General features: G+C 38.5%; 65 protein-coding genes and 1 pseudogene (1 of these 66 cut by a window edge). 21 read left to right on the top strand and 45 right to left on the bottom strand.

Features of this window, described 5'->3' with window-relative positions; translation table 11 throughout:
• Positions 1–93: 93 nt before the first annotated feature.
• Together msrA and msrB are read right to left on the bottom strand one after the other, a co-directional pair.
• Positions 94–633: a peptide-methionine (S)-S-oxide reductase MsrA gene (gene msrA / locus I6L31_RS17035; RefSeq protein WP_003464967.1), complete on the bottom strand. Its 540-nt coding sequence runs from the start codon at positions 631–633 to the stop codon at positions 94–96.
• Between the two features lies 1 nt (position 634).
• Complete coding sequence (gene msrB / locus I6L31_RS17030) at positions 635–1,078, bottom strand: peptide-methionine (R)-S-oxide reductase MsrB (protein ID WP_003464965.1); 444 nt, start codon at positions 1,076–1,078, stop codon at positions 635–637.
• A gap of 274 nt (positions 1,079–1,352) precedes the next feature.
• On the opposite strand from msrB, the gene I6L31_RS17025 reads away from it, so the two are divergent.
• Positions 1,353–2,443, top strand: a protein-coding gene (locus tag I6L31_RS17025) for an IS4-like element ISAba1 family transposase (RefSeq protein ID WP_141738495.1) whose coding sequence is annotated in 2 segments (ribosomal slippage) — positions 1,353–1,893 and positions 1,893–2,443 — 1,092 coding nt in all. Because the reading frame shifts where the segments join, the coding sequence is not laid out codon by codon here.
• A 344-nt stretch (positions 2,444–2,787) separates the two neighbouring features.
• Here I6L31_RS17025 and istB read toward each other — a convergent pair.
• The gene (istB, locus tag I6L31_RS17020) at positions 2,788–3,546 is read right to left on the bottom strand and encodes an IS21-like element ISPst3 family helper ATPase IstB (RefSeq protein ID WP_074964445.1); all 759 of its coding nucleotides are present in this window, start codon (positions 3,544–3,546) and stop codon (positions 2,788–2,790) included.
• Positions 3,547–3,636: 90 nt separating this feature from the next.
• Between istB and I6L31_RS17015 the strand changes: the two are divergent.
• Both I6L31_RS17015 and gorA read left to right on the top strand, forming a co-directional pair.
• A pseudogene (locus tag I6L31_RS17015) lies at positions 3,637–4,802 on the top strand (IS3-like element ISAba22 family transposase).
• A gap of 78 nt (positions 4,803–4,880) precedes the next feature.
• Positions 4,881–6,233, top strand: coding sequence for a glutathione-disulfide reductase (gene gorA / locus I6L31_RS17010; protein WP_002122354.1), 1,353 nt, complete (start codon positions 4,881–4,883; stop codon positions 6,231–6,233).
• 195 nt (positions 6,234–6,428) lie between these two features.
• Here gorA and I6L31_RS17005 read toward each other — a convergent pair whose 3' ends face one another.
• On the bottom strand, positions 6,429–7,361 hold the full coding sequence (locus tag I6L31_RS17005) for an IS5-like element ISAba12 family transposase (RefSeq protein WP_002114401.1): 933 nt from the start codon (positions 7,359–7,361) through the stop codon (positions 6,429–6,431).
• A 325-nt stretch (positions 7,362–7,686) separates the two neighbouring features.
• Between I6L31_RS17005 and I6L31_RS17000 the strand changes: the two genes are divergently transcribed.
• Both I6L31_RS17000 and I6L31_RS16995 read left to right on the top strand, forming a co-directional pair.
• Positions 7,687–8,745, top strand: coding sequence for a DNA cytosine methyltransferase (locus tag I6L31_RS17000; RefSeq protein ID WP_005006014.1), 1,059 nt, complete (start codon positions 7,687–7,689; stop codon positions 8,743–8,745).
• Between the two features lie 65 nt (positions 8,746–8,810).
• Positions 8,811–10,136 (top strand): DNA cytosine methyltransferase, encoded by a 1,326-nt coding sequence (locus tag I6L31_RS16995; RefSeq protein WP_005006017.1) that lies wholly within the window; start codon positions 8,811–8,813, stop codon positions 10,134–10,136.
• Between the two features lie 368 nt (positions 10,137–10,504).
• Here the strand turns inward: I6L31_RS16995 and I6L31_RS16990 are convergent, their stop codons facing one another.
• Positions 10,505–11,875: a hypothetical protein gene (locus tag I6L31_RS16990; RefSeq protein ID WP_227553500.1), complete on the bottom strand. Its 1,371-nt coding sequence runs from the start codon at positions 11,873–11,875 to the stop codon at positions 10,505–10,507.
• Between the two features lie 159 nt (positions 11,876–12,034).
• Between I6L31_RS16990 and umuD the strand changes: the two genes are divergently transcribed.
• Positions 12,035–12,595 (top strand): translesion error-prone DNA polymerase V autoproteolytic subunit, encoded by a 561-nt coding sequence (gene umuD / locus I6L31_RS16985; protein WP_005006020.1) that lies wholly within the window; start codon positions 12,035–12,037, stop codon positions 12,593–12,595.
• A complete protein-coding gene (locus tag I6L31_RS16980) occupies positions 12,592–13,881 on the top strand; it encodes a Y-family DNA polymerase (RefSeq protein ID WP_005006021.1) in 1,290 nt (429 codons plus the stop codon). Before umuD ends, I6L31_RS16980 begins: the two co-directional genes overlap by 4 nt.
• A 155-nt stretch (positions 13,882–14,036) precedes the next feature.
• Here the strand turns inward: I6L31_RS16980 and I6L31_RS16975 are convergent, their stop codons facing one another.
• The 12 genes from I6L31_RS16975 to I6L31_RS16920 form a co-directional block, all read right to left on the bottom strand.
• A complete protein-coding gene (locus I6L31_RS16975) occupies positions 14,037–14,261 on the bottom strand; it encodes a hypothetical protein (protein WP_228268769.1) in 225 nt (74 codons plus the stop codon).
• A 58-nt stretch (positions 14,262–14,319) separates the two neighbouring features.
• Positions 14,320–14,781, bottom strand: a complete 462-nt coding sequence (locus I6L31_RS16970) for a hypothetical protein (protein WP_005006024.1) — start codon at positions 14,779–14,781, stop codon at positions 14,320–14,322.
• 260 nt (positions 14,782–15,041) lie between these two features.
• Entirely contained in the window at positions 15,042–15,275 is a 234-nt protein-coding gene (locus I6L31_RS16965; protein ID WP_005006026.1) for a hypothetical protein, read from the bottom strand.
• Positions 15,276–15,606: 331 nt separating this feature from the next.
• On the bottom strand, positions 15,607–16,032 hold the full coding sequence (locus tag I6L31_RS16960; protein ID WP_005006029.1) for a hypothetical protein: 426 nt from the start codon (positions 16,030–16,032) through the stop codon (positions 15,607–15,609).
• Positions 16,033–16,070: 38 nt separating this feature from the next.
• Positions 16,071–16,226 (bottom strand): hypothetical protein, encoded by a 156-nt coding sequence (locus tag I6L31_RS16955; protein ID WP_005006030.1) that lies wholly within the window; start codon positions 16,224–16,226, stop codon positions 16,071–16,073.
• Between the two features lie 181 nt (positions 16,227–16,407).
• Positions 16,408–17,556, bottom strand: a complete 1,149-nt coding sequence (locus I6L31_RS16950; protein ID WP_005006031.1) for a hypothetical protein — start codon at positions 17,554–17,556, stop codon at positions 16,408–16,410.
• Between the two features lie 396 nt (positions 17,557–17,952).
• On the bottom strand, positions 17,953–18,561 hold the full coding sequence (locus tag I6L31_RS16945) for a hypothetical protein (protein ID WP_005006032.1): 609 nt from the start codon (positions 18,559–18,561) through the stop codon (positions 17,953–17,955).
• Between the two features lie 31 nt (positions 18,562–18,592).
• Positions 18,593–19,426, bottom strand: coding sequence for a hypothetical protein (locus I6L31_RS16940; RefSeq protein ID WP_005006035.1), 834 nt, complete (start codon positions 19,424–19,426; stop codon positions 18,593–18,595).
• Between the two features lie 12 nt (positions 19,427–19,438).
• The gene (locus I6L31_RS16935; protein WP_005006038.1) at positions 19,439–20,080 is read right to left on the bottom strand and encodes a hypothetical protein; all 642 of its coding nucleotides are present in this window, start codon (positions 20,078–20,080) and stop codon (positions 19,439–19,441) included.
• A 220-nt stretch (positions 20,081–20,300) separates the two neighbouring features.
• A complete protein-coding gene (locus tag I6L31_RS16930) occupies positions 20,301–20,831 on the bottom strand; it encodes a hypothetical protein (RefSeq protein ID WP_005006040.1) in 531 nt (176 codons plus the stop codon).
• A gap of 200 nt (positions 20,832–21,031) precedes the next feature.
• Entirely contained in the window at positions 21,032–21,520 is a 489-nt protein-coding gene (locus I6L31_RS16925) for a hypothetical protein (protein ID WP_005006043.1), read from the bottom strand.
• 72 nt (positions 21,521–21,592) lie between these two features.
• Entirely contained in the window at positions 21,593–22,027 is a 435-nt protein-coding gene (locus I6L31_RS16920; RefSeq protein ID WP_005006045.1) for a DUF6573 family protein, read from the bottom strand.
• Positions 22,028–22,178: 151 nt separating this feature from the next.
• Here I6L31_RS16920 and I6L31_RS16915 point away from each other — a divergent pair, with 151 nt between their 5' ends.
• Positions 22,179–22,676: a cold shock domain-containing protein gene (locus I6L31_RS16915; RefSeq protein ID WP_005006047.1), complete on the top strand. Its 498-nt coding sequence runs from the start codon at positions 22,179–22,181 to the stop codon at positions 22,674–22,676.
• Between the two features lie 69 nt (positions 22,677–22,745).
• On the opposite strand, the gene I6L31_RS16910 is transcribed toward I6L31_RS16915, so the two are convergent.
• From I6L31_RS16910 to I6L31_RS16870, 9 genes are all read right to left on the bottom strand, one after another.
• Positions 22,746–23,084 carry a hypothetical protein gene (locus tag I6L31_RS16910; protein ID WP_005006049.1) on the bottom strand — a complete coding sequence of 113 codons (339 nt, stop codon included), beginning with the start codon at positions 23,082–23,084 and terminating at the stop codon, positions 22,746–22,748.
• A gap of 157 nt (positions 23,085–23,241) precedes the next feature.
• Positions 23,242–24,339 carry an adenine nucleotide alpha hydrolase family protein gene (locus I6L31_RS16905; RefSeq protein ID WP_005006051.1) on the bottom strand — a complete coding sequence of 366 codons (1,098 nt, stop codon included), beginning with the start codon at positions 24,337–24,339 and terminating at the stop codon, positions 23,242–23,244.
• Between the two features lie 176 nt (positions 24,340–24,515).
• Complete coding sequence (locus I6L31_RS16900) at positions 24,516–24,992, bottom strand: hypothetical protein (protein WP_005006052.1); 477 nt, start codon at positions 24,990–24,992, stop codon at positions 24,516–24,518.
• Positions 24,993–25,064: 72 nt separating this feature from the next.
• Positions 25,065–25,379, bottom strand: coding sequence for a hypothetical protein (locus tag I6L31_RS16895; RefSeq protein ID WP_005006055.1), 315 nt, complete (start codon positions 25,377–25,379; stop codon positions 25,065–25,067).
• 12 nt (positions 25,380–25,391) lie between these two features.
• On the bottom strand, positions 25,392–26,234 hold the full coding sequence (locus I6L31_RS16890) for a hypothetical protein (protein WP_005006057.1): 843 nt from the start codon (positions 26,232–26,234) through the stop codon (positions 25,392–25,394).
• Positions 26,235–26,484: 250 nt separating this feature from the next.
• On the bottom strand, positions 26,485–27,015 hold the full coding sequence (locus tag I6L31_RS16885; protein WP_005006061.1) for a hypothetical protein: 531 nt from the start codon (positions 27,013–27,015) through the stop codon (positions 26,485–26,487).
• A gap of 43 nt (positions 27,016–27,058) precedes the next feature.
• Positions 27,059–27,622 carry a hypothetical protein gene (locus tag I6L31_RS16880; RefSeq protein WP_005006063.1) on the bottom strand — a complete coding sequence of 188 codons (564 nt, stop codon included), beginning with the start codon at positions 27,620–27,622 and terminating at the stop codon, positions 27,059–27,061.
• A 144-nt stretch (positions 27,623–27,766) separates the two neighbouring features.
• The gene (locus I6L31_RS16875; protein ID WP_005006069.1) at positions 27,767–28,525 is read right to left on the bottom strand and encodes a Fic/DOC family protein; all 759 of its coding nucleotides are present in this window, start codon (positions 28,523–28,525) and stop codon (positions 27,767–27,769) included.
• 69 nt (positions 28,526–28,594) lie between these two features.
• Positions 28,595–28,807, bottom strand: coding sequence for a hypothetical protein (locus I6L31_RS16870; protein ID WP_005006071.1), 213 nt, complete (start codon positions 28,805–28,807; stop codon positions 28,595–28,597).
• Positions 28,808–29,004: 197 nt separating this feature from the next.
• On the opposite strand from I6L31_RS16870, the gene I6L31_RS16865 reads away from it, so the two are divergent.
• The gene (locus I6L31_RS16865) at positions 29,005–29,460 is read left to right on the top strand and encodes a hypothetical protein (RefSeq protein WP_005006073.1); all 456 of its coding nucleotides are present in this window, start codon (positions 29,005–29,007) and stop codon (positions 29,458–29,460) included.
• Between the two features lie 104 nt (positions 29,461–29,564).
• Here the strand turns inward: I6L31_RS16865 and I6L31_RS16860 are convergent, their stop codons facing one another.
• The gene (locus I6L31_RS16860) at positions 29,565–30,101 is read right to left on the bottom strand and encodes a hypothetical protein (protein ID WP_005006075.1); all 537 of its coding nucleotides are present in this window, start codon (positions 30,099–30,101) and stop codon (positions 29,565–29,567) included.
• A 358-nt stretch (positions 30,102–30,459) separates the two neighbouring features.
• Here I6L31_RS16860 and I6L31_RS16855 point away from each other — a divergent pair, with 358 nt between their 5' ends.
• A complete protein-coding gene (locus I6L31_RS16855; protein ID WP_035272626.1) occupies positions 30,460–30,720 on the top strand; it encodes a hypothetical protein in 261 nt (86 codons plus the stop codon).
• Here I6L31_RS16855 and I6L31_RS16850 read toward each other — a convergent pair.
• From I6L31_RS16850 to I6L31_RS16830, 5 genes are all read right to left on the bottom strand, one after another.
• Complete coding sequence (locus tag I6L31_RS16850; protein ID WP_005006076.1) at positions 30,712–31,206, bottom strand: hypothetical protein; 495 nt, start codon at positions 31,204–31,206, stop codon at positions 30,712–30,714. The genes I6L31_RS16855 and I6L31_RS16850 overlap by 9 nt on opposite strands.
• 93 nt (positions 31,207–31,299) lie before the next feature.
• Positions 31,300–31,725, bottom strand: a complete 426-nt coding sequence (locus I6L31_RS16845) for a hypothetical protein (RefSeq protein ID WP_005006077.1) — start codon at positions 31,723–31,725, stop codon at positions 31,300–31,302.
• A 41-nt stretch (positions 31,726–31,766) separates the two neighbouring features.
• Positions 31,767–32,660, bottom strand: a complete 894-nt coding sequence (locus I6L31_RS16840) for a hypothetical protein (RefSeq protein WP_005006080.1) — start codon at positions 32,658–32,660, stop codon at positions 31,767–31,769.
• Positions 32,660–33,088: a hypothetical protein gene (locus I6L31_RS16835; protein ID WP_005006083.1), complete on the bottom strand. Its 429-nt coding sequence runs from the start codon at positions 33,086–33,088 to the stop codon at positions 32,660–32,662. The genes I6L31_RS16840 and I6L31_RS16835 overlap by 1 nt, the downstream gene beginning before the upstream one ends.
• Positions 33,089–33,314: 226 nt before the next feature.
• Positions 33,315–34,124: a hypothetical protein gene (locus I6L31_RS16830; protein WP_223213866.1), complete on the bottom strand. Its 810-nt coding sequence runs from the start codon at positions 34,122–34,124 to the stop codon at positions 33,315–33,317.
• A gap of 201 nt (positions 34,125–34,325) precedes the next feature.
• On the opposite strand from I6L31_RS16830, the gene I6L31_RS16825 reads away from it, so the two are divergent.
• Complete coding sequence (locus tag I6L31_RS16825) at positions 34,326–34,652, top strand: H-NS histone family protein (RefSeq protein ID WP_005006087.1); 327 nt, start codon at positions 34,326–34,328, stop codon at positions 34,650–34,652.
• Between the two features lie 79 nt (positions 34,653–34,731).
• Here the strand turns inward: I6L31_RS16825 and I6L31_RS16820 are convergent, their stop codons facing one another.
• The 4 genes from I6L31_RS16820 to I6L31_RS16805 form a co-directional block, all read right to left on the bottom strand.
• Positions 34,732–35,001, bottom strand: coding sequence for a hypothetical protein (locus I6L31_RS16820; protein ID WP_005006093.1), 270 nt, complete (start codon positions 34,999–35,001; stop codon positions 34,732–34,734).
• Positions 35,001–35,345 (bottom strand): hypothetical protein, encoded by a 345-nt coding sequence (locus I6L31_RS16815; protein ID WP_005006095.1) that lies wholly within the window; start codon positions 35,343–35,345, stop codon positions 35,001–35,003. The genes I6L31_RS16820 and I6L31_RS16815 overlap by 1 nt, the downstream gene beginning before the upstream one ends.
• Positions 35,346–35,584: 239 nt before the next feature.
• On the bottom strand, positions 35,585–36,667 hold the full coding sequence (locus I6L31_RS16810; protein WP_005006100.1) for a hypothetical protein: 1,083 nt from the start codon (positions 36,665–36,667) through the stop codon (positions 35,585–35,587).
• 76 nt (positions 36,668–36,743) lie between these two features.
• Positions 36,744–37,475, bottom strand: a complete 732-nt coding sequence (locus tag I6L31_RS16805) for a hypothetical protein (RefSeq protein ID WP_005006104.1) — start codon at positions 37,473–37,475, stop codon at positions 36,744–36,746.
• 281 nt (positions 37,476–37,756) lie between these two features.
• On the opposite strand from I6L31_RS16805, the gene I6L31_RS16800 reads away from it, so the two are divergent.
• The 4 genes from I6L31_RS16800 (at position 37,757) to I6L31_RS16785 (ending at position 41,639) form a co-directional block, all read left to right on the top strand.
• On the top strand, positions 37,757–38,872 hold the full coding sequence (locus I6L31_RS16800) for a SprT-like domain-containing protein (RefSeq protein ID WP_005006105.1): 1,116 nt from the start codon (positions 37,757–37,759) through the stop codon (positions 38,870–38,872).
• Positions 38,869–39,237 carry a hypothetical protein gene (locus I6L31_RS16795; protein ID WP_005006108.1) on the top strand — a complete coding sequence of 123 codons (369 nt, stop codon included), beginning with the start codon at positions 38,869–38,871 and terminating at the stop codon, positions 39,235–39,237. Before I6L31_RS16800 ends, I6L31_RS16795 begins: the two co-directional genes overlap by 4 nt.
• On the top strand, positions 39,237–40,904 hold the full coding sequence (locus I6L31_RS16790; protein WP_005006110.1) for an SNF2-related protein: 1,668 nt from the start codon (positions 39,237–39,239) through the stop codon (positions 40,902–40,904). Before I6L31_RS16795 ends, I6L31_RS16790 begins: the two co-directional genes overlap by 1 nt.
• Positions 40,905–41,351: 447 nt before the next feature.
• The gene (locus tag I6L31_RS16785) at positions 41,352–41,639 is read left to right on the top strand and encodes a hypothetical protein (protein ID WP_005006115.1); all 288 of its coding nucleotides are present in this window, start codon (positions 41,352–41,354) and stop codon (positions 41,637–41,639) included.
• A gap of 114 nt (positions 41,640–41,753) precedes the next feature.
• Here the strand turns inward: I6L31_RS16785 and I6L31_RS16780 are convergent, their stop codons facing one another.
• Positions 41,754–42,773: a hypothetical protein gene (locus tag I6L31_RS16780; RefSeq protein ID WP_228128635.1), complete on the bottom strand. Its 1,020-nt coding sequence runs from the start codon at positions 42,771–42,773 to the stop codon at positions 41,754–41,756.
• Between the two features lie 93 nt (positions 42,774–42,866).
• Between I6L31_RS16780 and I6L31_RS16775 the strand changes: the two genes are divergently transcribed.
• Together I6L31_RS16775 and I6L31_RS16770 are read left to right on the top strand one after the other, a co-directional pair.
• A complete protein-coding gene (locus tag I6L31_RS16775) occupies positions 42,867–43,517 on the top strand; it encodes a hypothetical protein (RefSeq protein ID WP_005006119.1) in 651 nt (216 codons plus the stop codon).
• Positions 43,493–44,284: a TraX family protein gene (locus I6L31_RS16770; RefSeq protein ID WP_005006121.1), complete on the top strand. Its 792-nt coding sequence runs from the start codon at positions 43,493–43,495 to the stop codon at positions 44,282–44,284. The genes I6L31_RS16775 and I6L31_RS16770 overlap by 25 nt, the downstream gene beginning before the upstream one ends.
• Before the next feature lie 68 nt (positions 44,285–44,352).
• Here I6L31_RS16770 and I6L31_RS16765 read toward each other — a convergent pair whose 3' ends face one another.
• The 4 genes from I6L31_RS16765 to I6L31_RS16750 form a co-directional block, all read right to left on the bottom strand.
• Positions 44,353–45,099 carry a hypothetical protein gene (locus I6L31_RS16765; RefSeq protein ID WP_005006124.1) on the bottom strand — a complete coding sequence of 249 codons (747 nt, stop codon included), beginning with the start codon at positions 45,097–45,099 and terminating at the stop codon, positions 44,353–44,355.
• A gap of 117 nt (positions 45,100–45,216) precedes the next feature.
• A complete protein-coding gene (locus tag I6L31_RS16760; RefSeq protein ID WP_005006125.1) occupies positions 45,217–45,957 on the bottom strand; it encodes a hypothetical protein in 741 nt (246 codons plus the stop codon).
• Positions 45,958–45,991: 34 nt separating this feature from the next.
• On the bottom strand, positions 45,992–46,531 hold the full coding sequence (locus I6L31_RS16755; RefSeq protein WP_228128636.1) for a hypothetical protein: 540 nt from the start codon (positions 46,529–46,531) through the stop codon (positions 45,992–45,994).
• An 80-nt stretch (positions 46,532–46,611) separates the two neighbouring features.
• On the bottom strand, positions 46,612–47,034 hold the full coding sequence (locus tag I6L31_RS16750) for a hypothetical protein (protein ID WP_005006133.1): 423 nt from the start codon (positions 47,032–47,034) through the stop codon (positions 46,612–46,614).
• 59 nt (positions 47,035–47,093) lie between these two features.
• On the opposite strand from I6L31_RS16750, the gene I6L31_RS16745 reads away from it, so the two are divergent.
• From I6L31_RS16745 to I6L31_RS16730, 4 genes are all read left to right on the top strand, one after another.
• Positions 47,094–47,900: a hypothetical protein gene (locus I6L31_RS16745; protein ID WP_005006134.1), complete on the top strand. Its 807-nt coding sequence runs from the start codon at positions 47,094–47,096 to the stop codon at positions 47,898–47,900.
• Between the two features lies 1 nt (position 47,901).
• Complete coding sequence (locus tag I6L31_RS16740) at positions 47,902–48,765, top strand: lytic transglycosylase domain-containing protein (protein ID WP_005006139.1); 864 nt, start codon at positions 47,902–47,904, stop codon at positions 48,763–48,765.
• A gap of 85 nt (positions 48,766–48,850) precedes the next feature.
• Positions 48,851–49,357, top strand: coding sequence for a thermonuclease family protein (locus tag I6L31_RS16735; protein WP_005006141.1), 507 nt, complete (start codon positions 48,851–48,853; stop codon positions 49,355–49,357).
• Positions 49,358–49,362: 5 nt separating this feature from the next.
• Entirely contained in the window at positions 49,363–49,671 is a 309-nt protein-coding gene (locus I6L31_RS16730; RefSeq protein WP_005006143.1) for a hypothetical protein, read from the top strand.
• Positions 49,672–50,475: 804 nt separating this feature from the next.
• Here the strand turns inward: I6L31_RS16730 and I6L31_RS16725 are convergent.
• The 4 genes from I6L31_RS16725 to I6L31_RS16710 all read right to left on the bottom strand — a co-directional run.
• A complete protein-coding gene (locus tag I6L31_RS16725; protein WP_005006145.1) occupies positions 50,476–51,825 on the bottom strand; it encodes an ISL3 family transposase in 1,350 nt (449 codons plus the stop codon).
• 12 nt (positions 51,826–51,837) lie between these two features.
• Entirely contained in the window at positions 51,838–55,122 is a 3,285-nt protein-coding gene (locus tag I6L31_RS16720) for a type I restriction endonuclease subunit R (protein ID WP_005006147.1), read from the bottom strand.
• A 17-nt stretch (positions 55,123–55,139) separates the two neighbouring features.
• Positions 55,140–56,177 carry an Abi family protein gene (locus I6L31_RS16715; protein WP_005006148.1) on the bottom strand — a complete coding sequence of 346 codons (1,038 nt, stop codon included), beginning with the start codon at positions 56,175–56,177 and terminating at the stop codon, positions 55,140–55,142.
• Positions 56,178–56,317: 140 nt separating this feature from the next.
• A protein-coding gene (locus tag I6L31_RS16710; RefSeq protein ID WP_005006150.1) for a restriction endonuclease subunit S crosses the window boundary here: on the bottom strand, positions 56,318–56,376 show its 3' end. Its footprint extends 1,267 nt past the window's final position; 59 of the gene's 1,326 nt are visible here — the last part of the coding sequence; the start codon falls outside the window, past its right edge; its stop codon occupies positions 56,318–56,320.

Raw genomic sequence — 56,376 nt, 5'->3', positions numbered from 1 at the left:
TCACTCTGAAGTAGGGTTCGATGACCGCGTCGCTGAACGACGCGGTCACGAAGATTGCGGACCGGACCGGCGCAGTGGCAACGGCAGTGAAGCCTATTCCGCCGCGGTCCCGGCCGCTGGCTGTACGTCGTCAACCTTTTGGCGCTTCGGAAGCACCCAGCCGGGACGGACGAAGTGGCAGGTGTAGCCGCCCGGGCGCTTCTCCAGATAATCCTGGTGATCGGGCTCGGCCTCCCAGAACTCGCCGACCGGCTGGACCTCGGTCACCACTTTGCCATCCCACAGCCCCGAGGCATCCACATCGGCGATCGTATCCTCGGCGACGCGCTTCTGCTCCTCGTCGACATAATAGATGCCCGACCGGTAGGAGAGCCCACGATCATTGCCCTGGCGGTTCAGCGTCGTCGGATCGTGGATCTGGAAGAAGAATTCCAGGATGTTCCGGTAGCTCGTCACTGTCGGGTCGAAGACAATCTCGATCCCCTCGGCATGCGTGCCGTGATTACGATACGTGGCGTTCGGAATATCGCCGCCCGTGTAACCCACACGGGTCGAGATGATGCCGGGCCGCTTGCGGATCAGATCCTGCATGCCCCAGAAACATCCTCCTGCGAGAACAGCGCGCTGATGCATGTTAAGCCTCCTCTACTTGATCGAGATATTCACCGTATCCCTCGGACTCCATCTCGTCGCGCGGGATGAAGCGAAGGGACGCTGAGTTGATGCAGTACCGCAGACCGCCGCGGTCGGAAGGACCATCGGGGAACACATGGCCGAGATGACTGTCTGCGTGTACTGACCTGACCTCCGTCCGGACCATGCCGTGTGCGCTGTCCCGCACCTCGTTCACGTTTGCCGAAACGATCGGCTTGGTGAAGCTGGGCCAGCCAGTACCCGAATCGAACTTGTCCGTCGAAGCGAACAGTGGCTCTCCCGACACTATGTCGACGTAGATGCCAGGCTCCTTGTTGTCGTTGTACTCGCCCGTGAAGGGCCTTTCGGTGCCCGCCTCCTGGGTAATTCGGTGTTGCTCGGGAGTCAGGTGGTCGATTGCTGTCTGTGACTTTTCAAACTTCATTACAGTCTCCAATACTTATCTAGAGGGCCAGGCACGCTACCGCTAATTTTTTATGTCTCCTGATTTGCTCCTACAATGGTAGTGGGATGGCAAACGAGGTTTTACTAAGTGTTGGAAAATTAGAGATTTAAATTTCGCGTCTATTAATTCTAGCGCAACTGAGTGGTTAAGCAAGTACGTAATCAGTAAATATTAAAAAAATACTCTGTACACGACAAAAATAGATAACTCATTGAAATAATGTCATAATAATTGTTTTCTAACGACGAATACTATGACACATCTCAATGAGTTATATCTTATCTTAAACAAATATCTAAAATGGAACAAGTCACATTTAAAGTGCTTTGCGCTCATCATGCTTGTGATTATTTTAAAGCAAACATGTAATCTTTCTTCTGCATCTAAAGCCTTGCCCATCAAGTGCTTACCACAATCATTTTATCGACGTATGCAGCGCTTCTTTGCAGGTCAGTATTTTGATTATCGTCAAATTTCTCAGTTGATTTTCAATATGTTTTCATTCGACCAAGTGCAACTGACTTTAGATAGAACCAATTGGAAATGGGGAAAACGAAATATTAATATCCTGATGCTCGCAATCGTTTATCGTGGAATAGCGATACCTATCCTTTGGACATTGCTTAATAAACGTGGAAATTCAGATACGAAAGAGCGCATTGCTTTGATTCAACGCTTTATAGCCATTTTTGGTAAAGACCGTATTGTGAATGTGTTCGCAGACAGAGAGTTTATCGGTGAGCAGTGGTTTACATGGTTAATTGAACAAGACATCAACTTCTGCATTCGTGTTAAAAAAACTTCATTGTCACCAATCATTTAGGAAAGAATCATAAAATTAGTGATTTATTTCGCCATCTTAAAGTTGGTCAAATTGAATGTCGTAAACGACGGATTTTGGTTGGTCGGGTGAAACTATATATAAGTGCACTACAGTTAGAAAATGGAGAGCTTTTACTCGTCGTTTCTCCTCAGTTTAATGCCAATGCTATTCAGGATTATGCATTACGCTGGGAAATTGAAACCTTATTCAGTTGTCTCAAAGGACGCGGGTTTAATCTTGAAAATACGCGCTTGACAGACGCTAGACGAGTGAAAAAATTGATTGCGGTGTTAGCTATAAGCTTCTGTTGGTGTTACTTAACGGGTGAATGGCAACATGATCAAAAAAAAGTGATAAAAATAAAGAAGCATGGACGACTCTCAATGAGTTTATTTCGCTATGGTTTAGACTATGTTCAAATGGCGATTCAGCGTTTAATTGGTTTTGGGAAAAAAGAAGAGTTTAAGGAAATTTTGGCAATTTTAAGAAGGCAGAACCCTGATAGGATAAGGGTTCTGTGAAATTTGTCGTGTACAGAGAAAAAAATAACACAAAAGCACGATTATATAATACAGTGTCAGTGTTTTATGATAATCAACAACGCCTGTTTAGATGCTGGTAGATGCGAATTTTTTGGCGTACAGTCAAAATTTTCTGATGGTTGCTTAGTGTGTTGGCGCTGATGGAAAATTGACCCACCCTGCCGATTGAAATTTGACCCAGGGCGGATTGCTGATTTTGTTACCAGCAACTGTGGATAAGTCTACCAGCGCAGCTGCTGTTGCCCCCACTCCTTCGCTAGCCCAGTTCAGTTGTTTAAGACCTGCCACACGCAGCCATGTAGCAGGCCGTCGTCGCCATGAAATCAGAACGGCTCATCGTCCTCCGGTTCCTGGCCGCCCTTACGCTTTCGCTCCCGTGATTTGATCTTGGCCTGGGCCGCCAAGCTACTGTGTTGCAGGCGATAGGACTCGTTACCGGTTTCGACGATGTGGCAGTGGTGGGTCAGCCGATCCAGCAGGGCGGTGGTCATCTTGGCGTCGCCGAACACGCTCGACCATTCGGCGAAGCTCAGGTTGGTGGTGATCACCACGCTGGTGTGTTCGTACAGCTTGGATAGCAGGTGAAACAGCAACGCACCGCCGGCCTGGCTGAAGGGCAGATAACCCAGTTCGTCGAGGATGACCAGATCCATGCGCAGCAGAGCTTGGGCGATCCGCCCGGCTTTGCCGTCGTGCTTTTCGCGCTCCAGCAGATTGACCAGATCGACCGTGGAGTAGAAGCGCACGCGCTTGCCGTGCCGGGTGATGCCGGACACGGCCAGCGCAGTGGCCAGGTGGGTTTTACCGGTGCCAGGCCCACCGATCAGCACCACGTTCTGCGCGGTGTCGGTAAAGGCCAGACTGGCCAGTTCGCTGATCAAACGAGCGTCTGCGCTGGAGGCGCTGAAGTCGAAGCCGGCCAGGTCGCGGTGCATCGGCAGCTTGGCCATGTTCATCTGGTGGCTCACCGAGCGCATGGCGCGATCTGTGTGCTCTTGTTCCAGCAGGTGTTCGAGCAGCCACTTGGACGAGGCTGTGTTCGACTCACCCTGCGCAGTCAACTCCGCCCAGGCCGTGGCCATGCCGTGCAGGCGCAGCTCCTTGAGTGATGTGTGCTGAAAAAACAGGAGGTTTTAACTTGGTAAACTAAACACACTCATCAGGAGTTTACCATGAGCAAGAAACACAAGACTTACACCACAGAATTTAAAGCTGAAGCCATCAAATTAATTGAAGCCAATCAAGGCAATGTCTCGGAAACAGCTAGACAACTTAGCATTTCAATGCAAACTCTTTCAAATTGGAATACCAAAGCAAAGGCTGGAACTTTAGCAGGTACAAAACAGTATTCACCTGATCTAAACGCTCTACTCGAAGAAAATAAAAAACTCAAACAACAGCTCAAAATAGCTGAAATGGAACGTGAATTTTTAAAAAAGGCAGCAGCGTACTTTGCCAAAGAAAGTCAGTAAGGTACGCCTATATGAAACAAAAAAGATATTCTTTTCCAATTACCTTAATGGCTCGATTACTTCATGTTTCAGTTTCATGTTTTTATGATTGGCTCAAGAGAGGCGTGAGCAAAAGAACGATTCAACGAAATCAACAGACGATATTGGTGAAAATAGCCCATGAGGAGACAAGGCAGAGCTATGGTTATATTCGATTAACCAAATACTTACAAGCTCAGGGCATAAAAATGAGTATGTAGGCTGTACGTCAGATAAAAGCGCTGAACCACCTGTATTGTAAGCGACACAAGCGTTTTAAAAGGACTACGAATAGTGACCATAATCGAGCGATCTATGAAAACCTGCTGGAGCAACAATTCTCAATGACTAGACCAAATCAAGCATGGTCAAGTGATATTACGTACATATGGACTGTTGAAGGATGGCTGTACTTAGCAGCGGTAAAAGACCTTTACACGAAACAAGTGGTTGGCTATAGCTTAAATGAGCGCATGACAGCACAGCTTGTTTGTAATGCGCTAAATATGGCTATTCACAATCAAAAACCAACCAAAGAACTGATTGTGCATTCAGACAGAGGAAGTCAATATTGCAGCCATGAATATCGAAATATACTTGAGCAATATGGTTTTCAAGGTTCAATGAGCAAGCGCGGAGACTGTTACGATAATGCACCGATTGAAAGCTTTTGGGGAATACTGAAAAATGAGTTAGTGCATCATTACAACTATCAAACCAGAGAAGAAGCCAAAGCAGATATTATAAAATACATTGAATTATTTTATAATCATCGAAGAATTCAAAAGGGTTTGGGTTTTAAGACACCAAATCAAATGGCCGAAGACTTTTATAAGTTGGCTGCCTAGAATCTCCCAAGGGAAAGTCTCCTGATAATTCAGCGTATATCATTAACTTTTTAAATCTAAAAAACAGGAATTTCATTTATGTCTAAACACTATGATTATATTGCGATTGGCGGAGGCAGTGGCGGTATTGCATCAGTCAATCGTGCTGCCATGTATGGTAAGAAATGTGCACTGATAGAAATGGGTGATATTGGTGGAACCTGTGTCAACGTAGGATGTGTTCCTAAAAAAGTGATGTGGTATTCAGCTCAAATTGCCGATGCGATTCATAAATATGGTCCTGACTATGGCTTTAATACAGAATTGAAATCCTTTAACTGGAAGAAATTAGTTGAAAACAGACAAGCCTATATCAGCCGAATACATACATCGTATGACACAGGACTAGCTAAAAATAATGTTGATGTCATTCGAGGTTTTGCAAAATTTTTAGATGCTCAAACAATTGAAGTAAATGGTGAAACGTACACAGCTGACCATATTTTAATTGCTACGGGGACTCAAGCATTCAAACCTGAAATTGAAGGTGCTGAATATGGTATTGATTCCAATGGTTTCTTCGGATTAGAACACTTACCGAAGCGGACTGCTATTGTTGGTTCTGGCTATATTGCTGTGGAATTGGCAGGTGTTCTTAATGCATTGGGTTCGAATGTACAATTATTTATTCGTAAACATCAGCCTTTGCGTGGATTAGATCATTTCCTTGGTAAAACACTATTAGAGAATATGCGCAGTGAAAATATTAACGTGCATACTCATAGTCAGATTAACAAAGTGACTAAAGTTCAAGATAACTCACTTGTATTACACCTAGAAGATGGTACAGAACATAGTGTAGATTGCTTGATTTGGGCAATTGGTAGAAAACCTGCAACTGAAGCGATCAATCTTAATAAGACTCAAGTTCAATTGAACGAGAATCGCTTTATTCATGTTGATGCATATCAAAATACAACACAGTCTGGCATTTATGCAGTGGGTGATATTACAGGTAAAGTCGAGTTAACACCTGTTGCTGTGGCAGCGGGTCGAAGACTGTCTGAACGTTTATTTAACAATAAGCCAAATGAACATTTAGATTATGAAAATATTCCGACTGTGGTGTTTAGTCACCCACCTATTGGAACAGTTGGATTAACCGAAGATCAAGCCATAGAAAAATTTGGTAAAGATGCCATCAAAATTTATAGTTCTTCCTTTACATCCATGTATACAGCGATAACAGAACATCGACAACTCACAAAAATGAAATTAATTTGTGTAGGAACTGATGAGAAAGTGGTCGGAATTCATGGTATTGGATACGGTATGGATGAAATTCTGCAAGGCTTTGCTGTTGCTTTAAAAATGGGAGCAACTAAAAAAGACTTCGATAACACTTTAGCAATTCATCCGACTTCTGCTGAAGAATTCGTCACAATGCGTTAATCATTGATCATCTAAAAGAGCATTTATTTATATATTTGCTCTTATTTTTATATTCTATATCCAAATTATGAACTTTCAACAACTTAGAATTATTAGAGAACTCACTCAACATAATCTCAATTTATCACAAACAGCACATGCTCGGCTTTGTTGCACAAAGATTTGAAATGCAAAGCGCCCCTAATTGAGCCAAATTTAAGGCGTAACTTGGGTAAGTGGTCGACCTAATTCCGTAAATCTGTTAAGGACTGCTACACGTGCATGGATCTCATTCACTTGGCTATCAAAACTCCTTGCACTGAGTTTATCTCCTAATAATTTGATGCAATGCATCTTAGTTTCAACCAAACTTCGCCGATGATAGCCTGACCATTTTTTCCATAGTGTCCTGCCTAAACGTTTAATTGTTCGAAGTAATTCATTTCGCTCTAGCGAGCTACTCTTTGTATCTTTCCATGGTTTCGCATTTTTTCTAGGTGGAATCACCGCATGCGCTTGCCGATCTGCAATGACCTGACGGCATTGCTTGGTGTCATAAGCTCCATCGGTATAAACAGAGTTAATCCGCTCATCTTGTGGAATCTGATTAAGTAAATCACCAAGCACCTGTGAATCACTGACATTATTGGTTGTAAGCTGAACTGCTCGTATTTGCAGGGTTTTAGCATCTATACCAATATGAAGTTTACGCCATTGGCGACGATATTCAGGTCCATGTTTCTTGCGTTTCCATTCGCCCTCACCTAGAAACTTCATGCCTGTAGAGTCCATGAGTAGATGCAGCCCATCGCTACTTTTTTGGTAGCTGATTACAATATCAATATGCTTTTGTCTTCTACAAAGCGTGGTGTAATCTGGAGCTATCCAATTTAATCCGCAAAGTTTAATCAGACTTTGCACAAAGCCAGTGACCATACGTAAAGACAGACGGAATAAGGATTTAATCATTAAGCAGCATTGGATGGCTGCGTCGGAGTAGGTTTGATTTCGCCCTTGTTTGCCTTTTGATGGCGCATACCATTGCGTAGCAGGATCAAACCAAATGGCAATATTTCCGCGACTCATGAGTGCTCGGTTATATGCGGGCCAATTGGTTGTGCGGTAGATTTTGTGTGTAGGCTTCTTCATTTGAAAATTATATCGCTGAAAAACCCTTTACAGATAGGTTTGTGCAACAAAGCCTCAGGCTATCCAGGAGTTAACTAAAGATCTAAATATTAGTAAAGGTGCTTACATCCAGATTAATGAGCATCTTGAAGTTAAATTGGCAAAGACATCCAGCACAATTTACGTCAAATTTAGTGATTTAGCATCCGAAAAGCTCAATAAGCTTTATGGTAGATAATCGTCTTCAACTGAATAGACATATAACTATTTTTAAAAAAAATTATATTCATACAAATTACTCTAAAATTAGGTAATCAAGCTCATTGCTTAAAACTTGGAGTCGGTCGTGGATTTAGTAAAAACGCAAAACAATAATGAACAATTGCAACTTTTCAATAAGCTTTTATTGGATGCAAGAAGTAGTTTTATTGATGCTGAGTTTAAGATTTCAAATATCTTTGATGCACCGCATAAGAATGAAGTTGTTCGCTTAAATAAGAAATCACAAGCATATGTTGAAGCTAATGGCTGGATGTCCAGATCTTCCGCATTAGAGCGTTTAGAACAATGGAAAAACGTTGCGTTTAACCAATATCTAGATCCAACGATCCGCAACCAAAACAACCAAAAAATTGTCATTTCTCTTTTTGATTTGTCTGGCACATGGTCACAACCATGGGTTGATGCTGGCTATCAAGTATTTCGCTTTGATATACAGGCAGATCCTTATTTTGGCGATATTAATAACTTCAGCGTGGAATTCTTTAACGAGCTTTTTGCATGCTTTGATGGTTTGGACGTTCATGCGATTTTAGCTGCATGCCCATGTACTGACTTTGCTGTTTCTGGTGCAAGACATTTTACCGCCAAAGATGCTGATGGTCGCACGTTAAGCAGTATTGAGCTGGTGTACCAAACTTTAAGAACAATTGAATTTTTTAAACCGAATATTTGGGCAATTGAGAATCCAGTAGGGCGTATTGCGAGCTTAACCGGGTTGTCGCCGTGGCGTCTGTCGTTTGATCCGTTTCATTTTGGGGATACTTACACTAAGAAAACCTTATTATGGGGTAGATTTAATGCTGACCTACCTATTGCACCAGTAGAGCCTATAGAGGGATCTAAAATGCACAAGTTATATGGTGGGAAAAGCTTGGCCACTAAAAATGCTCGAAGTGTAACGCCTGTTGGTTTTGCATATTCATTCTTTATGGCCAATAACGCGCATGACCATAAACTGATGGCATTTTCAAACAAATATGACCGATTAGACCGGAATCTTTTAAAACTCGCTCTGAATTCAGGAGTTTCTGAATATGAAATTTCGTCTGCCATCGATGATGCTTACTATGATTATGATGATTTGGCAGCCATTGATTCTATAAATGAACTAATGCTTGCCTAAGTATTCATACAGTATTCGCGTACACGAATTTAGTGGCAAAAAGCCAAAAACTTGGAGTTTATATTATGTTTAATTTATTACCACACGAACTTATTGTTGATAATTTTGCCGGGGGTGGTGGAACATCAACCGGTTTAGAACGTGCATTTGGGAGACCGATTGATATTGCTATTAATCATGATCCTAAAGCTTTGGCGATGCACCGGGTAAATCATCCTCTTACAAAACATTATTGTGAAAGTGTTTGGGATGTAGATCCAGTTGAAATCACTGGTAATCAACCCGTTGGATTAGTCTGGTTGAGCCCAGACTGTAAACACCATTCCAAAGCTAAGGGAGGTAAACCTCTCAATAAAAACATTAGGGGATTGGCCTGGATTGCATTGCGCTGGGCAGCAAAGGTTCGACCTCGTGTAATAATGCTTGAAAATGTAACGGAGTTTGCAGAATGGGGTGACCTTGATAAAGATGGACGTCCATGCCCAAAGCGTAAGGGACGAACGTTTAATTGCTTTGTAAATGCATTGAAATATCAAGGATACTCAGTTGAATACAAAGAATTAAAAGCATGTGACTTCGGTTCACCAACTATACGAAATCGATTTTTCTTAATAGCTCGCCGTGATGGATTGCCAATCGTATGGCCAAAGGAAACCCATGGTAATCCTAATACCAGTCTTGTAAAAAAGGGACGTTTATTGCCATGGCGTACAGCTGCTGAATGCGTAGATCTAAGTTTTGATTGCCCTAGTATATTTAAAAGAAAAAAAGCACTGGCACCAGCTACGTTAGAGCGTATTGTTCGCGGTATTTTGAAATATATCGTTCATAATCCAGAGCCATATATCGTTGATGCAGCTGCTCCAATTCTTACAGAATGTGCAAATGGATCAAGTCGGAGATCAATGCCGATCGATGAGCCTTTGAGGACAATTACAGCTGAAACTAAAGGCGGTACCCACTCACTATATGTTTGTCACCTTTCAAAAATGAAAAATGGATGTACTGGCCAAGAGTTAAATGAACCTATGCATACACTCACAACAGTAAATCAATTTGCAGAGGTACGAGCTTTATTAACGAGATTTACTGAAGGGTTAAATTTCAAAAATGAACTTTTTGAAAAATTTGGAATCATTGAAATCAATGGTGAACGCTATTGTATTGAAGATATTGGCTTTAGAATGCTTCAACCATTTGAACTTTATAAGGCTCAAGGCTTTCCGCATGATTATATTTTCAGTTATGGACATGATGAAAATAACCAACAATTGAAGTTAACTAAACAAGACCAATATCGTATGGTCGGTAACTCAGTACCACCTGATTTATCTTATGCACTGGTTCTGGCCAACTTTACTCATGAACAGGAATATAGTCTGGCCTCATAAGGCTATTTGCATTCTATAAATTATGAGTTAAAAAAAGAGGTCCCTAATGACCTCTTTTTAAGCTAGATAATAAAATTAATAATTACACTTAAACCAATTTGCTTTACTGTCCCAAACCGTTCTACCAGCTTCAAGTGGGATCTGGTTGTACAACACATCACTTCCAGCTGAGATTCCATTTTGGGTATTTAAAAAGCCTTTGATATGGAACAGAGCCATTAATTATAAAGCAGGGGAATAAGTTTATCCTTGTCTGTGATCGTGGATTCCCATCGGATATTGAAGATCCGAGTATTTATAATTACTTGTCCAATTATATCCAATAGAAATCATTTTCTATAAAACAGAGTGTGTTTCCACACTCTGTTTTATACGGTATTTAGGTCCTTTAAAAGTTCAAAAGCATCCATTTCTTTAACGATGTTCAATAAATATTGCCTGTTGTTTAATAGCAATTCATCAAAGTGACGTATATCAACGATATTACTTAAATTATGTATTTTGAATTGATTTTTTGACATGTAATTAATGCATTCATCTTGATCAAAACATTTTGTTGCTGGAGATCCTGATTCACTTATGAAAATAATGCTGCTGTTCCACATAGATAAATAAAAATATCTGTAAATTTTATCATTTCGCGAAGAGTACCAGTCAGGAAGCATAATTTCACAAGAGTACTTAACATCACCTCCATGAGAATATTGATCCCAAAGTTCAATCATTTCAGAACGTTTTAATTTAGATGTCTCCAGTGCTAAAACTGTGTATTGAGAATCCCTACTTAACCCTAATTTAAAACACATATCTGCGTAATTAATCTGATCGATATCAATTGTGTCTTTGTATCGTTGTTTTTTTAATTGATTCAATAATTCAATCTGATTGCTTGTAAAAATATCCATCCATTGAGTAACTGGCAATGATTTTATTAGGGCCAAAAAAGCTTTTTTATCTTCTCTGGTGCAATCTATGTCTTCTTTCACTTGTCTATTCCGCAAGTATCCATAATTGCCATTTTCTAAATCGGAGCTAACCCAATATGCATCCTGTAAAGTTCTATCGGCTTTACTTTCTAAAGGTGTAATGTCAAATAGTCGGAGATCGTTAGGACAGCACTCTGTAAATGTTGGATGCTTAATAGGTCTGCTGGTATACGCTATTAAAGTTTTACGATGCTTTGATAAGAGAAAAACACTATCTAAATAGTTAGTCATCGTGTTTAGAACGGATAAAGGTAAGGCATATTCTTCATTTTTAGTTTTATATGTATCTAGGACGTCTATCTCAGAGTAACATTCAATATAAGGATAGTGTTGATGCTGACGAAAATTAGCAATAGCTTTTTTATTCTTACTATCAGAAAACTCATATTGAATATTATTCGAGTCTAACCAACTATAAAATGATTGATTAATAATATCCTTCACACGATGATCGATAACCAGGATATCTGGTATTCCAAAAACTAATGGAATATTTGGGCCATTAGTCTTGTAGTAACGGCTCCAAAAAGTCTTCAGGAATTTTGACAGGGAACAACTACTGTCATTTTTTTCATAATATTCCGTGTAATTTAATGGAAAATCATTGACGGAGATGCCAAGTAAACATAATGGCTGCATTGATAGATCAGGATCTATAACTAATGGATCATTAGAACGCATTACGCCGTAGTTAGGCTCTATGAATACCCGTTTGCAAACCTGTACTGTTAAGTAATGAATAATTGGCATCATCTCTGACATATTACGTGTAAATTTTATTATTCATAAGATAGACGATCTTTATTCTAACTCCAAGGATAACCCATTGTGTATTGGTAACTTTTAAGAAATATTTGAACAAACATACAGCTCTCAATACAATGGGTCTCAAATCATAGTAAGGTTTTTTTCATGTCTACTTGCAGTTCAACGTCAGGAAAACCTGAAACGAAAGTTATCGCATTTAGCGGTGCAAATAAAAAGATAAGCGATATTCTTGACCTCGAGCACGTCAGATCTAACTCGCTTTTACAAATTCCTATTGCAGCTGAATTATTATCAGCTGGATTTCCTTCACCAGCACAAGATTTTATTGAAAAGTCGGTCGATCTCAACGAAATGCTGATCACCAATGAGTACTCTACGTTTATTGGTAAAGTAGGCTCTCGTTCCATGCTAAATGCTGGTATAGATATTAACGATAAGCTCATAATCGATAGAAGCTTCAATGCCAAGCATCTAGATATTATTGTTGCTCAGCTAGAAACAGACTTTACCGTTAAGCGGTTGATGATCACCAAGCAAATGTCAGCTGGTGAAATTAATGAAATTTTTGGTCCAGATGCAAAATCTATCCCTCCAGTTTGGCTTAAAGCAGAAAACCAAGAGCACTCACATATTTTTCTAAAACCTGAACAGGAATTGATTGTGTGGGGCGTAGTGACTTACATCATTAAAGACGCACGAAAATGACAAACCGGGTATTTATTCATGTTGATATAAATTCGGCATATTGTTCGATGGAAGCATTTTGGAACCCTAAGTTAAAGGGTAAACCATGCGTTGTCTTAAGCTCTAATGACGGAACAATCATCGCGAGAAGCGCTGAAGCTAAACTCTTAAAAATCCCGATGGGTGCGCCACTCTTTAAGGTCCAAGACATCATCAATAAACATAACGTTCATGTGCTATCGAGCAATTTTGCGCTGTATGGCGAAATGTCACGCCGTTTTCATGGAATATTATCTGGTTTTGTAGATCCAAGCTGTTACAGCATTTACAGCATTGATGAAGGCTTTATAGAATTTACTCAATTTACTAAAAACTTTGATGCTACTGAAATGGCACGGGAGATTCGGCATCAAGTATATAAGCTTATTGGCTTAACAACGTGCGTGGGTGTTGGTAGAACACTGACTGAAAGTAAAATGGCCAACAACCTTGCCAAAAAGAATCCAGAATTAAATGGAATCTGTAATTTAGTGACAATGAGCCTGGTAGATGTCGAAAGCTACTATCAAAGCATGCCAGTTGATGAAATATGGGGTGTAGGGCGAAAGTACGCTAAAAAGCTTAATGACATGGGGATTTTAACTGTGCTGGATCTTGCAACATCCAACCCGAATCGAATGCGTGAACTCTTCAATGTGAATATGCAAAGTACGATTTTAGAATTGCTTGGCCAGTCATGCTTTGAATTTGAAAGTTCACCTAAGGCGAAACAACAGATTGTCTCGAGCAAATCTTTCGGCCAGAAAATTACTGAGCTCTCAATTCTTCAAGAAGCCGTCAGCAAATATACCCATAATGCATTCAATCGGCTTGTTGATGAACACCAGCTTTGCGGATCTCTGATTGTTTTCTTGCAATCCAACCCATTTGACCAGTCAAAACCGTATTACAGCAAGTCGTTAACATACACGTTTACCCAACCTACAAACAATTTGATGCAACTTGTTAAAGCTGCCACATCACTGATTGATAAATTGTACAAAGAGGGGATAGAGTTTAAGAAATGTGGCGTGATGTTGTGTGAATTGATAAAAGAAGAACATCGCACGATCGGCCTACTAACTGACGTAGAGCAGCTTGAAAAAGAGCAAGCGTTAATGACGGCGTTTCAAAGCATTCAAAGTAAGTTTGGCAAGGCTAAAATTGCTGCTGGATCATGTAATCTGAAAAATAGAGATTGGGAACCTAAGTCAGAACGTCAAAGCCGTAACTATTTTAGTGAGGCTGGTATGATTGTCTTCAATTGATTCATTTGAGGGAATTTGTTGGCAATGACGGGGATGGTCAGACTCGAACTGACATTCAAGGAATTAAACCTTTGCTTTAATGAGATTGATCAGATCTCAAAACCAATTGGCTACACCCTCGGAAATATAAGTACTTTTACCTCCAAAATAAGAAATTAAGATTGCTGATAGCTTCTTGGTGATTCAGCTGGTGTACCATCATCATATCGCCAAAATAAGAAGCTTCCACTCCATTCGACATCACCTGAAGCATAGTCACGGATCTTATCGCTCCAGCGGATAGGTTTAATTTCATGGTCTAAGAATTCATCCCACACAATAAACGCCGTGCCATCTTTGTTTGGGATTTGGTCCTCGATGAAGAACCAGGGTGACTTCACATCACCAGAACAGCGTTTTGTCATTTTGTCTCTCTCACACTTTTGAGTAAGCCTCAAATTAATTGAAAAGATCATGAAAACTGTTTTGAACGTCAGACCGTGCGATCGGCGCTGTTTCTTGCTGCACAACTTCATCAATCAAATAAGCAACAGGACTTACAGATTGGCTTTTTGTGAAAGTCGGTGCACCAACTTCAGCGATAAACTTCTCGCTAATCGGTTTTTTTATTTCTAAGCGATACACACGGCGCAGCTTGTTTAAGCAATCAGACATCGATCCATCGCCAATACCGTGACGGGTTTTCTTGTTATCACGAGTCTTAAACGTGAAGTATGGAAAATGTTTGGCCATGACTGCAGTAATGTCTTTACCAACCAGGTAAATGTGGCTGTGTGTTTCGTAGAAGTGGGTAAATGACGCCTCTACGTGATAAGCAGCCAACAAGCTTTTTGCTTGTGGGTCAGTGATAACCGATTTAACTTGGTTAATCATTTTTTTGGCAATTGTTTTGTTATTCATGATGAACACCTTATAAATTTGATTAATTAGATTGAGTTAATGCTAGTTGCGTAAAAATACGTGATAGGCACACTTTACATGTAACAAGGTGCGGTACCGTGTCCACGGTAACATCACCTACTTTCATTTTGAATTCTTTCTTTGCTTCATCTGCAGGGAATAAGCCTCCAGCTGAGCACAAGTACTGGTTTTTCTCACGAACCAATTTAGATCCTGAGTAGTCTTCAGCAAAAACCAAGTGAGTCACTGTATTTGATTTCTCACCATCGCGTTGCTAAAACCTTGGTGGACCATTCCTCCCACAAATTGAACTTTTTAGCTTGTTCAACCATATGGTGCAGATCTGCAGTAGAAATTCTAACTGATGGCATTGAAGGGTTATTTACTGATTCTGGCGCACGAGTTACACGAACAAGTTCTATAACTTCATGAGCTTCAATTGGACCATATTTGCGATCAAGGTTTTTGCTCAATAATTCATTAATAGTAGCCATTTCAACTCCAAGTTTTAAGCGTTGTGCTTTTAATTGTTAATTTTAAGATAGAACCTAAACCAAAAAACTTTTTTGAAATTATTTATTATTGTTTTACTGATCCTTGCTGCGACTTTTAACAGATAGCAGCTAAAAATGGTAATGAGGATGCTATTAAAATGATGGAAGCAATTAAGGAACCATAAAAATAAGCATTGATCCTGGTGCGCCAGATCTAGCGCTGGCCACAACCAAATTTCTAAACCTTTTTTTAATCAACTAAAAAAACATCGAATGCGGTTTTCAACTGCCAAAAAGTGAAGCAATAGACATGCTTCACTAATTGTTGTTATTAAACTTCAGTCAATTCATTAATATCTAGGATATGAACGCCGTTTGATGTCAGTAGCCAACATGGGAGGGTATGTGCTTCAGTGACTTGAAGTATGAGGCTGTTAAGAGTGTCACTAGATTTTTTGCAGTAAAGGCAATCAGGCTCAGGATTGCTACCATCATCATCAATCAATGGCGTGTCAGCAATTAAGCGGTATGAAGCATACTTAATGATGTCAATATCATCGGCATTGATTGGCTCTTTTGAGCTTAGGAGTACTTGCTCTAAGCTGAATGCTTCAGGTTCAATCCATTTAACCTTGCTGGTGTTTTCAATCTGGTAACTTAACTGAGTGCCATCAGCAAAAAACACGACAAATTGACCATCTTCAATGTGCTGTACTTTAAAATTGCATGGAATGGTGAATGTGTTGTAGTAATTCATGGGGTTTCTCCAAGTTGTAGGCGTTGAGCCTAAGTTGATTAATCGTTTAAAACAGATTCGATAAAAGAGAGTATTTCAGCTTTAAGAGATGCTGAAATGGTTGCAGTATTTAACTGGCTTAAATACATATCAGCTTTGTCTTTTATTTCTTTTGACGTTGCGGTTTTACGAATTAAAACTAATGTATTCCACATATTAAAACCTTTAAGGATAGTGATTAAATCTATATTCATTATACAAAGCGCAATAGCTGTTTAATTTTTCTTAAAATTTAAAAATTCAAAACCTTTTTAATCAATTAAAAAACATCGAATGCGCTTTAAAAAATGCCCAAAAGAAAAGGGATAAGGTTTTACGCTTATCCCTGTTTGGGTTTTAGATATGGCAATCAACAATCGTGATTATATAGTCGCTTGGAAAGCTCTTGAGCAAGGCTTGGTTTTTGTTTTCCCAATCTTCTTCCTTGCGAATATCCTGTCCAAACATGCCACACTCTGAACCTGTCCAGTCGCCTATTTCATCACCACTGGTCGCATCTAAGAAACAGTATGTACCGAATGGGTTTGCTGATTTTTTAGCTACGAATTCTTCACGGCTCACCAAAAATTCATCAAAATCATAGCCACTCAAGCCATAAAACTTATCAGTGTCATTGGCTCTAATTGTTTTGATTGAATCTTGGTTATGATAAATGTCACGCTTTTCATTGACTGTTTCGATTGATTCATCAGCCCACAATTCACTTAATGGACGCCAAGTACGTGAAGCATCACCGATACATTTTTCAAAGTAGTCATAAACACGGTTGGCTTCGGTTTTTAAACGGTTGATTTCGGATTCAAAATCAAGCTCACCAATCGGGCAACTATTCACATTACGTCCATCAAGACGCAACAGCATGTTTTTCCAACGTCCTCCGATTTCATACCAATCGTATTTCGGATTCGGGTTGGTGGTGGTGAAGTAATCGACCACTTTGCCATCAGCATCAAGCTCTATCCATTCTGTCCAACTTTCATCAGGTTTTTCACCTGTCAAAACAGTTGGCGTAACTTCTTCGTTATACCAATTAATGAACTGTTGAAGCTCAAACACTTCAGTACATGGCACATCTTTTTGATGCCATTGAATGAACATGCCTAAATCACGAATGCGACTTGAGTACGTACCATCATCGTTTTTGACCTGTACCACTGATAAATGCTCACCGCCGTTCGGGAAGTCAGCAAAAATATCACCTTTGTTGTTTTTGATGGCATCAAGCTCTAAGTCTGTTGCATCACGCACGAAACGAGGGTCGTCAAGAAACGCATAGCGTTCTTCACCATCATCTAAGATAGGCTTTGAGTTTTTCATCAAAGTGATTTCTGTCGATTCGTATTGGTCTTTAATTTCGTCCAATGATGATTCTGAAATGCAATATTTGTTTTTAATGCCTGAGCATTCAAATTCGTAAAATGGTTCTAGGGCATCTACAACATCACCATCAGGGGTGGTAACTACTGCAACTGTGAAATGTGACATTTTAAAATCTCCAAGTTTTGAGCCGTGTGCTCTACATCTGAGATTCCATAATAGCTATTAAGTGGCGTTTATAACTTTTTCTTAAAATATAAATGAAGCTGAATATAACAACGGTAGTGATTCAGCAATGAAAATATTTTAATCAATTAAAATCACCGTATACGTTGAATAAAAGTAATATCAATTATTTCTATTTAATGAAATAAAATAAGGCTCACATATTAAAATAACCTGATTACATAGATCTATATCAAAAAAAGCAATTTAGTTCATTAAGCTGATAACTTAAAGTCATAAGGAATCCTATATTTAGGGTTTATAATTTATATGTTAAAGAAAATAAATAAAAGATGGCAATAATTAATAGTTGCCATCTTTTTGAGTTCTAGTTAATGATTAAATATATTCTTCAACCGTACTGGTCATAAGTTTTTTCATCTTGTAAGGTTTGTAATGAGGAACATAACAAGGCTTGCAAACTGATTCATAGGTTTTGGTATCAGAATGATAATAAAAACGATCCAGTGGTTCATAACCGTTGCAATGATGGCAATAACGCTCAAAACCCAATGAAGTGAAGATCATCTTCTCCATAAATGCTTGTTTTTTATGTTTTGCTTTAAGTGTGGGTGAGTTTTTGACTTCACAAGAACAGATGTAATCTTGGTAATTATCTAACTCTGGTGATTCTTGGTATATACAAACAAACCGACTTAAGACATTCGGATCAAAAATATTCCATTGCTGGTCATGTTCTGAAAATAGGAAATATCCATCTGCACCTGATGGCATTTCTTTACTGTATTTCGAGTAATGGATAACATGTTTTTCCGTTGGCTCAAAGTCATTCAGGAACATTCTCAAGGTATTGATGTTCGGGAATTGGACTTTCATTAACTGTGCTTGAGTCACCAGATTGGATCTTGATTCGTAGTTCACCAGAACCATAATTTTACGGCTTTTGTCGATTCTGCCGATGATGTAATTATAGATATGATCAGACATTGTATTTTCTCCTATTCCATAGAGATCCATGTTAAGAACATGGATCATTCCCAAAAAATGCAATGAGATCGTTGCTCTGGTAGCTAAACTGCAATTCGATGTAGTCCATTTTCAGTGTGCTATCTAAGTACGGTGTAATGTCGAGTTGCACGAATGAATCAATAAATTCACTTTCTGCGCCATACGCATCTATTGAGCCTTTGAACAGCTCCAGTACATTGCATGTTACATAGTCGCCAATTTCTGATTTATGTGTCTTACATGATGGTAGGAGTGCCAAGTCATTCAGGATCACTTGAACATGAGTGCCATCATATGAGCCTTGATATAGGCTGTAATGTTTTTCAGGATTCAAGATACATTCAAGAACTAAATCAAAGTTGTTGCTGTAAGAGTTACGCATAGCGACATATACACTTTCTGCTACTGGCTTTTCGACTTTGGTGAGAGTGATTGAGTCTGAATACTCATGAGCGAACAAAATAGGGTCGTCTTCGTCTTGTTCTTCATCTGGCTCAATGTCCAGTAACGCCAAGCGTCTATCTTTGGTTTCTTGGTCGAGAATTTCCCAACCATCGATAGATAAAGTACCGCCGTCAGCAAGTTGAATGAGAACAGGGGTTTCTTTGTCCTGATCTGAATTGTCCAGAATGGTGAAGATCCCTAGTAATCGAACCCATGAAGTGATTAACTGGCAAATGGGTAGGTTTTCATTAATTTCATGGCGATTCTTGCAAGACTCGCTAAACATCGCCAGATTTTCAGGGTGATTAATATCAATATAGACATTGTGCAAAACAGCATCAGCACTGGTGTTGTTTGGTGCTTCGTAGCTCAATTCAATCAAAAAGTATTTTTTAGACATGATCAATATTCCTTAGTACAAAACTTCAGTGCCAACAACGCAATCCAAAAACCTACCTTGCAGATCAAACACAAAAAATTGTTGCAGTTCTTTTTGTGTCGAGTGGATGTTAAAAACAGGCACAATCAAGCTGTCTTTTTCAAATAGGTTATGGTTGTTAATGACGAAATCATGAGCTGAATAGCAATGACCTTGCAGATATACACCGCAACGCATCAGCTTATCTAAATCAAAAGATTGAGAGATGTAGTGAACATCTTCTGGTGCATATTCACTGGCAATATCTCGGCTATATGCAAGATTGACTTGTTTGACCAAGCTTTGTTGAAAAAAGTCGCTGTCATGCACTTCTGAACGTGCGATGTCAGTAACAACTAAAATGGGTTGTGTTTCCCAAAAAATGCTGAGTAATTGATTAAAATCAAGATGTTCAGGGAATTGAACTTTTGAAGTAATCACGCCCCAATCATCAAGGGTTAAAGATAGAAAGTTTCCGTAATGATCACGCGGAATAACCGTTAATACATTAAGGTCTTGATGCAATTCTTCGTTATACGAAAAATCAGCAAGGGAATGACCTGTATTTAATTCAGGATTCACAATAATGTTTAATGTTTTAGAACGGTTTGTAAAAAAATCAAGTACGCTTTTCATATCTTCAACTCCAAGTTTTAAGCAATTGCTTAGGTATGAATTAATTATATCTGTGAAATATCCCTTAAAAACTTTTCTCAAATTACTTATGGAACTGGCAATGAAAAATTTCAATATTTTTTTAATCAATTAAAAAACATCGTATACGTCATTAAATCTAATGGCATAAAAAAAGAGGGTAGACCTTTATTGGATCTCCCTCTATTTGTTTAATGGTTTCTTATGACAGGTTGTTTTTAAAGTACTCAATCAGTCTTAAATAAACAGTGTTCGCCATAAAATGTGAGCTATGCAGCGCATTAAAATCTGCGACATCTTCAAAACATTCAGTCAGTAATGCACTGGCGAAACCTTTATTCCATGTATTGAACTTTTCCAGTTCTGCATCTGACAGCAAATCATATTGAATCATGTCATTAATGGCTTGGTGTTGTAAATTTATCGCCACATCCATGACTTCGCCCTCAATCAATGCATGAGAATCATCAGGACTGAATCTAAATGATTCGTGAGCGTCTGCGATGGCTTGAACCTGTAACGGTGCATTGACTTCAATGCAGTAGGCTTGTGACTTATGTTGGTGAAATAAAACGACATCCAGTTCAATGTTAAAAATAAACTGCGGATCTGCTTTGGTTGCTACGCCAATCACATTGATGACGCAACTTGGTAAACCGTCATACGCTTGGGTGAAGCTTTGTAGCAAGTGGCGCACATTAGCAGTACCAGTATTAAATTTTTGTAGTTGCATTGTCGTATCTCCAAGTTTTAAGCAATGAGCTTTGATGTATTCATTATATCGGTGCATGTGGCCTGTATAACTTTTCAGTAAAAGTATTTCGGCTGATAGGCTCATGATTTCAAGTTATTTTTAATCAATTAAAAACACCGTTTACGGCCATCATCTTATGAAAGGAATAAGCTATGGGTGCTTATTCCTGGTGGGTGTGATTAGTGCGGTTCTACGTCATACGTGTTTTCATTTTCTTTAAGTCTGGCTTTTTCACGCTTCAGTCTTAAACGCTCTTGATGTTCCCTGTACAGGTTGGTGAGTTGACCGACTGGCAAATGTAGAAACTTTAGATCAATGTTTCTTACCCAGCTATTAACAGCAAACTTTTTGCTTTTTTTAACGTCTGGTATTTCGTAATGATCACCCTTGATTGCGCCTTTTACGGCATTTAACACGAGATCCGCGGTAGCTTCATTCCAGCACTTGAATAATTTAATGCCTTTAAACGCCTTATATTTAGCTGGTACTTTTTCACTGTACTTAAACAGCTCTCCAGTAGATGTCACGGCGATAAACCAGTCACAACGGACAAGCTTCATCGTTTCTATACGTTTTAATTCGTTTTTTTCTCTTTGTTGTTCTATTGCTTGCATATTTGCAAAGCCGAATAGGTCAAGGTTGTCAATTTTCATAGTAGCCATTTGCATTTTTAATACCTCTCAATGAACGTTCGGATCTCAAAAAACCTAGCATTGGTTGGTCAATGCTAGGTGTTGTGTTTATTGGTCTTCAGGCATCATAAAAGTAATGATAGGCTCACCATTCACGCCAGGCCCAACCGTAGCAATATTGGTGATTAAGGTGTCAGAAAAGGTATGCGGTGTATCTTGTAGAGCATATTTAAACTTAACGCTTTGGTCATTAAGTGCAACTGAACCACGAACGCTCATGTTCAACATATCAAAGATGGTATATCCCATTAAATCATTGATTTTTTCAGCATCAGCTTCCGTACCATTCGGAAAAATTGCTTTTGCAGCTGTCAGGTGCTTGTTATACAAGTTGCTTGTAATATAAACAGGGAACTTATAGAACTGTTTGCAATCTTTGGCATGTTCTTCTTTATCGCTAAGGCAAAGAATCACGCCCTCTTCTAAAGCGTCTTGTAAAGAAAAAACAGTGATGACTTCAGCACCAGCGAAAAAATTATTCATAATAGCTACTCCAAGTTTTAAGCAATTGCTTTTGATGTTTTAATTATAATAAATCCATAAACCTTAAAACTTTTTTTTAAAAAAAGATAGTATTTATTCAGGTTTAATAATTATAATTAATATAGCTTTTAATATATATTTGAGGTTTTAGGTGGTACTAACAGGAACAATTAAAAATTATAATATTGAGCGTGGTTTTGGTTTTATATCCACGAGTAATTTTGGTGATGTATTTTTCCATATTAAGGATTTTCAGAAAGGTGAACAGCCAATACCAGGTCGAGAGGTTTATTTCGAGGTAGTTAAAAAAGAAAATAAAAAAAGGGCAATCCATGTTTACTATTCCGACCATGAACAAACGCAAGACAAGCAAAAACCATTGCCAATATATCTATGGATAATTTTTATTAGCATAGCTATTGGGGTGGCATATCTAGGTAGCATTCAATTAAAGAAATATCTATATAAAGATAATCAAACTACAAATGCTATATATCAAAAGCCAGTAGCCTATAAATGCGATGGTCGTAAGCATTGCTCTCAAATGCGATCTAAAGAAGAAGCTGATTGGTTTGTGAAAAACTGCCCAGATACCATGATGGATGGTGACGGCGATGGCGATGCCTGTGAAAATGATTCAAGGTGGTAGTTGTATAGTTTCAGACAATAAAAAATGAGCTATTAATACTTAATTAATAACTCATTCCTTAGGTTGATTTTAGATTTCTGCCAGTGTTTTACCGTCTTGTAATTCATTAATCTGCGCCAGTGTGACAGCTTGAGCGTCATATTCTTCTGTCACATACGATACAATTTCTTCTATTGAGCATTCACCAACTACACCCCAAAGCGTAAAATTGGTATGGGTTTTTTCATTCCAGATCTGCTCAACTTGCTCTAGATCCAGATGCCCAATACTCACCAAAAGGTCATAAGCCAATGCCCAATTTTCGTAACGGCTGACAGATTCATCAATGATAGGATCATCAGACATTAAATAGGTCATCATTGCCTTAGCTTTACAGAACTTTTGCATTGTTTCGTTTAAAGTTGTCATAAACATCATCTCATATTGATTGGTTTAAAATCATTTTATGCTGACAGGTGGTGTCAAAAACTTATTCAAAAACAAAATTATTCCAAACCATTTTTAATCAATTAAAAAACATCGCTTGCGGTTTTCATCCTAAAAAGGTGCCAAATGGCACCCTAATTTACAGCGATCCACAACCCTCCTTGTTGAATGCGCCTGGTGGAACCGTCCAGTTATCCGTGAACACTGGTAGGTAATAACTTTCAATTTTGGACTGTACCAGTGCTTCCATATCCTGAATGTCGAATGGCTCAATGCGATTGCTCAGACTGACGACATCGATCTTTGAGCGACTGATCGTACAGTCAAACTTTTGTTCATAACCAGCGATCAGCTGAGCGCGTTCAGGGTAGTAGGTGCTGATGGTTGACCAGATTTTAGGACTGTTGAAGATACAGGTCATGCATGAGCTACGGCCCCAACCTAAGCGATATGGCACTGGTGGCGTAACCTTGTACTTCTCCAGTAACGCCCATACTTGCTCTTCAGTGAAGTGAAGCACGTTCTTCCACCAGTCAACGCGTCTTGCTTTCTTACCGCTTCTACGGTCGCATGGGTGCGGTTCTAGCTGGTTGTACTTACTGCGGTTTGGTGACTCTTCACGGCGTTCACCAGTGATAAAACAAATGTTCTTGCCGTCAAAACGTTCTTGGTTGTTCAATGCTCTGCGTCCGACATCGATCTTTAACGCTGAAGAACACCAGCGCGTCATGAGGCTGGCTGCTTGTTGTGGGAACTTCAAGCGTGTGCCTGGTTTACTGCGGTTGTTATCGCGTTCAAGCTTAATTAAGCCCTCTGGTGTTTCTACGAAGTGGGGTTTTGAGTAGCTGTTTTCTTTGAGCATTTCGCCAAGGAAACCGCCCTCGAGCCAACTGAAGTACAATGGTGTGTCGAATGCCTGAGCGAATGCTTTGGTATAGTTTTCCATGAACACCCAATCCATGAACGGCTGGTTTTCTTCATCAATTTTGTGGTGCCAAAGCTCAATTTTGCTTTTATCTACTCCAGCCTCCAGTAAGCGCAAATACGCTGCAATCGAATCCTTACCGCCACTTAAGCAGACAATAAAAATGTCATAGATACTTAGATCGATGTCTGGTGCTTCATGAAAAACATGCTCAGCCAGTTCTTTGTTTAGATCGGTACCAGACAGCAACTCCAGTTGCCCGGCTATTGTGGGGATGATGACTTGATCATCGTACTTATGCGCTGTATTCATTCGACTTACTCCAGATTTAAGGCTTTGTGCCTTGCTTGCTATGGATTAAGTATAGAGGGGTGTACCAGGGGAAAAACTTTTCTCAAAATTTAAAAATATCGAGATATTTTAATCAAATAAAATCCATCGTAAGCGGTTATAACGCCTAGCAAAACGGCATTGCGCCGTTTCGGTGGTTACTTATATTTTTGGATGATGCGTTCAATAAATCGAATCATTGTGTCCTTATCAATTTTGGCCTGGTCGTAATTGTCATAGCTAAACATCACCAAAGCATCTTCCTGAGTGATGCCAAAAAACTCACGTACTGCTTTCCACTGGTAAACGACTGGTACAGTGACAACAGGCGCATCTTTTAGCTCTTCATTGCTGAGTATTTTTTCATACATGAAGATTGGCCCAACAGAACCATGAAAATTGAAACCTAGATTTTGGAAATACTCGACAGACGTAGCCCAACCAATCAGGCATCCTACAATATTTTTATCTAACAATTCTTCAGTGGTGAAACCTGAAAAGAAATCGGTGTGTTGTTCTGTATGGCTTGCGTCATAATCACGCCAAATGTCGAAATCAAAGCTTTCATCAGGAATGACCTCGATCACTAGCTCAATCAGCTTTTCTAAACGCTCAACGGTCGTTGCTTTGTTCATATCTGCTCCAAGTTTTAGGCGGTGTGCCAAAAGGGGTAGCGGTACATACTGGCGCACGTACCGCTGTTGGACTTACAAATCCAGTTGAATTAAGAACAGTGGTAAAGGTGCATCACTGTCTTGTGTAATGAGCATAGGCAAGAAGAAACTAAATCCCTCAAAAAACACGCCCATGTCGTAATCATCTTGAAAATAAAAGGGCTGTGAAGTGATACTGACATTCTCAATAGCACTAATTAGTGCCTCGATGTTGGTATGTTTTGCTGTATCGATCACATACACACGAAAACCGGCTTCTGTGGTGTTCGGTATCTGTTGTACTTGCTGTGGCAAGTAAAAGCCAAGTTCGTTGATGGCACTGACGAATTGCGGATTTTCAATTTTCATGGGTAGGTTTCCTTATTGAACTACTTTTGCGTTATTTAAATTTTGCAATGCGATATGCGTTAAACGTTGATTAATGATTTCGTCATACGGCGAAATGAAATCCTCTTGCCAGTTATGCATGAGATATTCGATCGGGTATGTTTCCAGATATTCTTCTAATGCTTCATTCGGCTTAGGAACGAAAGCTAATGGCTCTTTAATGTTGTAATTGCTGGCGATGTATTCCAGTGGATCACAATCACCTGGTACGTTGACCGTAGCAATAAACTCAAGATAAGCACCATCGGGGAAAAACTTATTGAAGCAATCAACCACAACAGATATTTCACGGACTTCATCATCATTTAAAGTGAACTCACGGACTTCTTTATCCAGTGCAACAATTGAGCTAGATAACAAATGGTCAAGGTCTTGTGGACGGATGTTTACACGATCAATAACATGGTTGATATGATCAATAATCTCGTCTTTGATTGGGTCTTCAAAAGCGTAGTTGCTCTCAAAAATAATATGATCGACATCTTCATAATTGAGTCCAAAAAACTCACGTACTGCTTCAGAACCGCGATAAACAACATTTGTTTTGAGTTCTTCATAAGTGAATGGCTCACCAGTATTCGCACGGAATGGCGCATAAAGGGGAACGCCGTCAAACAACATGAAGTTAAGTCTTCTAAAAGTAGCATCAGCTGTCGCCCAACCCATGACGCAACAATCAGCATCACTAAGTAAAAGCTGAGCAAAAGTCACATTTTCGGTTTTTGAATCCGTGCGCCATTTGTCCAGATCAAAACGTTCATGTGGTACTTGCTTAATAATATTTTTTAAATGATTTAGCTTATCTAGTTGATGCATTAGAGGACTCCAAGTTTTAAGCAATTGCTTTCGATAGAGTCATTTTATTTAAAAAATACTAATGAATAACTTTATTGGAATTAATTAACCGACCTAAAACACGTAAAGGATATTTAAAATATTTTAATCAATTAAAATCATCGTATACGTTTTAAGCCATGCTTAGACAGCGTATATACCGGTCTATTTTTCTAATGCAAAAAAAAGAGTACTTAAGTTCGGACTTAAATACTCTTAATGAGTTGGCGCATTATTCCCGATTGGCTAAGTTGAAAAATAGTGAATACATTGCATTCTTAAATAACCAAAAGGTGAGGGGATTATCCGCTTCATCTTTAGACTGGTGGCGAATGATATTCCAGTTGAAATACTTTTCTGAATAGCCCATGTGAGTGACATAAGCAAAATTACGAACGTCATTTTCTGAAACGTATTGGAATGCTTGTTTAAGCTCATTTTGGGTGTTTTGTTCGCCGTCATGGTCAAAAGCATCAGCTTCTAAGATAAGTTCGCGCATGCCGACCATAGCAAGGTATATGACTGCTTCAAAGTCATAGTTCATCATGCGTAGGAAGTGTTTTTTCAAAAAGGCTTCGTCAATGTGTTCAACTTCTTTGTAATTTTTAAGTGCGCTTAGACCATGCACACCAAAGATATATTTAAGTACACGAAATTGAGCGCATAACGGCAAGTTTTCACCCTCCACATGTGAGCAAAGGGCGGTGTAGCGGTTCATGTCGATGACTGAGCTTAGAGATTGTTTTAAAGCGCCTAATAGCATTGTTATATCCTTTTTCGGGTTTTGTTTATTGTATGGTGTACGGTTAAGCAAGAAATGTGTTAACTAAATGAGTTGTGTCATGGTGTTGAGATAACTTTTCGGCATCCATGTCGTTATGTTCTTCATAGATAGTTTTTAAGGTTTTGATGGTTTCATGCATCAAGGTTTCATGATGCTCAGTATTGAATTTGAACTTGTGGCACTCTTTAGCAAGGGATACACGAACTTTGAATTTTTCTAAAAATTCGATGGTTTTATTGGTGGTGTCGCTTTCACATCCAAAGTAACAAACATTATCAATATGCAATGTGGTTGTTTTCAGCATTAATGGATTTTTATCAAACACAAAATAAGCAAAAATGCAGTTTTCACGACTGTTGTAAGTAATGTAAGACTTCTCAACATTAATTGCGTCCACTGATTTAAACCAAACAACGCCATCGTCATAGGTTTCAGCATGGCTTGAGAAAAGCATATAAATTAAGGTGTCGATAATTTCTGCGGTGCTGTTGCCGATAATTAAATGATTCAGACTTGAATCACTTCCGTTTGTAAATTGGTATTGAGCGACCACTTTATTTGCAAATTGATGTGCTGCGTTATTCATTATTCATCTCCAAGTTTCGGACAATATTTTCCTAAGGTTTTATTTTAATCTGAGTCACTTCATTATAAATTTTTCTCAAAAAAAAGATTCTTTTTTCAAGAATCTTTTAATCAATTAAAAGCTATCGTATACAGATTAATCTAATTATCCGTAACTCGGTGAATCATCATCATTTGATTTATCCTGGTCATTTTCCTGTTCTTGCTCTTGTTCTTCCGTATTTTCAAGCTTCAGGACTAGATCGTATGGTTCAATGATATTGTCCATGACTTTTAAAAGGTAAGAGAGGTCTTGTTCCATCGGTTCTAGGTTTTCATAGTTTTCACCGACATAAAGCTCTTGATCTGTCAGTGAACGTTTAAACGCATAGTTCCAATCTGATACGGCGACCTTGCTATATACCATGGTGTAACCAGCATCATTCGCCAGCTGGTTCATCATCAGTTTAGCAGCGCGACCGTTACCCTCTTCAAAAGGGTGAGCTTCATTTAACTTGGCATAAAGCTGAGTGAACTCTTGCACAAACTGGTCTTTGTCCAAACCTTTCAGGTGGTCTTTTTCTTTAACCGCCTGTGAGAACTTATTCAGTTCATCAGGGATCAGGTTTTTATCTAGGAAATGACCGATTTCATAATTACCGTTCGGGTCGATCGCACGTTTAGAAATGTCGTCCAGACGCACTTCTCCAGCCCAATCGTAAATATGCTCAAAGATTTTTTCATGGATTTTAGAGAGGTGGTCGAGATCGTAATTGCCACGTAACGGCGAAATTTCCATTTTCGCTATTCGATGTTCCGTGATTTCTTTTTCCAGTGCCTTTTTATAGTCGCCTTGCGCTTGGCAACTGGTAGGTTGAGATAAGATGTCTTTCGCATCTAAATAAAACTCAAGTTTATCGTCCATATTGTTCTACTTATGAGTGATTGGGTTTGGTAATCCGCTGTAAGCTAGATTAGGTTGTATTCGCGATGATTAGGCTTTGTTTTTAAGTGCATTCCATTTCTTCATCAATGCAGCTTCTTCCTCGTCAAATGTTGTTTGACCAGTTGCTAAGCGCTCCATACGTGCGTTTGATGATGCTTCACATGCTTTAACAATGTGAGGGGAGAACTCTTGAGCTACATTGCCTTGAGCAGAACGGTATGCAGCACGTACACGGTCTTCGTATTTTACTTCTTCAGACATATCGGTTTCCTGTATCAACAATCTGTAAATTACAATAATTGTAACCCCAAACAAGGGGGCGATTCTTGCTAAATTGCGTATAAACAATCTTATTGGTATATACCGATTAACAAAATCAAATAAGATTAAAATTCCAAAAAAATCAAATATCGTATATTAAGTATATAATTTAAGTATATACAGGAAAGTCGTTAAACATGAACGTATTCAAAACACTAAAACTATCTGCAGTTGCAATAATCTCAGTGTCTATGTCGTGCGCTGTTTTAGCTAATAGTTCTTTAAATAACCTGAATACAAACAGCTTAAAATCTGCTGTTGCGCTTTCTCCTACTGCTGAAAACAAACGTAAAGTTGAGCGTTTACTTAACACTAAAACACCGTACCAGATTGAAACTGGTGCGGTACTTAAAAAAGTGAAGTATTCAAAACACTTTAATATGAACGTTCAGATGTCTAGCAAAACTGCAGATAAATACTCTTCTGATGAAACTGACTCTTTAAACCGCTTTGTGAATGAAAAGATTCATCCGTTTTATTGCTCTGTATTCGCCAATGCTCCAGTTAAACCAGATCTGTATGTAGACATCGTGGACAATCAGGGTAAATCATTCTTTGGAAGTGCTGAGCGTTATTCAGATACTTGCCAATAGTTTCAAGCGCTAAATATTACATAGATCTGTTAACGCCGTTTTAGGCAAAAACAAATAGACCGCTTAATTGCGGTTTATTTGTTTTTATACTGACACCTAAAACCTTATGGAAAGGTCTTAGGTAGCACCGCTGTATAGCCTACGATCTTGCGTATTTTGATCTGCATATCAAGATGCAACGGCTGTACTGTCAAACGATTGAAGTAAGACTTAATCTCGCGCATCCACGCATGGAAACGATCATCGCAATGACGCATAAGCTTCTTAAGGTGATTGCGGTCAGCTTCTTGTAAGAAACTGAGTTCGCTGTCGATTGACCAAAGATCAATATCCTGATCATCTATACATAACAAGTACTGCGTATCAACGACCAATGAAGATACCAACTTGCCTTGGTCTTGCTTGTAGATCAGCTCAAAATTAACTTGTGCATCTAAAGCGCCGTCGATGTTTTCGATTTGAATGTCACGGCGTAAACGTACTGGTAGCTCCAGCAGTACAGTATTCTTATTTGACTGGTAATAATCAGCACGGACTTGGCTATCCCATGCAATATTTTCTAACATAAAATTTTGAAAAGAGGTGAGAGAATCTTCTTGTAGACCGACAACTTTTGTTTTAGATAAGATTTCAAAGTTCATATAATTTCTCCAAATGGTGAGCATTGAGCTCATACATTCATTATATTTCACTGTACATTTTTAAAACTTTTTTCAAAAAATATAGATTGTTTTAATGCTGTCCACTTTTACATTACATAGACAAGGGCAAAAAATCTAATTAAACTGACCTTGAATAAGAAATGCGTTCAAGTGTTTTGTGTTTTTTTATTCACCTTTCAATTTTAAAGAGCCAGGCGTTTTGCGTCTGGTTCTTTGCTTTCTGGTATATACCAAGCACATTTTGGTAATGTGCATTGACCAATCTCAATCATAAAGTTTCAGTTTTAAACCTTATTTATCGCTACGATTAAGCCAGTTGCTAGATGGGCTTTAAGATATGAATGCATCAAGTACAATAGCTTTAATGGCTGTATCTATTGGTTTTCCAGTGGTATTAAACTTTGACTTTGCTTTTACTTATTTAATTGGTTTTACCTTATTCGCCTGCACGATCGGTTTAATGTTTATGATTGTGTTTTTTGTTTATAACAGTGCTGTGACGGAAAAGATTAGCGCAATAATTAAAAGGATGTTCTTTTTTGCTGGTTATTGCGCTTGTGTATTAGGTGCGGTTTTCCTTACAAGATGTCTAGTTTAGTACGTTAATGTTTAATGCATATTTGCTAAATAAGTAATACCCAAACATACAGATCGCTAATGTAATTACCGTCACTTTACGCGTTGAGTTCACAACTTCAGCACTGTCTTTCTTGCTATTAAAAATACCAACTTTGATCAACTTAAACACTGAGTCTAAAAGGGTGATTGCAAACCACGTTCCTAAAAAGTAAATTGCCATGGTCAAATATTCCTGTTTGTGCAACACATACTTATATAAATAGACCTGTGTAGTGACCACAATTAATGAAAATGAAGCGCCATAGTGCAAGGTTTTGACGGCATTGCGATGTTGTTTTTCATTGTTGATGTTAATCGCTGCGTTGATAAAACAAAAAATTGCCAATTGTCCAATGATGACGACAATCCCCATTGCAAATAATTGGATGTTAAGACCATAAGCCTTTTTCACTAAAATTACGGCGCTTGCAAACGCAAGGAACATTAAATATATGAGATATGGCATGATTTTCTTGGTATGAAGCGATGATATTGGATGATTCTAGGCTAAGGTTCAAAAAAAAAGAAGTATGCTGGTCGCAACATACTTCCGATCTGATCAGGCTTCTACGTTCTGATTGATATAGTTTTTGTAGGCTAACTTCACTTCACTTAAAAGGGCTTCTTTCAAAACACCTTTGTCTTTTATCGTTGGATTGTGCAAACCAAGTGACGCACGGCGCTGTTGAGTGGTGTTTTTATTGGCATCTGTTACCCAAACTGAGTCGATATAATCATCAACTAAAGCATGCAATTCGTTTGGTTTTACTGCATTGTCTAAATTGGAAAGTATAGCCTTATTGTTTACGATCGCTAAACTTTCATCATATTCTCGATAGCTTGTACGTAAAGTATTCTTAAAATGAAGCAATTGATCTTCAATTTTTAATTTACCGCCATCAAGCTCGATGTCGATTACAAATGTCGTGATTTTAGATGATAGACCTAAAACACCAACTGATTTAACGCGAACAATAGTATCCATAACAACTCCAAGGTTTTGAGCAATGAGCTCAGGTAAAACGGTTAAACTTTTGTGAGATCTGCTTCAATATCTATCAGCAATTCTTTTACTGCTTTCATGTGTGGCAATAAAGTATAGGTGTTCATTTCGCTATTAAATGCACCAGCTTCAAGTTGTACACCAGCAATAAACGGCTCATTGATTAAGTTGTTGCCAATGAGATGACTTAAGCAAGCCTGTACCAGTTCGTTATTTTCTTCAGACTTAACCAGTAGGGGATACAAAACCACGAGTATTGGTAAATCACAAAACTCCATGTTGTTTGCATCAAGTAGCTGTTTAAGTGCATCCTTAATATCTTCGTTGAGAACCAACAGTTCTAAACCTTTTTTCATGTCTTTATAGGCGTTATCAATGGTCACTTCGGAAAAGTAAAACCAATCGCGCTGGTCATCGAGCATGAAGCTATCTAATGCAGCGATTTTCTGTAAGATCTGCAATTGTTCAGGGTTGAACGTGCGAATCGCTGTTCCATTGATTTTATGCTGTAACAACAGCTTTAACGCCGTTTGCGCTTGATCGTTTAACTGCTGTACTTCTTGATTGAAGAAGTTGCATAACTGATTCGACAGATCTACAAAGATAGAATTGTCATAGCAATCAGGTACCACGTTTTGAGTGGATAGCAACATAAAGCCATTTTCTGACAGCTCAGGATTCATATAGATACAAAGATTATGATCTTCGGTCAGCTCTGCAAAACCTTTTAAAGTGGTATATGCAATTTCATGATCAGGCAATTCAATACCAGCATGGATATTAATGTGGAAGCTTGGGCTTTGGTCGCCGTGGTCTTGATCTGCAGTACTGATCATAGATAACAGGGTTTCCAAAAGCGCCATATTCTTACGAATAGGCGCCATAGCTTCATTAATTAAGATAAAGCTACTATTCATTAAAGTGCCTCCAAGAATAGTGAACCCACAATATCAGTATTGAGTGGGTTAATTTCAATGAATTCGACCAGCTCCAGCGCTTTATCAAGTGTGAGTTCCTTAACGCGGAAATCAAAAAGCGTATCCTCGCCAACGCCATCAATCACACCATATGAAGACATCAACTCTTCCAATTCAGGGATATTTTGATAATTTTCTTCAGCCAAGTTTTCCAAGGTCAAAAGGGCATTATCTACATGTGATTTGAACATGTGGGCAAGGAAGAAAGCCAAACGGTTCTCATGAGGTGCACGAATGAAGAAATACTCACTATGCTCGTCATCGTTAGAATCCTGGCGTGACGCTTTAACCAAAAACAAAGGTAAATTGTCAGTACCGCCGTGAACTTCGTTAAAATCGATCGGGCAAAAATTAGGGTTTAAATTCATGAGCTTTCTCCAAATTTTAAGCTATTTGCTTGATTAGGTTTCATTATATTAAGAATATGAACGGATAAAGTTTTTTTAAAAAATACTTATTTAAGCATCAAGAAAGAATTAATAATGACGAGCGCCATTGCAGCGCTAAAAATAAAAAACCTTTTTTAATCAATTAAAAAACATCGTTTACGTTTTTAAGCTCAACTTTAAGAGATTTCTCTCTTAAAGGCTTGGTTTATTCAAAAGTGTTGGTGTATAAGTCGGTTTTAATGAGGTTTAATACATACTGGCATTCAGTCAGTAGATTTGCATATTCATCATCAAAGCATTGTTCTTCTTCAAGCATGATTTCTATATTTAAAGGTTCAACCACTGTGTAAGGCTCTTTAACGCCAGTTTCTTTATAATTTGAAATAATGACCTGAATTGCTCCAGATGCAAAGTCACCCTCAAGCGTGTGGCTATAGTAGAAACGGTTTCTAATATCGCTGTGATTACTGTCGATTAGTTCTAAAGCTGTACCAAACTTGTAGGTAGTCAGTAATTCTATAACGTCTTGGGCGAACACTGTGTTTAATGAGTCGTCAGTTTTTAAATTGAACGCAATGTCTTTAAACCTTTTTAAGATTTCTTGCTCTTTAGACTCGTTAAAGTCTTTGAAATATTCGTCAAACTTATGCTCACCATGACTCGACAAAAGTTTATGGTGGTAGTTGTATTCGTCTACCACGGTCAACAGGTCAAGTTTTTGCAATAACTCAAACTCGTCTTTTGTAATTTCTTTAAAACCCAAAACGTAAAAAGAATCACCGCTGATTTCCCAAGAGTCATAGCGAGTTTTAAAATCATGTTCTTCTAATAAGGTTTTAATGTCTTCAAGTTCTTCACTCTCATAGCTTGAATACTTAAACAGGGTGTAATTAACAAATGCCATCAAAGCTGGCACTTCTGAAATTTTCTTAGAGACATATAAGCCGATATTAAAATCACAAATACGGATACCAATTGGTAGTGCTGATGTTTCGTTAATCGCAAGATTCATCATGAGATACTTGTACATATTAATTTACCTAACAGGTTGAATGTATTTTTAGTTTAATGGATTTAAAGTGGGAATAATTTTTGCTTAAAAATTAGAATAGCCATGGAATAAGTTGAATATTTTAATCAATTAAATTCACCGTATGCGGTTGTAAACAAAACGCACTGATGTATATTTGATATAACCAACTTTTCGAGTTTAGTTATGGAAATTGAAAACCTAAGTAAAGACCAGTTAGAATGCCTAATTAAAAAGGCACAAAACCAAATTGTTGTAGTAGAGAATACGAACCTTGATGATGGTTATCTCAAAATGTTTGAGATCGCAAAAGAATTAGGCTTAACTATTCTTGAATTAAATGAGCACGGCGAAAATCGTAAATTAAATAAAAAGCCAGTGGTTAAAGCAGATCCTAAATATCGCAACCCGAATAACCACAAAGAAGTGTGGGCCGGTCGTGGTAAACGTCCATCCTGGTTAAATCGTGAGATTGAATCTGGTAAAACATTAGAAAGTTTTCTTATCGTATAAATATGAAAAGGGCTTAATTGATTTAAGCCCTTTTTTTAAATGCCATTGTCAGTGTTGTTTAGAGCAGCTGCGCGACTACTTAACAGAGTTCAGCTTTGATGTGTTCTAAGACATCATCTTCAACACCCTCATTTGAAAATGCTTCAATGAATTCATTCAGGTTTTCATTGCTTAATGGCAAACTACCGTATTGATCTACTGCAAACTTTTGTGAGTTATGCACCAGATATTCAATACTGCAGTCAACAGAACAAAAGGTTTCTTGAATTACATCATTCACCTGATGGCCAGACTTTTTATCGTTAGTATCAATATCACTATTACAGTGATGGCAAGTAAATAATCCCATTACGCAACTCCTTTCTCAATTAAGCTAATTACACCGTGTTCTAATTGGGCATCAAACCAGTGCCAGATAATAAAGCGGTCTGTACCCTTGCCCCATAGATGAAAGTCTTCTTCGATTTCATCATCATTGTTTATCGGGGTGTTGCCAAACTCTTCCCATAAGGTTTTATGGGTTTTGCCTTGCAAGCTTAATACGCCATTTTCAGAATTTGCTTCAAACCAATCTAGGATCTGATAGCGATATGCACCTTTATTCCAGATATGGAATTCGCATGGTAGGGAATTAGATTCATCAAATTGAATCTGCTGTAATTCACTCCATAACTGGTCTATTGATTTAGCCATGTTTTATAACTCCTTGCTTAATAATTCAATTTTAATAAATAAAAGTACTCAAAAACTTTTCTTAAAAAATATATAAAATCCGCTAATAATTTCTTTTGGAAAAAAATGCTATTTAAGCATATCTATTGTTATTATCGAGTGAGCTTATTAAGAGGTTTAAGCATGAATCTAGATAAAAACGAAAAAGAAATTCTTGTTTGACCAACCCAAAAAAAAGAGCCTTAGGGCTCTTTCTATTTTTAGGTGGCTTTTTCTTTAGGCACACCGCCAACAATCTGAAATGGTATCCAATGGTTAACCCATTTTTCTTTGGTACCACGTTTGCCCAACCAGTAAAAGTTCCAGTGAGGAATCCGTGGATGTGGTTTTTTGGTACCTTTGTAGTTGCCAGACTTTAGATCTTCATCGCGCTTTAGGATCGCTTCATTGATCTTTTTATTTGTTTCGGTACCAACAATAGTCGGCTTGTACTTATTAGCCTCAAATAAACGCAATTCACGCTTAATCAGCTCTAATTTAGGCTTGGCTTGTGTTGTTTCTGGTGTTAATGGTCTGAGATCTGGTTCTTTTTGGCTGAACCATAGAATCAAATTGATTAGCTTCTTCTGCAGTTCCATGAACGTGTTAATTTCTTGTTCATCTGGCAAGTTCTTTTCATCAAAAAACGTATCAATGAAATCGGTCATGCAGTCCTCAACAGTTGATTCAAAATCATCATCATCAGGGAAGTGCATGGTAATGGTTTTTGCTAAGCCAGTATCGGTATATACCGTGGTAAATAGCACCTTGCGATCGTTTAACGTGTTTTTCGCAAAAATAACACCGACCACTTGTTCATTTTGCACATAGAGGTTGGCGTTATCTGTTTGAACGTAGATCGCAATATCAGGTAGGTTTAATAGGAATCCGGGGATACTGCGGTTATATTCGGTCTTCACAAGCATTTGAATGACTTGATCTTCAAACCGATAAATATTTTTGGTTAGGCTCCATGAGCCAAGGGTAATGATTTCACCAATGTTGCAAGGTAGCTGATTGATAAATGAGAGTGGGATTTCTTGGCCAGTGGCTTGAACACCCATAATGGTACTGGTGCGTTTCATTCGTTCACGCCAGATAGGATCTCGACAATCTAGTGCAGCATATGTCCATTCATCACCACTGATTAGGCATTCGTGCGGATCTTTACTGTTTTGTCGTGCGATCGCATAAGCTTCTACACGTTTCATTAAGCCATTGAGGTTAAACTTCACATGCTCTAATCGCGCTGTGATGACTTTAAGCGGTATTCCTATCTTTGGATCTAAATCTTTATTTCTCATGTTGAGTAACCAGGATCTACATCAGATCAATATCTGAAAAAATTCGTTTAAAAAAGGACTTTAAAAGTCCTTTCGATTAGGCGTGAGCACTATTATTACAAGGCGGTGTAAACAAAGTGCCATCTAAGCGGATCATTCCAAAGCCGTAGGTTTTATCACGACCAATACCATTGAGCCATGCTGTTTTAAATAGCACTAAATCCCCAACAGTCGCACTAAATGAAATATCTCTGGTCTGGACTGGAATATTCAAAATGCTGAGCTGTGGTCCACATTGTTGCTCAATTATAGTGACATCCAATAGACCTTTGCTACTAAGAGCGTTTTTGGTGAATTCGGCTGCTTCATCTGCAGTTAGATTTTTACGCTTCTTACCTGAATTGCCTTTGGGTTTTTCGCCGTGGACCGAAATGTATTCTTCAATTTCTTGACGGTTAAAGCTACACTCTCGGTTAAGAGGAACCATGATTTTTCCAGTGATTTGCTGACCGTGCGAAATTTCAATGTATTCTTTGGCCATTGGGATTTTGACGTCCGATACGCACGTTCTTAAATAGATGTGCTTGCCATCAGTAAAAAATATGACTTTTGCGGAACAGAATGTCTCGACCTTATTTCGTTTAAACATTTCTCTAAAAATGTACTTGAACAAGTTCTTTTCATTTTCAGGGTGTGTAAGGGCAAAACAATTGGCTGTTAGTTTTATGTTATTCAGACTCATTTCGATATCCAGTTTTCTATAAACAGCATTATTAAGAACCATTACTTTAAATAAAGCCCTATTGACAATAAGGGTATTATTCAGCATTTATAAACGCTAAAAGTAACTTCTATGTGCATTAAACAAAAGTGGCTTATAATATACTTAAAACCCTCAAAAAGCGTAATACTCGTATTATGAAAATCAACCACAATTCATTAAACCCACACTTTCATGATACTTATTTTTGTGTTGGAAACTTTTTTTTTAAAAAATATATGCTTTGCTGATTATTTTAAACTATTGACTGTATTTTAAGCTGTGCGTAAACTTTAAGCGTTGTTTTGTACAATCCACACCTAGTTTGATCCTGTTTGGACGACTGAAAAATGAACATAAAGAATAGAACTACGTTGCAGTTTTATGAAGAACTGCAGTTGGTGTATGACCGTTTCAATGAAAGGCTATTCAAAAATGAATTACCAGATTGTTTGATTACGCTTCAACGTATCAACAAAAATACCGGTTATTGGTCTGAGAATAGATTTGCTTCGACAGAAGATGATACGGCGTATACGCACGAACTGGCCCTTAACCCTGATTACTTTGGCACCCAACCATTGCTTAACATTTTTAAATGCTATGCACATGAGATGTGTCATATGAAACAAAGCATTTGTGGTGAGCCATCTAAACGCTCATATCACAATGCTGAGTTTGTGACATTTATGCTTGAGATCGGTTTGATTATGACTGATGACGGCACAAAAGAAGGTCGCACGACAGGCGAGAAGATGACCGAAATCGTTGTACCTGATGGCTTGTTTATTCAAGTGTGCAATGAGCTTGTCGATGAAGGGCGTATCATCAAATGGTATGACAAGTACGCACCCAAAACGATTTCCAGTCTTGAAATGATTCAAGAGCAAGTGCAGTTGTTGGAGTCCATTCCGACTGCTTCTCCAAAGCTATTTCATATTGCCTTACTTGGCAATGAAATCAATTCAGCTTTGAAATCACCTAAAAAAGAGAAGCCAGTTGAGGAACCGACTCCCACTACAATGAATCCCTTTGATGTAGCGATCGGACTAATCGACATATCAAATACCGCTGCAAACCTTGGCGGTTATTATCCAACGGCTTTTGATGAAGATCCGCTAGATGATGACGACCAACCAATACCAGAACCTAAGGTTGTTAAACTTTATAAGGGTGAACAACCAAACGGCGATGATAACGAGTTTTTTGTACTCAAAGAAACTATGATCGGTGAAACACTCTATCAAGAGCTTGGTTCAGCCAATTTTGAAGAGCCTGAGCCTAAGAAACAGACTAGGGCATCTTTTGCGTGTCCTGAGTGTGGCCGTGGTGCAACGTGTAGTCCTACTTTTAGATTGTCGTGTACTGAATGTGAAGTTGAACTGGTACCGTCAAAATCCATTGATAAAAGCCAGGTGAAGAAAAACAAAAAGGCTGCTAAAGCTGACCAAGGGGATGCAGAATGAAAACGATTGAAGAGCTTGGAATTCTGTTTTCTTCACACAAATACCGTTTTTATAACGAAAAAGACTTACAACTCGCGATTGAGCAAATGTTTATTGCCAATGAGATTCCGTATGAACGTGAGGTTCGTCTATCAAATAAAGACATCATTGATTTTACTGTTGAGCTTGATGTCGGCAAGGTGGGTGTTGAATTAAAAATAGATGGTGCACGTAACGCATTATTGCGTCAGATCAATCGTTATTTAAGCCATGACAGCATAAAAGCGCTCTATGTGGTTGGTACACCGTATTGGGTGAATAACATTCCAATCCAACTGAACAATAAATTTATTTACCGCCATCGTATTTTAGTGGGGGTCTTCTAATGTATAAATCTTACGGCACCATTTCTCGTCAAGAAAAAAACTGGCACATTGAATGTGAACCACATGTTAAAACACGACTTAAGCGTGTATTCCCAAAAGTCAGCCAACATGCATCAAAATTTATTGAGTTAAGCGATACGCCGTCTAATTGTCACGACCTACTTTGGTTTATTGAACGTTATCCAATGCGTGTTGATGATCTTAAATACATGAAAGCGCAATCTAAGGCTTATGTGTCGCTAAAAGAAGATATTTTGGATGTGATGGACTATAAACGTCCGATCAAAACATTTGATCTTGCTGTGCCTCCATATGAGTATCAAAGAGCAGCTGCAGATCTACTACTTAATGTTAAAGGTTTGCTCTTGGGGGATGATTTGGGCCTTGGCAAAACAGCGAGTGGAATATGTCCGATGATTCTACCTGAATCGCTCCCGGCGCTTTTTGTGACAATGACACATCTTCCAATGCAAATTAAGAATGAAATTGAACGCTTTGCTCCGCACCTAAAATGTCACATCCTAAAGAAAGCATCGCCTTATCCATTGCACAAAGAGGGTGAAGCAGCACCCGATGTCATTATCACCAGTTATTCAAAGTTGAACGGTTGGGCTGAATATCTTGCCGGAAAGATTAAGTACGTAGTGTTTGACGAGATCCAAGAGTTACGGACTGGCTATACATCGCAAAAGTATTCCGCTGCTAAACTCATTAGTGACCAAGCTGAATTACGCCTCGGTCTATCAGCTACACCGATTTATAACTACGGTGATGAATTCTACAACATCATTGAAATATTGCGTCCAGATAGCTTAGGTACCGCTACTGAATTCGCTCGTGAGTGGTGTTCACAAGAAAAACGTATTAATGATCCTAAAGCGTTTGGGATGTTTTTACGTGATGAAGGTCTAATGTTGCGCCGTACTCGAGCAGATGTAAATCGAGAGTTACCGCCAGTACAAATCATCCCTCAATATGTCGAAAGCGATCCTAAAGTACTGGATCAAATTAAGGGCAAGGCAATGGAACTGGCAAAAGTAATTTTAAGCTCTACTCAGGAATTCCAAGGGCAAAAGCTTCGTGCGACAGAAGAATTCAATATTATGATGCGCCAAGCAACAGGTATCGCCAAAGCGCCGTATGTCGCTGAGTTCGTGCGTATGCTTGTTGAGTCTGGTGAATCAGTCATGCTTTATGGTTGGCATCGAGATGTGTACAACATTTGGCTAGAACGCTTGGCTGAATTCAATCCTGTTATGTATACAGGCACGGAAGGACCTGCAGCTAAGGAACGTTCTAAACAAGCATTCTTGAATGATGAAAGCAAAGTCTTCATTAGTTCATTACGTTCATCTGCCGGGCTTGATGGCTTGCAGTACCACTCAAAATGCAAAACATTTGTGTTTGGTGAGTTGGATTGGTCGCCTGGTGTTCATGATCAATGTATTGGTCGCTTAGACCGTGACGGTCAAATCAAACAGATCTCGGCATATTACTTGTTGGCTGATTCGGGTTCAGATCCAATTATTTCTGATGTCTTAGGCATCAAAAAAGGCCAGTTGGAAGGAGTTAAAAACCCGAATGGCGAATTATTTGAACATTTAATTACGGACGGTGGCGGTATCAAGCGCTTAGCCGAACACATACTGAATAAGAAAGTAGCTTAAGAGAAACTTTATGACTGAACTTTACCTAGCTTGTTTTAGACATAATGTCGGCTCAAATATTGGGTGGCCTGGTTTTAACGGAAAGGGCTATACAACGAATGTTGATCAAGCGCACGTATATACTTTAGAGCAAGCTCAGGTAGCATGGGATAACGCACGGTCCATAGATCAACCGATCGCCGTGCACCACGTTCGCAAACATATTGTATGAAAGGTGGACTATCAATATATCCCCTCGATCTCACAAATAGATGATCCTTATATCAAGTATGTGGCGCTTGATGTGATTTGACAACACAAACGTAAACTGGACATTAAAGTCCTAAACTTTAACAATATAGTTGTAAACAAAGAGAGATTACAAAAAATGATAATGGGCGAGCTGTTTCTCAATACACATCTGCAAAAGATTGCAATTTTAAATTTGGGCAGTTTTTATAAAATCTTATGAAAAAGAATAAAATTCTATTAATAGTTCTTGTGGTTGGTATTATTGTTTTAGGTATTGTAATTTTTATAAAATCTCAAGCAGTTACAGAAACAAAAAGATTGGGTAACGGTGAAAATACCAACCATAATGAAACGAGTTCATCTTCCAAACCATCTATTCAAAATACAAATCAAAGTTCGTTAGCTAAAAATCAAAATGATGAATTATTTATATTTAATTCTGATTTAAAAGCTTTAAGAGAAAAATATCCTGATGGTGTCATATATACTAATTTGCCAGTTTAAGACATTAATGTAAAAAGACACTTGAAAAGGATAATTTAGGTTTATTGTGCGATGGAAATGACGTCTTTTGGTTAGACTTTGCCACGGGCAAAACCAGTACAGATTTTTCTTCTGCTACAAAACTTCGGTATGACCAGGCCCTTTCGTTAAAAGATCGCTATATTCTTCTTCCTTTTGATATAGCCGATGCACATAAACGACCGCTTTTGTGTATGTCCAACTTAAATTGACCAACAAATTAGGTTCTTTATCCATAGCGAATAGATCTGAATAAACATTAAAGTTTTTACCCAAAAATGCATTGTGTAAGAAGTGAATAAGGTCTAGATCCACGTAGTTAACCGTAGACACAATCTTTAAGTATTCAGACAAAGCTTTAAACATCGGTGTTAGCTCTGCGATGGCACGGCTAAACCGCTGTTCTGATTTATGCTCTCTATATTTTTCAAAGCCATTTTTCAAAATCCTTTTGAGCTCTGCATCATCAAATGGAATATTTGAATAAAACTCACCAGTACTAAGATCTCCAAAATTAGACATAAAGTTATCAATCACGGGTAATTTACGTTCTAGAGATAAGCGCTGCGTTGATCTGATCAATTTAATGAATGAATAGAAAAACGGTAAGAAGCGTCTGTAGTAATCATAAATAACCTCTGCAAGCTTACGATCGCGAACATCAGCATTGATGGCTACACATTTAGGATATTGCGTAACAAAAATGGGTTTCTGCAGATAAATGGTAAGGTCCTTAAACACCTCAACACCATTTAGGCGATTAGATTTAAGAAATGACCAATCTACCAAGTCATAATCAACTGCACGAATCTCTCTTAGATTTAATTCATCAAACTTAATGTTGAGTAGGCGTAGGTAATCTACAAAATTAGCCAAGTACCATGGCTGAGTTTTATTGATGTTGTATTCAGGATGACTATCAATGTCCAAGTGATTTAATAAATTGGTCCACGACTTGTCAAGTCCAGCCAAATTAACTTGTTTGTCTATTCGATCAGGGGTAAGCATAGTAATCCCAATTGTATATACTAATTCGTAAGAAATTAGATACATTGTATCAATAATTCCTAGAATAAATATTCTTTTAAATTTTTTATCAATTCTAATTCGCCACACAACAAAAATGCTTATTTACTGAGCTAAAAACTTATATCCAATTAATTAAAACCCTATATAATTATCTTAATACTCTAATTCGAGTGAGTTGTTATGATTAGTGATCCAATCGAAATCGCAAAATTAAAACAAAGCATCTTAGATTTAAGAAACAATATTTTTCCTCCACAAAACCTTTTAACGGTTGATGGATTACCAATTTATTATGGTGAGAAAAAGTTTGTTGATGAATATCTTGCACAATGGATGGACTTTTATCAAAAAGCATTAGAACTTTCTAGTCCTTTTGGTGATCCTATTGATTTGTCCGAAATAAATGAAATTCATTTGCCTGTGCATTTTAATTTGCCCGTGTTTGCTCGTAATGTCACTCGCATGATTTTAAATAAAACACTGGCCAAGGAATCTATTACTTTTCGTTCAAGTGCAGATCTGTTTGAGAAGTGCGGATACTTCAATCGTGAATATACGGATTTAATTTATGAGTACTTTGATCGTGATGAAGATAACGTATTGGTCGGGCATCGACCGTATAACGATATTCGTGCGTACTTGTTTTATGCCGGCGATGAAGAGCGTCATCGCACGAGATTTTATAACTCTGGACTGGTGCTCGGTTATTCCGAAGGTTGGAACAGCATTGAGATCTTAGATAATCGTAACAACACCCGAAAACAGCGTAGTGATGCTTATACAAACCCTTTAGCGAAAAATAACACATGGTTCATCTACAAGAAGCTGTAATTAGCCAAAGCGCCGTGCGAGATCGCAATAGAGCCTTGGATCTATTGAAGTGGATTGCGATTGTGACCATGGTTATTGACCACGCATCAATATTATTTCCTCAATATAATCTGTTGTTGAGGACGATTGGCCGTTGTGCTTTTCCTATTTTTTGTATCATGCTTGCATTCAATTTGAACCAAGCTATTTCTAAAAAGAAAACCCATACATTAAAAAACTATTTTAAAAATTTGGCGTTGTTTTGTGTGCTATCAGAAGTACCGTATCAACTATTCAACCAAGAGCCATTTACAACACTGAACGTCATGCCTACGTTGCTTTTAGGATTTTTGCTTGTTGTATTGGGGGAATCTAAACATAAATATGCAACGCTGCAGTTTGTCTCTCTGTTAGTCGTGACCATATTGCTATCTAATTTTATTATGTATAGCGTGTGGGGCGTTTTATTAATTGTATTCCTGTATTTATTCTTTAAAACAACCAACGTTCGTTCTAAGAAATACTTTTTAATGATCAGCGTCTTGCTCACTTCATTGGCCAACATTTTCAACTGGTTGATTGGTGGCTACTATACGGATATGACTACATATTCTTTGGCATTCTCATTTGCTGTCAGTAGCGCCATTGCAACGTATATTGGTGCACAATTCCTACTGAAAGGACAGCACATGAATATACCTTTTGAAGTACCTCCAGTGGGGAAGTGGGCGTACTGGTTCTATCCAGTACATCTCGTCATCATCTGGATTCTTTTTAAATTTGCATAATAAATTTAGGCTCAAAAAAAGCACCAAAGTATTTATGACTAAGGTGCTTTTTTATTGCTTAATCAGCGTTATTCGCTAGATCCAGCATCTAAACCGAATGAGCTAATTTCTTGCTGTCTTTCTTGCTCAGCTGCTTGTTCTGGTGATGCTTGTGGAGTAGGTGCACCAGATTGGTTATTTTGTTGATCATATTGATTCAGCAATTGCTTTAATGCTTCAGGATCTTGAGCAATTTGATTCGCAATTTCTAATGTTGGGTCCTGTTGTTTTTTACCAGCAACATAACCAAAAATAGCCAAACCAATGAAAGCAGCGAAGAAAGTGGCAAGTACGATCAGTACAAACTTACCAATAATGCTACCTTTGAAGCGTTCAAACCAAGTTTCATCTTCATAGTGGTAAGGTTGGTTAATGTTTTGGCAACCATCACTAAATGCATCCATCCACGCATTACGAACCAATTGTTTAATTTGTTCTGTTTGCGGTAAATGACCTTTTTTAACCACGTTTACTTTGATTTTTGGCTCTGCTAATACAAAACGTTTTTCTTCACCATTACCTAGTGTATTAACGAGCTCTACGGTACCAGAACAAGTGAAATAACGACCAACATCATTGTTTTCTAAAGTATCAAAACCACTGATTTGTATTGTTAACTCTTTAAGATCGGCATTCGGGATTTTTATATTTTTAGGTTGACGATTCAAATCTTCAGAATCCGTATCAACTGAGATTGTTAAAAGGTCATTGTTACTAAAAATTGAAACAAGAGGGTCGTGAGATAGAATGTCTTTTTGCTTCTTAATTAAACTCACAATGTATCACCTGTTAAAATAGAAATTAAAAGTATTATATTTTAAAAAAGGGTTTTAGTGATAGTTTATTTTATGTTTAACGCAAAAAAGCCACTTTTAAGAAAGTGGCTTTTAGGTTTAAGGGAGATAGTTATTATTTATAAAATATTCCTTTTTAATTCTCTTAATCTCCATGCCTTTGTCTAAAAGCAATTTAAACTCATTAAAATCATCACGCATAAGCTTATGAACCTTTAATGATTTTTGACTCTTAGCTTTGATAGCACTGTTGTATTGTACTGCAGCAACCAGATCGTAATGCTTATTTAGATCCAAACCATAAAGTGATGTTAATTTTTCAGAAATATAATCAAATATAACGGTCAAACAGATGACCTTATTGTTAGTGTTAGTCAGTATCTCTTCTGGAAATTCATTATTTCCCGAAGCTGCACTGGCTAAACGTGCCCATTCTGTCATGGGTAGGGAACCATCTTCACCAATCACGTTGATTAAGTTGTTTAAAAAGATAAAGCGGTGATTAAAAAACTTCACTTTGCTTTTTTGCAAAATTCTAAATGTATAAACGTTTGCCCAATACACAACATAGTTTTTAATCTTTAGACCATTGATTGAGTCTTGCGTTAATAAATCTTCATTGGTGATGCCATGATATTGAGTTGCTTCTTCAGTGACTTGTTTTTTTGGCTTCCAGTAGCTCTCTTCAGCATTATAAAGATACTGAACCTGTTCTATTGATGATGTGCGGCACTTTTTAATACGCGTCAAAATAGACGACTTAATAATGTCAGGCACATCAACTGGATTCTTGACTTTGGCGGTAAATTCCAGTGTGAGAAAACATAATGGTGCTGGCATAGCTTGGCCTTTCTAATATCCCTTAATTTATAACTTAAAACGTTCTATTTTCTGAATTGATATTCGCGAAATAAGGAACTAATTGCTTTTCTCGGTCATGAATGTATGCAGTTGATGACATATCCAATACCGCACCTGGTCCATAAGTTAGGTTTAGATTGATATTTTCACCGTTACCATCGATCAAGACGCCATTAAACCGCGCTTTGTCTGAATCTCCTTTTACAAATAGCTGTTGGCCAACATAACCGGACAAGCTATTGATATAGAGGTTTTTCATTTTTTCCGAAGATTGCAAAGCATTTATATAGAGAAGATCCATAATTTTTTCTTCTCCATTTTGATTTCTAATTTTTACTGTTTTTGGACCAACAACATCCACAATTGTAGCAATCCATAAGTCATGATGTTCAACTTCCCAACCATTGTAGCGACTTTCAATCCAATCGGGGCTTAAGAGTCTTGGCTTAAAGGGGTAGGAGTAGATTTTGAATATTAAGATCGAAACCACAATTATGATTGGCAAGCCAAAACATATTTTTATTTTATGTTTCTTAAAAGCACTGTTAAACATAACCGTATATACCAAAAAATTTAAAATCATTTTAACTTAAAATAATAAGTTTGTATTGGTTAAAACCATTGATATATCAATTATTCATCACTGTTATAGGTATAGCCATCATCACTACTGCGATCTTTACCTACTAATAATGCTTCAATACGCTTAGCTTCAGCTATTGTTCTGAGTGCATTTTCCTTTTTTTCTTGTCGTTCTGTATTTTCACGAATCGCTTCAAGAACCTCAGGAGATAAGGCGTTTTCAGGTTGTTGTTCTTGGGCTTCAGGCTCGGAAGCACTTGCTTCTTCAGCCTTTATAGGTTGGTCTTTTTTCTTAGGATCTACCAAGTCATAAAACACAAGTTCTTTTGATTCACTCGTTGCCGATTCGTCTAAAAACTTCTGTTCTTGACCTTTTAATGGATCTTGTTCATTTGGAGTATTAGAGTTATTACAGGCACTTAAAAGGGTGGAAATTAAAATAACCGTTGCGAAAATAAAAAGGGTTTTAGACACGTTGAAAATCCTTTAATATAATAACGTATTCTACATAATAAAAGTCCGTAGGTAAAAGTATGTCTTCAGATAAAAATAGTTCTGATAGTGCTACACAAAAGGTAAATATTACCAATGAGGTTTTAGATGAAGCTGCCATTAAACAGGCAATTGAAGCTAGTCAACCCCGTAAATCAGGTATTTTAAAGCGAGTCTTTTTTGATTTCGGGCGTAAAAGCCACTGGAGTTCAGCTAGAAAAGGGTTTTTACCGCATTTATCTAATATTAGATCAATGCTGTCTCCAACATGCCCCGAATGCGGTAAATCGATTTTAATGCATGACAACAGGATTCCACGTTCTTATAAAGGCAACGTGAATTGGGTATGTGCACACCCTTTATGTGAATATGAAATTGTCGCACCTAACAATTTTAAACAACTGAAAAGACTCATTGCTAATACTCACTACCCAAGAGGGCAAGAACGTTTAGCTTCAATGAGTAATGATGAAATAGACAAGCTTGTTAAAAACCATCAGTTTTCGTCTTATTTGTATTTAGCATTATCTATGTTTACAGGCTTGTACGTAGTTTATATGTTCTTTAAAGCGCTATATCCAATGCTTGTTGTACCAGGTGTATTATTGGTGTTTTATCTATACATGGTTAGCATCAATTCAGCTTATCGTGCGTGGCAAGTCCGTACTGGTCTTTTATTTTTACCGAATGCGCCATTCTTGGCATGGTTCCGCTATGCGCCAAAAAAATATAGCTTATCGTGGTATGACGGCAAAAACCCATTGCCAGTTGAAACACTGAATAAGTTAGCTGACCGTAAACAGCACCTAATCGACAATTTCAACAACAACGATAAAGGTGCTGATTAATATGCTGTTAAAACCAACGCTATTTGCGACTCTATTAGGATCAAGCGTTGCTTATGCTCAATTGCCTCAAAGTTCTGAGGCTCTAGGTGCATATGCAAACCATGTCAATTCTAATGGATCAAGTACACCATATCGACCATTTCAGGTCATGACCAACACTCAGCAAGAAATGGCGCCAGCAAAGCCAAGAGGATTTACGAGTCGTTACTTGGGCGTGAAGTACACACCGCAAAAAACTGAAGAAACTCCGACTAGCACTGAGCGCACGGCAGTTGCACAAAATGGACCACAACCTAGTGGCCAGCAAGCACCAGCACCACAACAACAACCCGTTCGCCAGAATATCCGTCCTGTTTCTTATACCTATCCAACTACGCAATACAATCAATACAACCAAGCGAGTGTATCTTACGATCAAACCGTACCGGGTAGAGTCGCTACTTTGAGTTGTGTTATTCATGCTGCGCGGTCAGAAGGTGTTCCGCTGTATGTTTTATTGGGTATACATAGCAAAGAGCGTGGTACCAATGGACAAACAGCGCAAAACAAAAACCGTTCATTGGATATGGGGCAATTCCAAATCAATTCCATGCACTTTAAACGTGGCGGTATGTTTGAAAATTATAACAGCCATTATGTGCGTACTGATGGATGTCTGAATGCGCGACTTGCAGCCAAGATCTTGCGAAATCGATTAACCACAAAACCGTCAACCGATTTTTGGGTTAGAGCAGCTGCTTACCACTCATGGACGCCATCTTTTAATGCGATATATCGCAATGGCACGGCGAAACAACCTGGTTTAGTTGCGTATGCACTTCAATGGAAAAAATGGCTTGAGAGAAAGGGGATAAATCCTAACTAATCAGCTGAATATATTTTTTAAGAAAAAAATTGCAGTTACGTAATGCGATATAATTTACCTATTCTTTACCCACTAAGGATTCAAAATGAACCTTAATACAACTTTAAAAAGTTTAGCTTTAACCTTATCCATGTCTGTTGTTGCTACTGCAGCTCAAGCCGATTTTGTTGGCAAAGTTGTACGTATTTCTGACGGCGACACTATCACCGTTTTAAACAACAACAATGAGCAGATCCGTGTTCGCTTCAACCAGATTGATGCACCAGAAAAAAGTCAAGCTTTTGGTCAGAAATCGCGTCAGAACATCAGTTTCTTGCATGAAACGATTGTGTATGTGCAAGAAAATAGTAAGGACCGCTACGGTCGTACTCTTGGTACCATTTTTCAGATGCGTACAAACCAAGTGCCCAACTTAAACATCGTGAATAGTGTTAACTATAAGCAAGTTAAAGATGGCTATGCATGGGCTTATCGTGAATATCTCAAAGATAAAATTATTTTGAGTGCTGAAAGCAACGCACGTTCTCAACGCCTTGGTTTATGGGCTGATCCAAACCCTGTTTATCCAAGCCAGTACCGTCACAATAAGTAATATTGATGAACGGTGAATTAAATACCGCTAAAGCCGTAGCGGTATTAAATAAATATCTACTGCAACAACAATGTGGTAATCGTATGGAACTGCAGTTTTTCAGTGAAGAACTGCAAGCTCAGATTGAAGCTCTCAGCTTGGCTTCTGTACGAAATGAGTTGGTTACTCAGTTGGCAAATTTGGGAAAATGTCTTTGTGATGAAAAGTTGGTGAATTGTTCAGCCAACGCAAATTACTCAGAAGTGGCAATAGATTTCCTTGAAATGCACTTAGAGTCGCTGGAAGGGCGACAGTTCAAAGAAGGTTTTATATGACATCTATTGTCATATCCACGGAATCCAATTAATCACCAGATCAGAACGAACCACTAAGCAATTAGTGGTTTTTTTCCTAAGGGAACTAGATCAATTGTAGATTTTTAAAAGGTAATGTTATGCCGAACAAAGATGATGAACATGCAACTAAATAAAGCTTTCTACCTTTACCTTACTTTTGTAGCGATTCTTTGGGCTATTATCTGGTGGTGTTTACTGATTAATATGCACCAGTACTTTAGTGCGGTTTTTTATGTTTTAACGGGGTACTATTTTATTAATAAAATTTTTTTGATGAAAATTAGTCCTTATTCATCAAAAATACTTTTTACAGTTTTATGGCCAATTGCTTATCCAGTTTTATTCTTAATACTCTTGTTCAAGAGGTGGGATAAAATTTAAATTTGAAATGACACACCTATAACAACACCCTAGAAGGTGAAGTAATCCGAAAGTTAATTGGTTCAGTGGATCAAGTTTTAGCTAAGTAGTTTAACCTTGGCAACAAAAAAGTCCCATTTGCAACATTGGGGCTTTTTCATATCTATTTTTTATAGGTTATGAATCAACTAGCTAAAAAAAGAACAGCCTTATGTTGCTTTCATGCTTATTAGTAATACACTTATTTGTGAAAATTTTGGCATTACACAACAAATAGTTTCACATTTTTGGCAAAGCATAGAGTAGGGAAAGACATGGCGGAAAATTCACTCAAAAAAGGTCAGTACACACGCTTTAGTAATAAAATTGGACTCTACAGTGCGAATCAAGAAAACGTAGGTTTTATTAAAAAGGCTATTTGCATTATATGGTTGAAATTAGTTCTTCATCTAAATATTCATCACCGCCATACAATTCAACCAAGGTTGGAATATAAGCGCCATATTCCAACTTATTATTCTCTTGCTTGGTTGGAAATGCAGTTAAACCCTCATAACCTTCGGTTGATTTTAATGAAGATGATGGAGTCTTTAAAGTTGTAATAGATCGAGCCACTTTGTTATATAACATTTTTGCTCGAAGCACCTCAAAGGTATATCCTCGTCCCATTCGATTTGCGACCCTTGTAATACCATTATGCCCCTCAGTATAAGCATTGGTAATTCTTATTGGCGCATCCCAATAGGTGAATATATCCTCAAAGTGATTATTCACAGTTTTAGCAACGTCACGGAAAGACTTTAAATATTTGGGAATACTGCTTTCCCATTCATGAAACCTTTGTATGGCATCGTCTTTGGTTGTTGCTTCATAAATATTATAAAACTGCTCTTTGAGGTCATAAGCTTCCTTAAACTCAGGATGCCATTTTTCTAAATTTCCTAAAATTCTTTGTTGATCTTCGGTCAATGAATTTGGTCGTCTAAGCAGTATCCACCGTAAATGTTTTTTCATATTCAGTCGGGCATCACGATCCAAACTACTTTGTAAAGCTTTACGTTCAGTGTCTAAAGCTTCACTTGCCATTCTCACTACATGAAACTTATCAATAACCAACTTGGCATTTGGTAGGTGCAGACGGAATGACTTTTTGAAGGGTCGCCACATATCACTACAAATCCATTCTACTTTTTCTGCATCAGGCAGTTTGGCGAAGTATGGTATCAATGTATCTTGAGTTCTTTCAGGCAACATATCATATAAGCTGTTCATAGCAAGGTTGGTGATGACACAGCGATATGTTCCCATCAATTTAAGTTCATCAATACCCATAATCGTTGGAGTTTCAAACTTAATATCTCGTTCTAATTCCTCCACGAAATCGAGCGTAATGTTTTTAATGGTGTTCACGACTACACCCGTATCTTCGGCAAGTTGCGTAAAGGTTCGATCTAAGCAACGCTTGCGTACTTGCTGAATCAGCCGATGGGTCGCTCTGCGTTTTTCATCTAAGAAGCTGAGTTGAGGGGTAATCATGCTTTTGCATTCAGAACAGCGATAGCGTGTTCGTATCACCTCAATTTTTACAGGTTGCATCTGCAAGGGGGTATCAGCAAAATGATTGATACGCTGGCCGTGCTTATATAAGCGTCCACCGCATTCAGGGCATGTTTCCAAATGCTCACCGCTTGACTGTACGGTAATCATAATACAGCCATCTTCATTACGGTAATCTATCGGCTGTACACCTTCCAGTTGCAGAATATCAATCATTCCAATACTCCGTTATGTTAGACGATGCACATCAATGGTTTCACCATCTTTAAGCAATTTATACAGCACCTTGATCACATTCTGCATCGCTTGTGCATCGGTCTTGAGCAACAATGCTGATAAGTCTTGATGTGAGGTCACTGCTTGAATAATTGCGCCTTTCGTTGCCGATGGCAAATTACCTTGCAAGGCTGTGGATTCAGGATTATTTTCAATCTGAGCCATAACTACATCGTTATTTCGTAGAATGGTTACTAAATGATTGATGTATACCACCTGTTCTTCACGGGTGGAAATATCGCCAAAAGTCTGAGCAATAAGATCAATGACTTCTTTCAGATAAGTCATTTTGGTTGGCTGTAAATCACCATTGGCTGTGCCTTGGATGGGGGCTAATGGTTGAGGTTCATCCGCTTCGGGATGATCGGTATCATCGGTTTTAAGTTTCTTTTTAAAGATGCCAAAGCCAGTCAGTACCAAGCCTGAAATATCAATTTCTTTAGCAGACATACCATTTAATCGTTTGGATAAGAGCTTGGTAAATGCCGAGAAGTTTTCAAGTTCAGGATCGCCAAAGTCAATAAGCTGTGCTACATAGGAATAAATACGGCTAAACTTATCCAAATTGCCTTTAAAGCGCATTAAAGTTTGTAATTCTACGTCTAACTGCTTGCGCTCAAATTCGGCTTTTTCTGCGCCTTCATCATTGCCGTCTGCTTTGGCTTGATCAAATGCAGTTTCCTGTAGCTCAATCGCCTGTTTGAGCATTTTCAGTTTTTGGTTAAACAGGCGGGCGACACGATCGGTTGCTTTAAACAGGTCGGGATGTGTGGTTTCTTTGAAATCATGATTGCTAATATCGCGGATAGTTTTAAAACGAGCTGCTTTAAACTCCTCCAAATCATCTTCGGTAATCAGATCAAGTTCTTCAATATTGTCTTTGATGGTATAAACCACATTCGGGTCTTGTACATCCACCATTTTTGCCCCGTTGTCGTACTTTTTGAAGCACTTTAAAATCCATTCAGGGTCATTTACAAAGTCAATTACAAAGGTTTGATCTTTGCCTGTGGTGGTACGGTTTAAGCGTGACAAGGTTTGTACCACTTCAACTTCATTGGCAATGACTTTATCAATGTACATGGCGCAGAGTTTGGGTTGGTCAAAGCCTGTTTGGAATTTATTCGCCACTACCATTAAGCGATATTCAGGGCGGTCAAATGCGATGCGTAAATCAGAATTAGGTGCATCGGCATTCATATTGGCTTCGGTAAATTCAGCATCTTCACCAACTTGAAATAGTGCCCCGTTTTCGCTATCACCATCTGCTTCATGGCTAATCTGTTTGCCCGTGAGCTTACCCGAAAATGCCACCAAGACATGGTAGGCACTGTAGTCAGGGTTATCTTCAATATATTTTTCTAAGGCAATTTTATATCGTGCTGCCGCAGGGCGTGAACTGGTCACGATCATGGCTTTGGCTTGACCATTGAGCAAATTGGCAACATTGTGGTGAAAGTGTTGAATAATAAACTGCACCTTTTGCGTGACATTGGTCGCGTGTAAAGCCATCCAACGAGCTAAGGCTTTCTTGGCTGCTTTAGAATTGACTCGTTTATCATCGTCAACAGCTTCACCGCCGAGTTTAAACGCAGTTTTATAAGGTACATAACCTTGTAGCACATCTAAAATAAAGCCTTCATCAATCGCTTGGCGTTGTGGGTACAAATGAAAGGATTCAGGCAAATTTTCATCACTGGCAGGCTCACCATTTTTAGTGCGCCCAAACAGCATTTTAGTCGAGTGTTTTGGAGTTGCAGTAAAGGCAAAGTGACTGATGTTTTTGGACTGTACACGCGCTTTTTGAATCTGCTCAAGCAGTTCCTCAACAGTCAGGTTAGCCATTGCTTCACCCGACTGCAATGCCAATGTCGCTTGCAGTTTAGATGCTGTTGAGCCTGTTTGCGAGGTATGTGCTTCATCAATCACAATACCGTAGTTACGGTCGCTTAAACTGGTATTGGTCAGAATCGCTTCCATCACATGCGGGAAAGTCTGAATGGTCACAATAATGATCTGTTTATTGGACAATAGTGCATCTTCAAGCTGTTTGCTTTTCGATTTGCCTGCATGTTCTTTGTCATCACGGTTAATTGCAGCAATTAAGCCTTTCTGATGATCTAATTGTTGAATCGCTTCCTGTAACTGGTCATCCAGTACCGTTCTGTCTGTCACCACAATGACGGAGTTATAAAACGGTGTACCGTCATTGTGACGCAAACGCACCAGTGAATGACACACCCAAGAGATTGTCGATGTTTTGCCTGAGCCTGCACTGTGTTCACACAGATAATTCAGTCCTACGCCTTTTTCTTGCACATCGGCAATGATTTTATTCACCGCATCAAACTGATGATAACGCGGGAAGATCAAGCGTTCCTGTACCGTCCAATTACCATATAGATCGACTTTGTTTTTCTTTTCTACATAGACAAAATTATGGAAAATTTTCAGCCAATTATCACGTTGGCAGACATAATCCCAAAAATACGCCACTGGATAATCCTCACCTTTGGCCGCATCCGCAGGAGGGTTGCCTGCATGTCCCTGATTACCTTTGTTAAACGGCAAGAAATAGGTGCTTTCACCATCTAAAGCGGTGGTCATGGCAATTTCAGATTCAGACAAGGCAAAATGCACAATTGCACCACGCTTGGGTGTCAGCAATGGCTCTTTACGTCTTGTTTTAGGGTCTATCGGCTTACGGTCATTTTTATACTGCTCAATGGCATCTTCTAAAGACTGGTTAAACTCAGTCTTAATTTCCACCGTTGCCATTGGCAAGCCATTAATAAAGAACACAAGGTCCAAAATCCCTGCATCTTTGGATGGATGATATTTGAGTTGTGGGACAACACGTAGAATATTGGCGTTATAGCGGTCAATGACGGCTTGATTGCGTCCATCTTCGGGTGCGCTTTCACTGAGGTCGATTGTGCCTGCGCCCGCCATGCTAAAGCCATGACGAAAGATATGGATTGTGCCTTTCTTATTCAGTTCATCATCCAAGCGGTCGATGATGCGTTTTTCGGTATTACTACCATTCAGTGCTTGCAGTTTTTCCCACTTTTCAGGCTGTGTAGCTTGAATCCATGTGATTAAATCTTCGGGATAGAGTGCATATTCGGTATGATAATTTTTACTTTGCCCAACCACCCAACCTTGCGCTTGCAGTTTTTGCACAATATAGGCTTCTAAGTGACTTTCGTAATGGGCTTTGTCTGCCAAAATATTCATGCTTTTTCCCCTAATTTTTAATTCTGTTGTAATGCCTGTTGCCAAAACGGGTCTTGATGCCATAACTCAGGCATTCCCATATTGGCTTTAGAGAGTGATGGATACTGCTCAATTAAATCTTTGAGTCGTTTTGCCCATGTTGAATTTGGGCTGATCTTATAAAGTAAGGTTTGTATTGCCACCAAAAGCATATAGGTACGCTTCTCATAGCGAATCGCGGTATTACTCAATATGATTGGTTGTTGAAGCCATTGAATTGCATTTGAAGTTGGAATCTTAATGCTGCGACCATGTTCTTTATTCCATAGTCTGCTATGGTGGGCGCATAAGTTTCGCACGTCATTCAGGCTTTTCAGCCATGATTCCAAGACTTCAGCATGTAGCCCTAGATTCTGAGCGATCTGTTTTTTGGCTTGATTGGATTTTAGCCCGACATAGAGATGGCTTAGTTCACCCCATGTCAGCATTTCGATCATCATCCATGAAGGCGGTAATTTCGGGCTGTCATATTTAGATAAGTAGTGGCGTAAGAAGTTTTCTTTACGCACTTTATCTTTCAACCCATCTTTGTCAGTCTGAGAGAGTGGGCGTTTATCAATAGCTTTTTCATCACGCTCTAAACGGCTTTTTTCATCCATTAATTGCCGTTCAATACTGGCAAGTAAACGCATGTGGGCATAGTTATGGCTAAAATGCTGTTCATCGGTGTACCAAAAGGCAGCACCCGATTGATGGCACAGTACATTGCAAATTTGTGCCCGTATTGCCACTTCAATACGCTCAATGGCATCCATGACCAAGAGCCTTAACTCTCGGTCAAAGATATATAGGTTGAGTACATCATCAAATGTGGTATTGGCTTTAAATTGATGTAATACCGTTGAATTAGCTGTAACTGCTTGCTGAAAAGGAATGGTATAAGCAGATAGGCGATAGTAGCCTATAAAACTGAGGTAGCGGTCTGCCCGTGCAAGATCAGGAATGATCAAGCCACGATCTTGCCATGTTTGAAGATGATCTTGATTGCTTTTTGCCTGTTTTATGAATTGAACCATAGTATTTTCTCAGGCAAAAAAAACCTGCCGATTTGTGCGTGAACAAGCGAACTTGAACCTAGGCATGGCAGGTATGTTGGAAAGAATAATGACAAATGTCGCTATTGAAGTAAAGCTAAATTTACAATTTGCTAAAAATTTCATGCCATGTGCTCCCGTACGTCAATCTTGCCTGTAACCGCATGGGAGATAATTGAAG

The sequence above is a fragment of the Acinetobacter septicus genome, assembly GCF_019355975.1.
Taxonomy (GTDB): Bacteria; Pseudomonadota; Gammaproteobacteria; order Pseudomonadales; family Moraxellaceae; genus Acinetobacter; species Acinetobacter ursingii.
This window is presented reverse-complemented; position numbering and strand designations above follow the sequence as displayed.

Excerpts from the sequence above, each read along its gene's own strand:
- msrA (WP_003464967.1), bottom strand. The coding sequence starts at position 633 with ATGCATCAGCGCGCTGTTCTCGCAGGAGGATGTTTCTGGGGCATGCAG.
- msrB (WP_003464965.1), bottom strand. The coding sequence starts at position 1,078 with ATGAAGTTTGAAAAGTCACAGACAGCAATCGACCACCTGACTCCCGAG.
- istB (WP_074964445.1), bottom strand. The coding sequence starts at position 3,546 with ATGGCCACGGCCTGGGCGGAGTTGACTGCGCAGGGTGAGTCGAACACA.
- gorA (WP_002122354.1), top strand. The coding sequence starts at position 4,881 with ATGTCTAAACACTATGATTATATTGCGATTGGCGGAGGCAGTGGCGGT.
- I6L31_RS17005 (WP_002114401.1), bottom strand. The coding sequence starts at position 7,361 with ATGAAGAAGCCTACACACAAAATCTACCGCACAACCAATTGGCCCGCA.
- I6L31_RS16995 (WP_005006017.1), top strand. The coding sequence starts at position 8,811 with ATGTTTAATTTATTACCACACGAACTTATTGTTGATAATTTTGCCGGG.
- I6L31_RS16990 (WP_227553500.1), bottom strand. The coding sequence starts at position 11,875 with ATGATGCCAATTATTCATTACTTAACAGTACAGGTTTGCAAACGGGTA.
- umuD (WP_005006020.1), top strand. The coding sequence starts at position 12,035 with ATGTCTACTTGCAGTTCAACGTCAGGAAAACCTGAAACGAAAGTTATC.
- I6L31_RS16980 (WP_005006021.1), top strand. The coding sequence starts at position 12,592 with ATGACAAACCGGGTATTTATTCATGTTGATATAAATTCGGCATATTGT.
- I6L31_RS16970 (WP_005006024.1), bottom strand. The coding sequence starts at position 14,781 with ATGAATAACAAAACAATTGCCAAAAAAATGATTAACCAAGTTAAATCG.
- I6L31_RS16965 (WP_005006026.1), bottom strand. The coding sequence starts at position 15,275 with ATGGCTACTATTAATGAATTATTGAGCAAAAACCTTGATCGCAAATAT.
- I6L31_RS16960 (WP_005006029.1), bottom strand. The coding sequence starts at position 16,032 with ATGAATTACTACAACACATTCACCATTCCATGCAATTTTAAAGTACAG.
- I6L31_RS16955 (WP_005006030.1), bottom strand. The coding sequence starts at position 16,226 with ATGTGGAATACATTAGTTTTAATTCGTAAAACCGCAACGTCAAAAGAA.
- I6L31_RS16950 (WP_005006031.1), bottom strand. The coding sequence starts at position 17,556 with ATGTCACATTTCACAGTTGCAGTAGTTACCACCCCTGATGGTGATGTT.
- I6L31_RS16945 (WP_005006032.1), bottom strand. The coding sequence starts at position 18,561 with ATGTCTGATCATATCTATAATTACATCATCGGCAGAATCGACAAAAGC.
- I6L31_RS16940 (WP_005006035.1), bottom strand. The coding sequence starts at position 19,426 with ATGTCTAAAAAATACTTTTTGATTGAATTGAGCTACGAAGCACCAAAC.
- I6L31_RS16935 (WP_005006038.1), bottom strand. The coding sequence starts at position 20,080 with ATGAAAAGCGTACTTGATTTTTTTACAAACCGTTCTAAAACATTAAAC.
- I6L31_RS16930 (WP_005006040.1), bottom strand. The coding sequence starts at position 20,831 with ATGCAACTACAAAAATTTAATACTGGTACTGCTAATGTGCGCCACTTG.
- I6L31_RS16925 (WP_005006043.1), bottom strand. The coding sequence starts at position 21,520 with ATGCAAATGGCTACTATGAAAATTGACAACCTTGACCTATTCGGCTTT.
- I6L31_RS16920 (WP_005006045.1), bottom strand. The coding sequence starts at position 22,027 with ATGAATAATTTTTTCGCTGGTGCTGAAGTCATCACTGTTTTTTCTTTA.
- I6L31_RS16910 (WP_005006049.1), bottom strand. The coding sequence starts at position 23,084 with ATGACAACTTTAAACGAAACAATGCAAAAGTTCTGTAAAGCTAAGGCA.
- I6L31_RS16905 (WP_005006051.1), bottom strand. The coding sequence starts at position 24,339 with ATGAATACAGCGCATAAGTACGATGATCAAGTCATCATCCCCACAATA.
- I6L31_RS16900 (WP_005006052.1), bottom strand. The coding sequence starts at position 24,992 with ATGAACAAAGCAACGACCGTTGAGCGTTTAGAAAAGCTGATTGAGCTA.
- I6L31_RS16895 (WP_005006055.1), bottom strand. The coding sequence starts at position 25,379 with ATGAAAATTGAAAATCCGCAATTCGTCAGTGCCATCAACGAACTTGGC.
- I6L31_RS16890 (WP_005006057.1), bottom strand. The coding sequence starts at position 26,234 with ATGCATCAACTAGATAAGCTAAATCATTTAAAAAATATTATTAAGCAA.
- I6L31_RS16885 (WP_005006061.1), bottom strand. The coding sequence starts at position 27,015 with ATGCTATTAGGCGCTTTAAAACAATCTCTAAGCTCAGTCATCGACATG.
- I6L31_RS16880 (WP_005006063.1), bottom strand. The coding sequence starts at position 27,622 with ATGAATAACGCAGCACATCAATTTGCAAATAAAGTGGTCGCTCAATAC.
- I6L31_RS16875 (WP_005006069.1), bottom strand. The coding sequence starts at position 28,525 with ATGGACGATAAACTTGAGTTTTATTTAGATGCGAAAGACATCTTATCT.
- I6L31_RS16870 (WP_005006071.1), bottom strand. The coding sequence starts at position 28,807 with ATGTCTGAAGAAGTAAAATACGAAGACCGTGTACGTGCTGCATACCGT.
- I6L31_RS16865 (WP_005006073.1), top strand. The coding sequence starts at position 29,005 with ATGAACGTATTCAAAACACTAAAACTATCTGCAGTTGCAATAATCTCA.
- I6L31_RS16860 (WP_005006075.1), bottom strand. The coding sequence starts at position 30,101 with ATGAACTTTGAAATCTTATCTAAAACAAAAGTTGTCGGTCTACAAGAA.
- I6L31_RS16855 (WP_035272626.1), top strand. The coding sequence starts at position 30,460 with ATGAATGCATCAAGTACAATAGCTTTAATGGCTGTATCTATTGGTTTT.
- I6L31_RS16850 (WP_005006076.1), bottom strand. The coding sequence starts at position 31,206 with ATGCCATATCTCATATATTTAATGTTCCTTGCGTTTGCAAGCGCCGTA.
- I6L31_RS16845 (WP_005006077.1), bottom strand. The coding sequence starts at position 31,725 with ATGGATACTATTGTTCGCGTTAAATCAGTTGGTGTTTTAGGTCTATCA.
- I6L31_RS16840 (WP_005006080.1), bottom strand. The coding sequence starts at position 32,660 with ATGAATAGTAGCTTTATCTTAATTAATGAAGCTATGGCGCCTATTCGT.
- I6L31_RS16835 (WP_005006083.1), bottom strand. The coding sequence starts at position 33,088 with ATGAATTTAAACCCTAATTTTTGCCCGATCGATTTTAACGAAGTTCAC.
- I6L31_RS16830 (WP_223213866.1), bottom strand. The coding sequence starts at position 34,124 with ATGATGAATCTTGCGATTAACGAAACATCAGCACTACCAATTGGTATC.
- I6L31_RS16825 (WP_005006087.1), top strand. The coding sequence starts at position 34,326 with ATGGAAATTGAAAACCTAAGTAAAGACCAGTTAGAATGCCTAATTAAA.
- I6L31_RS16820 (WP_005006093.1), bottom strand. The coding sequence starts at position 35,001 with ATGGGATTATTTACTTGCCATCACTGTAATAGTGATATTGATACTAAC.
- I6L31_RS16815 (WP_005006095.1), bottom strand. The coding sequence starts at position 35,345 with ATGGCTAAATCAATAGACCAGTTATGGAGTGAATTACAGCAGATTCAA.
- I6L31_RS16810 (WP_005006100.1), bottom strand. The coding sequence starts at position 36,667 with ATGAGAAATAAAGATTTAGATCCAAAGATAGGAATACCGCTTAAAGTC.
- I6L31_RS16805 (WP_005006104.1), bottom strand. The coding sequence starts at position 37,475 with ATGCTGAATAATACCCTTATTGTCAATAGGGCTTTATTTAAAGTAATG.
- I6L31_RS16800 (WP_005006105.1), top strand. The coding sequence starts at position 37,757 with ATGAACATAAAGAATAGAACTACGTTGCAGTTTTATGAAGAACTGCAG.
- I6L31_RS16795 (WP_005006108.1), top strand. The coding sequence starts at position 38,869 with ATGAAAACGATTGAAGAGCTTGGAATTCTGTTTTCTTCACACAAATAC.
- I6L31_RS16790 (WP_005006110.1), top strand. The coding sequence starts at position 39,237 with ATGTATAAATCTTACGGCACCATTTCTCGTCAAGAAAAAAACTGGCAC.
- I6L31_RS16785 (WP_005006115.1), top strand. The coding sequence starts at position 41,352 with ATGAAAAAGAATAAAATTCTATTAATAGTTCTTGTGGTTGGTATTATT.
- I6L31_RS16775 (WP_005006119.1), top strand. The coding sequence starts at position 42,867 with ATGATTAGTGATCCAATCGAAATCGCAAAATTAAAACAAAGCATCTTA.
- I6L31_RS16770 (WP_005006121.1), top strand. The coding sequence starts at position 43,493 with ATGGTTCATCTACAAGAAGCTGTAATTAGCCAAAGCGCCGTGCGAGAT.
- I6L31_RS16760 (WP_005006125.1), bottom strand. The coding sequence starts at position 45,957 with ATGCCAGCACCATTATGTTTTCTCACACTGGAATTTACCGCCAAAGTC.
- I6L31_RS16755 (WP_228128636.1), bottom strand. The coding sequence starts at position 46,531 with ATGTTTAACAGTGCTTTTAAGAAACATAAAATAAAAATATGTTTTGGC.
- I6L31_RS16745 (WP_005006134.1), top strand. The coding sequence starts at position 47,094 with ATGTCTTCAGATAAAAATAGTTCTGATAGTGCTACACAAAAGGTAAAT.
- I6L31_RS16740 (WP_005006139.1), top strand. The coding sequence starts at position 47,902 with ATGCTGTTAAAACCAACGCTATTTGCGACTCTATTAGGATCAAGCGTT.
- I6L31_RS16735 (WP_005006141.1), top strand. The coding sequence starts at position 48,851 with ATGAACCTTAATACAACTTTAAAAAGTTTAGCTTTAACCTTATCCATG.
- I6L31_RS16730 (WP_005006143.1), top strand. The coding sequence starts at position 49,363 with ATGAACGGTGAATTAAATACCGCTAAAGCCGTAGCGGTATTAAATAAA.
- I6L31_RS16725 (WP_005006145.1), bottom strand. The coding sequence starts at position 51,825 with ATGATTGATATTCTGCAACTGGAAGGTGTACAGCCGATAGATTACCGT.
- I6L31_RS16720 (WP_005006147.1), bottom strand. The coding sequence starts at position 55,122 with ATGAATATTTTGGCAGACAAAGCCCATTACGAAAGTCACTTAGAAGCC.
- I6L31_RS16715 (WP_005006148.1), bottom strand. The coding sequence starts at position 56,177 with ATGGTTCAATTCATAAAACAGGCAAAAAGCAATCAAGATCATCTTCAA.